The sequence below is a fragment of the Erwinia sp. PPS120 genome, from assembly GCF_047918655.1.
GTDB classification, from domain to species: domain Bacteria; phylum Pseudomonadota; class Gammaproteobacteria; order Enterobacterales; family Enterobacteriaceae; genus Erwinia; species Erwinia tasmaniensis_A.
The window spans coordinates 1-57,087 of record NZ_JBLREF010000003.1 but is presented as its reverse complement, the minus strand read 5'-3'; the positions used below and the strand labels follow the sequence as shown (position 1 = coordinate 57,087).

General features: G+C 55.6%; 52 protein-coding genes and 1 other RNA gene. 33 read left to right on the top strand and 20 right to left on the bottom strand.

Annotated elements, in window-relative coordinates; genetic code table 11:
• The first annotated feature begins 124 nt into the window (after positions 1-124).
• The 6 genes from epd to ACLRGG_RS01605 all read left to right on the top strand — a co-directional run bounded on the left by epd (position 125) and on the right by ACLRGG_RS01605 (position 6,364).
• Positions 125-1,162, top strand: coding sequence for an erythrose-4-phosphate dehydrogenase (epd, locus tag ACLRGG_RS01630; RefSeq protein WP_416248115.1), 1,038 nt, complete (start codon positions 125-127; stop codon positions 1,160-1,162).
• Between the two features lie 30 nt (positions 1,163-1,192).
• Positions 1,193-2,353 carry a phosphoglycerate kinase gene (gene pgk, locus ACLRGG_RS01625; RefSeq protein WP_416248114.1) on the top strand — a complete coding sequence of 387 codons (1,161 nt, stop codon included), beginning with the start codon at positions 1,193-1,195 and terminating at the stop codon, positions 2,351-2,353.
• Positions 2,354-2,448: 95 nt separating this feature from the next.
• A complete protein-coding gene (fbaA, locus tag ACLRGG_RS01620) occupies positions 2,449-3,528 on the top strand; it encodes a class II fructose-bisphosphate aldolase (RefSeq protein WP_067708858.1) in 1,080 nt (359 codons plus the stop codon).
• Positions 3,529-3,763: 235 nt separating this feature from the next.
• Positions 3,764-4,654 (top strand): small-conductance mechanosensitive channel MscS, encoded by an 891-nt coding sequence (gene mscS / locus ACLRGG_RS01615; RefSeq protein ID WP_416248113.1) that lies wholly within the window; start codon positions 3,764-3,766, stop codon positions 4,652-4,654.
• A gap of 177 nt (positions 4,655-4,831) precedes the next feature.
• Complete coding sequence (gene argO, locus ACLRGG_RS01610; protein ID WP_416248112.1) at positions 4,832-5,452, top strand: arginine exporter ArgO; 621 nt, start codon at positions 4,832-4,834, stop codon at positions 5,450-5,452.
• 186 nt (positions 5,453-5,638) lie between these two features.
• Positions 5,639-6,364, top strand: coding sequence for an oxidative stress defense protein (locus tag ACLRGG_RS01605; RefSeq protein ID WP_416248111.1), 726 nt, complete (start codon positions 5,639-5,641; stop codon positions 6,362-6,364).
• A gap of 83 nt (positions 6,365-6,447) precedes the next feature.
• Here ACLRGG_RS01605 and ACLRGG_RS01600 read toward each other — a convergent pair whose 3' ends face one another.
• Positions 6,448-7,344: a LysR family transcriptional regulator ArgP gene (locus ACLRGG_RS01600; RefSeq protein WP_416248110.1), complete on the bottom strand. Its 897-nt coding sequence runs from the start codon at positions 7,342-7,344 to the stop codon at positions 6,448-6,450.
• Between the two features lie 193 nt (positions 7,345-7,537).
• Here ACLRGG_RS01600 and rpiA point away from each other — a divergent pair, with 193 nt between their 5' ends.
• Both rpiA and serA read left to right on the top strand, forming a co-directional pair.
• Positions 7,538-8,197, top strand: coding sequence for a ribose-5-phosphate isomerase RpiA (gene rpiA / locus ACLRGG_RS01595; protein WP_416248109.1), 660 nt, complete (start codon positions 7,538-7,540; stop codon positions 8,195-8,197).
• A 301-nt stretch (positions 8,198-8,498) separates the two neighbouring features.
• Entirely contained in the window at positions 8,499-9,734 is a 1,236-nt protein-coding gene (serA, locus tag ACLRGG_RS01590) for a phosphoglycerate dehydrogenase (RefSeq protein WP_416248108.1), read from the top strand.
• A gap of 221 nt (positions 9,735-9,955) precedes the next feature.
• Here serA and ACLRGG_RS01585 read toward each other — a convergent pair whose 3' ends face one another.
• The 3 genes from ACLRGG_RS01585 to zapA form a co-directional block, all read right to left on the bottom strand.
• Positions 9,956-10,585 carry a 5-formyltetrahydrofolate cyclo-ligase gene (locus ACLRGG_RS01585; RefSeq protein ID WP_416248107.1) on the bottom strand — a complete coding sequence of 210 codons (630 nt, stop codon included), beginning with the start codon at positions 10,583-10,585 and terminating at the stop codon, positions 9,956-9,958.
• A gap of 613 nt (positions 10,586-11,198) precedes the next feature.
• A non-coding RNA gene (gene ssrS / locus ACLRGG_RS01580) (6S RNA) lies at positions 11,199-11,382 on the bottom strand.
• Positions 11,383-11,423: 41 nt separating this feature from the next.
• Positions 11,424-11,753 (bottom strand): cell division protein ZapA, encoded by a 330-nt coding sequence (zapA, locus tag ACLRGG_RS01575; RefSeq protein WP_416248106.1) that lies wholly within the window; start codon positions 11,751-11,753, stop codon positions 11,424-11,426.
• A 169-nt stretch (positions 11,754-11,922) separates the two neighbouring features.
• Here zapA and ACLRGG_RS01570 point away from each other — a divergent pair, with 169 nt between their 5' ends.
• The 4 genes from ACLRGG_RS01570 to ubiI all read left to right on the top strand — a co-directional run bounded on the left by ACLRGG_RS01570 (position 11,923) and on the right by ubiI (position 16,322).
• On the top strand, positions 11,923-12,501 hold the full coding sequence (locus ACLRGG_RS01570) for a YecA/YgfB family protein (RefSeq protein WP_416248105.1): 579 nt from the start codon (positions 11,923-11,925) through the stop codon (positions 12,499-12,501).
• A 113-nt stretch (positions 12,502-12,614) separates the two neighbouring features.
• Complete coding sequence (pepP, locus tag ACLRGG_RS01565; protein ID WP_416248104.1) at positions 12,615-13,931, top strand: Xaa-Pro aminopeptidase; 1,317 nt, start codon at positions 12,615-12,617, stop codon at positions 13,929-13,931.
• Entirely contained in the window at positions 13,928-15,106 is a 1,179-nt protein-coding gene (gene ubiH, locus ACLRGG_RS01560; protein WP_416248103.1) for a 2-octaprenyl-6-methoxyphenyl hydroxylase, read from the top strand. The genes pepP and ubiH overlap by 4 nt, the downstream gene beginning before the upstream one ends.
• Before the next feature lie 13 nt (positions 15,107-15,119).
• Positions 15,120-16,322 (top strand): FAD-dependent 2-octaprenylphenol hydroxylase, encoded by a 1,203-nt coding sequence (gene ubiI, locus ACLRGG_RS01555; RefSeq protein ID WP_416248102.1) that lies wholly within the window; start codon positions 15,120-15,122, stop codon positions 16,320-16,322.
• Here ubiI and ACLRGG_RS01550 read toward each other — a convergent pair.
• The gene (locus tag ACLRGG_RS01550) at positions 16,319-17,611 is read right to left on the bottom strand and encodes a hypothetical protein (protein ID WP_416248101.1); all 1,293 of its coding nucleotides are present in this window, start codon (positions 17,609-17,611) and stop codon (positions 16,319-16,321) included. The two genes, ubiI and ACLRGG_RS01550, sit on opposite strands and share 4 nt — an antisense overlap.
• 413 nt (positions 17,612-18,024) lie before the next feature.
• On the opposite strand from ACLRGG_RS01550, the gene gcvT reads away from it, so the two are divergent.
• The 4 genes from gcvT to ACLRGG_RS01530 all read left to right on the top strand — a co-directional run bounded on the left by gcvT (position 18,025) and on the right by ACLRGG_RS01530 (position 23,336).
• Positions 18,025-19,119, top strand: coding sequence for a glycine cleavage system aminomethyltransferase GcvT (gcvT, locus tag ACLRGG_RS01545; RefSeq protein ID WP_416248100.1), 1,095 nt, complete (start codon positions 18,025-18,027; stop codon positions 19,117-19,119).
• 36 nt (positions 19,120-19,155) lie between these two features.
• A complete protein-coding gene (gene gcvH / locus ACLRGG_RS01540) occupies positions 19,156-19,542 on the top strand; it encodes a glycine cleavage system protein GcvH (RefSeq protein WP_416248099.1) in 387 nt (128 codons plus the stop codon).
• A 114-nt stretch (positions 19,543-19,656) separates the two neighbouring features.
• Positions 19,657-22,530, top strand: a complete 2,874-nt coding sequence (gene gcvP, locus ACLRGG_RS01535; RefSeq protein ID WP_416248098.1) for an aminomethyl-transferring glycine dehydrogenase — start codon at positions 19,657-19,659, stop codon at positions 22,528-22,530.
• 62 nt (positions 22,531-22,592) lie between these two features.
• Positions 22,593-23,336 carry an SDR family oxidoreductase gene (locus tag ACLRGG_RS01530; protein WP_416248097.1) on the top strand — a complete coding sequence of 248 codons (744 nt, stop codon included), beginning with the start codon at positions 22,593-22,595 and terminating at the stop codon, positions 23,334-23,336.
• A gap of 9 nt (positions 23,337-23,345) precedes the next feature.
• On the opposite strand, the gene ACLRGG_RS01525 is transcribed toward ACLRGG_RS01530, so the two are convergent.
• Positions 23,346-24,785 carry a 6-phospho-beta-glucosidase gene (locus ACLRGG_RS01525; RefSeq protein WP_416248096.1) on the bottom strand — a complete coding sequence of 480 codons (1,440 nt, stop codon included), beginning with the start codon at positions 24,783-24,785 and terminating at the stop codon, positions 23,346-23,348.
• A 42-nt stretch (positions 24,786-24,827) separates the two neighbouring features.
• Positions 24,828-25,436, bottom strand: coding sequence for an HD domain-containing protein (locus ACLRGG_RS01520; RefSeq protein ID WP_416248095.1), 609 nt, complete (start codon positions 25,434-25,436; stop codon positions 24,828-24,830).
• A gap of 269 nt (positions 25,437-25,705) precedes the next feature.
• On the opposite strand from ACLRGG_RS01520, the gene trhA reads away from it, so the two are divergent.
• Positions 25,706-26,359 carry a PAQR family membrane homeostasis protein TrhA gene (gene trhA, locus ACLRGG_RS01515; protein ID WP_416248094.1) on the top strand — a complete coding sequence of 218 codons (654 nt, stop codon included), beginning with the start codon at positions 25,706-25,708 and terminating at the stop codon, positions 26,357-26,359.
• Between the two features lie 33 nt (positions 26,360-26,392).
• On the opposite strand, the gene ygfZ is transcribed toward trhA, so the two are convergent.
• Positions 26,393-27,373, bottom strand: a complete 981-nt coding sequence (gene ygfZ, locus ACLRGG_RS01510; protein WP_416248093.1) for a tRNA-modifying protein YgfZ — start codon at positions 27,371-27,373, stop codon at positions 26,393-26,395.
• Here ygfZ and ACLRGG_RS01505 point away from each other — a divergent pair.
• The 3 genes from ACLRGG_RS01505 to ACLRGG_RS01495 are packed head-to-tail and all read left to right on the top strand — an operon-like array spanning position 27,372 to position 28,255.
• Complete coding sequence (locus ACLRGG_RS01505; RefSeq protein WP_416248092.1) at positions 27,372-27,581, top strand: hypothetical protein; 210 nt, start codon at positions 27,372-27,374, stop codon at positions 27,579-27,581. The genes ygfZ and ACLRGG_RS01505 overlap by 2 nt on opposite strands.
• Positions 27,582-27,600: 19 nt before the next feature.
• Positions 27,601-27,867, top strand: coding sequence for an FAD assembly factor SdhE (gene sdhE / locus ACLRGG_RS01500; RefSeq protein WP_416248154.1), 267 nt, complete (start codon positions 27,601-27,603; stop codon positions 27,865-27,867).
• Positions 27,848-28,255 carry a protein YgfX gene (locus ACLRGG_RS01495; protein WP_416248091.1) on the top strand — a complete coding sequence of 136 codons (408 nt, stop codon included), beginning with the start codon at positions 27,848-27,850 and terminating at the stop codon, positions 28,253-28,255. Before sdhE ends, ACLRGG_RS01495 begins: the two co-directional genes overlap by 20 nt.
• A 131-nt stretch (positions 28,256-28,386) precedes the next feature.
• On the opposite strand, the gene fldB is transcribed toward ACLRGG_RS01495, so the two are convergent.
• Positions 28,387-28,905 (bottom strand): flavodoxin FldB, encoded by a 519-nt coding sequence (fldB, locus tag ACLRGG_RS01490; protein ID WP_345831620.1) that lies wholly within the window; start codon positions 28,903-28,905, stop codon positions 28,387-28,389.
• Positions 28,906-29,009: 104 nt separating this feature from the next.
• On the opposite strand from fldB, the gene xerD reads away from it, so the two are divergent.
• The 5 genes from xerD to lysS all read left to right on the top strand — a co-directional run bounded on the left by xerD (position 29,010) and on the right by lysS (position 35,141).
• Positions 29,010-29,903 carry a site-specific tyrosine recombinase XerD gene (gene xerD, locus ACLRGG_RS01485; RefSeq protein ID WP_416248090.1) on the top strand — a complete coding sequence of 298 codons (894 nt, stop codon included), beginning with the start codon at positions 29,010-29,012 and terminating at the stop codon, positions 29,901-29,903.
• Between the two features lie 87 nt (positions 29,904-29,990).
• Positions 29,991-30,692: a bifunctional protein-disulfide isomerase/oxidoreductase DsbC gene (gene dsbC, locus ACLRGG_RS01480; RefSeq protein WP_416248089.1), complete on the top strand. Its 702-nt coding sequence runs from the start codon at positions 29,991-29,993 to the stop codon at positions 30,690-30,692.
• A 5-nt stretch (positions 30,693-30,697) separates the two neighbouring features.
• On the top strand, positions 30,698-32,416 hold the full coding sequence (recJ, locus tag ACLRGG_RS01475) for a single-stranded-DNA-specific exonuclease RecJ (protein ID WP_416248088.1): 1,719 nt from the start codon (positions 30,698-30,700) through the stop codon (positions 32,414-32,416).
• A 96-nt stretch (positions 32,417-32,512) separates the two neighbouring features.
• A protein-coding gene (gene prfB / locus ACLRGG_RS01470; RefSeq protein WP_416248087.1) for a peptide chain release factor 2 occupies positions 32,513-33,611 on the top strand; the annotation gives its coding sequence in 2 pieces (ribosomal slippage) (positions 32,513-32,587 and positions 32,589-33,611; 1,098 coding nt in all).
• 9 nt (positions 33,612-33,620) lie between these two features.
• Positions 33,621-35,141, top strand: a complete 1,521-nt coding sequence (lysS, locus tag ACLRGG_RS01465) for a lysine--tRNA ligase (protein WP_416248086.1) — start codon at positions 33,621-33,623, stop codon at positions 35,139-35,141.
• 118 nt (positions 35,142-35,259) lie between these two features.
• Here the strand turns inward: lysS and ACLRGG_RS01460 are convergent, their stop codons facing one another.
• The 3 genes from ACLRGG_RS01460 to vapB all read right to left on the bottom strand — a co-directional run bounded on the left by ACLRGG_RS01460 (position 35,260) and on the right by vapB (position 36,745).
• Positions 35,260-35,883: a serine protease gene (locus ACLRGG_RS01460; protein ID WP_416248085.1), complete on the bottom strand. Its 624-nt coding sequence runs from the start codon at positions 35,881-35,883 to the stop codon at positions 35,260-35,262.
• A 236-nt stretch (positions 35,884-36,119) separates the two neighbouring features.
• Positions 36,120-36,518 (bottom strand): type II toxin-antitoxin system tRNA(fMet)-specific endonuclease VapC, encoded by a 399-nt coding sequence (gene vapC, locus ACLRGG_RS01455; RefSeq protein ID WP_416248084.1) that lies wholly within the window; start codon positions 36,516-36,518, stop codon positions 36,120-36,122.
• The gene (gene vapB / locus ACLRGG_RS01450) at positions 36,518-36,745 is read right to left on the bottom strand and encodes a type II toxin-antitoxin system VapB family antitoxin (RefSeq protein ID WP_416248083.1); all 228 of its coding nucleotides are present in this window, start codon (positions 36,743-36,745) and stop codon (positions 36,518-36,520) included. The genes vapC and vapB overlap by 1 nt, the downstream gene beginning before the upstream one ends.
• A gap of 295 nt (positions 36,746-37,040) precedes the next feature.
• Here vapB and ACLRGG_RS01445 point away from each other — a divergent pair, with 295 nt between their 5' ends.
• Positions 37,041-38,204 (top strand): MFS transporter, encoded by a 1,164-nt coding sequence (locus tag ACLRGG_RS01445; RefSeq protein WP_067709032.1) that lies wholly within the window; start codon positions 37,041-37,043, stop codon positions 38,202-38,204.
• A 102-nt stretch (positions 38,205-38,306) separates the two neighbouring features.
• Here the strand turns inward: ACLRGG_RS01445 and ACLRGG_RS01440 are convergent, their stop codons facing one another.
• The gene (locus tag ACLRGG_RS01440; protein WP_416248082.1) at positions 38,307-39,227 is read right to left on the bottom strand and encodes a LysR family transcriptional regulator; all 921 of its coding nucleotides are present in this window, start codon (positions 39,225-39,227) and stop codon (positions 38,307-38,309) included.
• 120 nt (positions 39,228-39,347) lie between these two features.
• On the opposite strand from ACLRGG_RS01440, the gene lysA reads away from it, so the two are divergent.
• Positions 39,348-40,601, top strand: a complete 1,254-nt coding sequence (gene lysA / locus ACLRGG_RS01435; protein ID WP_416248081.1) for a diaminopimelate decarboxylase — start codon at positions 39,348-39,350, stop codon at positions 40,599-40,601.
• Between the two features lie 157 nt (positions 40,602-40,758).
• On the opposite strand, the gene ACLRGG_RS01430 is transcribed toward lysA, so the two are convergent.
• Positions 40,759-41,097, bottom strand: a complete 339-nt coding sequence (locus ACLRGG_RS01430) for a PTS lactose/cellobiose transporter subunit IIA (protein WP_416248080.1) — start codon at positions 41,095-41,097, stop codon at positions 40,759-40,761.
• Positions 41,098-41,282: 185 nt separating this feature from the next.
• Here ACLRGG_RS01430 and ACLRGG_RS01425 point away from each other — a divergent pair, with 185 nt between their 5' ends.
• From ACLRGG_RS01425 to ACLRGG_RS01410, 4 genes are all read left to right on the top strand, one after another.
• The gene (locus ACLRGG_RS01425; protein WP_416248079.1) at positions 41,283-42,611 is read left to right on the top strand and encodes a PTS sugar transporter subunit IIC; all 1,329 of its coding nucleotides are present in this window, start codon (positions 41,283-41,285) and stop codon (positions 42,609-42,611) included.
• A gap of 14 nt (positions 42,612-42,625) precedes the next feature.
• A complete protein-coding gene (locus tag ACLRGG_RS01420) occupies positions 42,626-44,053 on the top strand; it encodes a glycoside hydrolase family 1 protein (protein ID WP_416248078.1) in 1,428 nt (475 codons plus the stop codon).
• Between the two features lie 9 nt (positions 44,054-44,062).
• The gene (locus ACLRGG_RS01415) at positions 44,063-44,380 is read left to right on the top strand and encodes a PTS sugar transporter subunit IIB (protein ID WP_416248077.1); all 318 of its coding nucleotides are present in this window, start codon (positions 44,063-44,065) and stop codon (positions 44,378-44,380) included.
• 114 nt (positions 44,381-44,494) lie between these two features.
• A complete protein-coding gene (locus ACLRGG_RS01410) occupies positions 44,495-45,268 on the top strand; it encodes an FCD domain-containing protein (protein WP_416248076.1) in 774 nt (257 codons plus the stop codon).
• Positions 45,269-45,296: 28 nt separating this feature from the next.
• On the opposite strand, the gene galR is transcribed toward ACLRGG_RS01410, so the two are convergent.
• Positions 45,297-46,298 carry an HTH-type transcriptional regulator GalR gene (galR, locus tag ACLRGG_RS01405; protein WP_416248075.1) on the bottom strand — a complete coding sequence of 334 codons (1,002 nt, stop codon included), beginning with the start codon at positions 46,296-46,298 and terminating at the stop codon, positions 45,297-45,299.
• A 253-nt stretch (positions 46,299-46,551) separates the two neighbouring features.
• Here galR and ACLRGG_RS01400 point away from each other — a divergent pair, with 253 nt between their 5' ends.
• Both ACLRGG_RS01400 and ACLRGG_RS01395 read left to right on the top strand, forming a co-directional pair.
• Positions 46,552-48,831 carry a molybdopterin guanine dinucleotide-containing S/N-oxide reductase gene (locus ACLRGG_RS01400; protein WP_416248074.1) on the top strand — a complete coding sequence of 760 codons (2,280 nt, stop codon included), beginning with the start codon at positions 46,552-46,554 and terminating at the stop codon, positions 48,829-48,831.
• Between the two features lie 263 nt (positions 48,832-49,094).
• Entirely contained in the window at positions 49,095-50,816 is a 1,722-nt protein-coding gene (locus ACLRGG_RS01395) for a penicillin-binding transpeptidase domain-containing protein (RefSeq protein WP_067708952.1), read from the top strand.
• Here ACLRGG_RS01395 and ACLRGG_RS01390 read toward each other — a convergent pair.
• The 5 genes from ACLRGG_RS01390 to ACLRGG_RS01370 all read right to left on the bottom strand — a co-directional run.
• The gene (locus ACLRGG_RS01390) at positions 50,813-51,076 is read right to left on the bottom strand and encodes a DUF2931 family protein (protein WP_416248073.1); all 264 of its coding nucleotides are present in this window, start codon (positions 51,074-51,076) and stop codon (positions 50,813-50,815) included. The two genes, ACLRGG_RS01395 and ACLRGG_RS01390, sit on opposite strands and share 4 nt — an antisense overlap.
• Before the next feature lie 583 nt (positions 51,077-51,659).
• Positions 51,660-52,280, bottom strand: a complete 621-nt coding sequence (locus tag ACLRGG_RS01385; RefSeq protein WP_416248072.1) for a ParB N-terminal domain-containing protein — start codon at positions 52,278-52,280, stop codon at positions 51,660-51,662.
• Positions 52,277-53,488, bottom strand: coding sequence for a DUF3440 domain-containing protein (locus ACLRGG_RS01380; RefSeq protein WP_416248071.1), 1,212 nt, complete (start codon positions 53,486-53,488; stop codon positions 52,277-52,279). Before ACLRGG_RS01380 ends, ACLRGG_RS01385 begins: the two co-directional genes overlap by 4 nt.
• A 275-nt stretch (positions 53,489-53,763) precedes the next feature.
• Positions 53,764-54,795: a hypothetical protein gene (locus tag ACLRGG_RS01375; protein ID WP_416248070.1), complete on the bottom strand. Its 1,032-nt coding sequence runs from the start codon at positions 54,793-54,795 to the stop codon at positions 53,764-53,766.
• Between the two features lie 77 nt (positions 54,796-54,872).
• Positions 54,873-57,087 (bottom strand): Ig-like domain-containing protein (locus ACLRGG_RS01370; RefSeq protein WP_416248069.1); only part of this gene is annotated, 2,215 nt, incomplete at its 5' end.

The following is a 57,087-nucleotide window of genomic DNA, read 5'->3' as shown; positions in this document are numbered from 1 at the left end:
ACGTTAACGTGGCTATTTACCCACGTTCAGAGCGCGGTCAGGTGGTAATAATTTCTGTACAAACCTGGATGACTGCCTCAGGCTAACAGTCCGGTTTTGCACTGATTTCTGATGCGGGAGTGAGATGACAATTCGTATTGCCATAAACGGTTTTGGTCGCATTGGGCGCAACGTACTTCGTGCGCTCTATGAAACCGGTCGTCGTGCTGAAATGACCGTGGTGGCGATCAATGAGCTGGCCGATTCCGCAGGAATGGCCCATTTGCTGAAGTATGATACCAGCCATGGCCGCTTTGCCTGGGATGTGCGCCAGGAGCGCGATCTGCTGTGGGTGGGTGACGATACTCTCCGTATTCTGCACTGCGAAGAAATCGAAAATTTACCCTGGCATGAGCTGAATGTTGACGTGGTGCTGGACTGTACCGGCGTGTACGGCAGCCGGGCAGATGGCGAAGCGCATCTGAAAGCGGGGGCGAAAAAAGTGCTGTTTTCCCATCCGGGGGACCACGATCTGGATGCCACCGTCGTATACGGCGTCAACGAAAAAGCCCTGCGGCCTGAACACAGAATCGTCTCAAATGCCTCCTGCACCACCAACTGTATTATCCCAATAATTAAGCTGCTGGATGACGCATTTGGCATTGAGTGGGGGACCGTCACCACCATTCACTCAGCGATGCACGATCAGCAGGTTATCGACGCCTACCATACGGATTTGCGGCGCACCCGCGCGGCCAGCCAGTCCATCATACCGGTTGATACGCGGCTGGCGGCGGGCATTACCCGAATTTTTCCGAAATTTAATGACCGCTTTGAGGCTATCGCCGTACGGGTGCCTACCATCAACGTCACGGCGATTGATTTAAGCGTCACCGTGCGCGACGCCGTCAGTGCGCTTGAGGTTAACATGCTGCTGCGAAATGCGTCAGAGGGGGCGTTTAGTGGTATAGTTGACTATACGGAATTACCGTTAGTTTCCATAGATTTTAACCACGATCCGCACAGTGCCATTGTGGACGGCACCCAGACCCGGGTGAGCGGTCAGCGCCTGATCAAAACGCTGGTCTGGTGCGATAACGAATGGGGCTTCGCTAACCGAATGCTCGACACGACGTTAGCGATGGTCGCAAGCGGTTTCAGCCAGGGCGCTCTGCGCCTGTAAAAACTTAGAGAATCAACGAGAGGATTCACCATGTCTGTAATCAAGATGAGCGATCTGGATCTTGCTGGTAAGCGTGTATTAATTCGTTCTGATTTAAACGTGCCGGTAAAAGAGGGCAAAGTAACGTCTGATGCACGTATCCGTGCGTCGCTGCCAACTATCGAAGCAGCACTTAAGCAGGGCGCTAAGGTAATGGTCACCTCCCACCTTGGTCGTCCTGTCGAAGGTGAATATAACGAAGAGTTCTCCCTGCTGCCGGTGGTTAATTACCTGAAAGATAAGATTTCTTCTCCTGTTCGTCTGGCGAAAGATTACCTCGACGGCATCGACATTGCTGAAGGTGAGCTGGTCGTGCTGGAAAACGTGCGCTTTAACAAAGGCGAGAAGAAAGACGACGAAGCGCTGGCTAAGAAATACGCAGCTCTTTGCGACGTGTATGTTATGGACGCCTTTGGTACGGCGCACCGTGCGCAGGCCTCTACCCACGGCGTTGGCAAGTTCGCCCCCGTGGCCTGTGCAGGCCCGCTGCTGGCTAACGAACTGGAAGCGCTGGGCAAAGCTCTGCTGCATCCGGCCCGCCCAATGGTTGCCGTGGTCGGTGGTTCCAAAGTCTCCACTAAATTTGACGTACTTAACTCCCTGGTGAAAATTGCCGACACGGTCATTGTGGGCGGCGGTATTGCTAACACCTTCGTCGCGATCGATAACAACGTGGGTAAGTCGCTTTACGAGCCTGACTTCGTGGACGCGGCCAAAAAACTGCGCGATGAGTTTAAAATCCCGGTCCCTACTGACTCCCGCGTCGGCACGGAATTCTCTGAAACTGCTCCCTCGACCGTGAAGAAAGTAAGCGATGTGCAGGACGATGAAGAGATCATGGACTTTGGCGACGAAACTGCCGAAGCCATGGCTAAGCTGTTGAAAGAGGCCAAAACTATTCTGTGGAACGGCCCGGTTGGCGTCTTTGAGTTCCCTAACTTCCGTAAAGGTACGGAGATCGTTGCCCGGGCAATTGCAGAGAGCGATGCATTCTCTATCGCGGGTGGCGGTGATACGCTGGCGGCCATCGATCTCTTTGGCATCGAAGATAAAATCTCCTATATCTCTACCGGCGGCGGTGCTTTCCTTGAGTTCGTGGAAGGTAAAAAACTGCCGGCGGTTGCCATGCTTGAAGAGCGTGCGAAACAGTAACCTCTGGGGTGGGAGCCTGGCTCCCGCCAGAATGATTTGCCTGCCAGGCAGGTTTATTATCTTTTCATACGACCGACGAAACAGGACAAAAGAACATGTCTAAAATTTTTGATTTCGTAAAACCAGGCGTTGTCACCGGTGACGACGTACAGAAAATTTTCAAAGTGGCGAAAGAAAACAAATTCGCTCTCCCGGCAGTAAACTGCGTAGGCACCGACTCCATCAATGCCGTACTGGAAACCGCTGCAAAAGTAAAAGCGCCGGTCATTATTCAGTTTTCTAACGGCGGCGCCGCATTTATTGCGGGTAAAGGCCTCAAGTCCGATAAGCCACAGGCGGCGGCAATCCTGGGCGCTATCTCCGGCGCGCATCACGTTCACCAGATGGCTGAGCACTACGGTGTGCCGGTCATTCTGCATACTGACCACTGCGCCAAAAAACTGCTGCCGTGGATCGACGGTCTGCTGGACGCGGGCGAAGCGCACTTTGAAAAAACCGGCAAGCCACTGTTCTCTTCCCACATGATTGATCTGTCAGAAGAGTCTCTGGAAGAAAACATTGAAATCTGTAGCGGTTACCTGAAGCGCATGTCCAAACTGAACATGACGCTGGAAATCGAACTGGGCTGCACCGGCGGTGAAGAAGATGGCGTAGATAACAGCCATATGGACGCATCTGCACTCTACACTCAGCCTGAAGACGTTGATTACGCTTACGAGAAACTCAATGCTATCAGCCCGCGTTTCACCATCGCAGCGTCATTTGGTAACGTTCACGGCGTCTACAAGCCAGGTAATGTGAAGCTGACTCCACCTATCCTGCGTGATTCTCAGGATTATGTGAGCAAGAAACATAACCTGCCGCACAACTCTCTGGACTTCGTTTTCCATGGTGGATCGGGTTCTTCTGCTGCAGAGATCCAGGAGTCTATTGGCTACGGCGTAATCAAAATGAACATTGATACCGATACGCAGTGGGCAAACTGGGACGGTATTCTGCAATATTACAAAAAGAACGAAGGTTACCTGCAGGCGCAGCTGGGTAATCCTGAGGGCGCAGATAAGCCGAACAAAAAATACTACGATCCGCGCGTATGGCTGCGTGCCGCACAGTCTTCAATGATTGTGCGTCTGGAGCAGGCCTTTAAAGAACTGAACGCGGTAGACGTGCTGTAGTGATAAGCTGACTGTAACCGGCCGCTTAAACGCAGCGGAGGATCTCTCACGAGATCCTCCGTTTTTTTTGGCTGATTTCTGGCCCACGGGCCGCCTCGCCGGTGAATCAAACGGCTCAATCACGACTAATTTGGCATCTGACGGTTTTTTTGATTACCCTTGATCTCTGGAATGTCAGTGACAACTGGCTATGGATGGCGGCTAAAGCCGCTGCGAACAACCACAGGATAGTCGAATGGAAGATCTGAATGTAGTAGATGGTATCAATCATGCCGGAGGATGGCTGGTACGCAACCAGGCGCTGCTGCTAAGCTATGCGGTTAACATTGTCGCCGCTGTTGCGATTATCTTTATCGGGATGATCGTTGCCCGCGTCATCTCCAGAACCCTGAACAAAGTTCTGCGTGCCCGTCATATTGATGCCACCGTAGCAGACTTTCTCTCCGCACTGATACGTTATGCCATTATTGCCTTTACGCTTATTGCGGCGCTGGGAAGAGTCGGCGTACAAACCGCTTCGGTCATTGCCGTACTGGGCGCCGCAGGTCTGGCCGTGGGTCTGGCACTTCAGGGATCGCTGTCAAACCTGGCGGCTGGCGTGCTGCTGGTAACCTTCCGTCCGTTCCGCACCGGCGAATTTATTGATATCGGCGTGATGGGTACGGTACAGAGCGTACAGATTTTCTCCACCACGCTGAAAACAGGTGATGGTAAAGTCGTTGTCGTGCCAAACGGCAAAATTATTGCCGGCAATATTGTTAACTACTCTCGCGAACCTAACCGCCGCAACGAATTCATCATTGGTGTGGCCTACGACGCGGATGTGGATAAAGTCATTGCGCTGCTGCGTGAAGTCGTTGAGGCCGACAGCCGCGTTCTGCAGGACATGGGCGTGCAGATTGGCCTGAACGAACTGGCCGCCTCCTCGCTTAACTTTGTGGTGCGCTGCTGGAGCAGTGCGGGCGACCTGCAAAACGTTTACTGGGATCTGATGAAGAACTTTAAGCGGACGCTGGATGCGAACGGCATTGGTATTCCTTATCCGCAGATGGATGTTCACCTGCATCAGGCTAAAGCGCCTGAGGCTGATCCTTCTGCGCCAGTCGGTAGCCCTTCCAGGGCGTAATAACCCGTCATTATAAAGGCGGAAACCTGAATAACGGCCCGGCGGTTGTTCAGCACTTTCCGCCTTTACTTTTCCTCTGATTATTAGCCAGGCTAATAAACAATTAGAATTTTAAATTTTAACTACTAATCCCCGGCAGATACACTCGCCTCACTTTTTACTGCTGAGGTGTAACGTATGATCGCGCTCTTCTTCCAGGGTATGGCGCTTGGCGCGGCTTTAATCCTGCCGCTGGGGCCACAAAATGCCTTTGTATTACAGCAGGGCGTACGTCGTCATTATCCACTGATGGTTGCCGGGCTTTGTACGCTCAGCGATATTATTCTGATCTGTGGTGGCGTATTTGGTGGCAGCGCGCTCCTGTCACAATCAACTCTGCTGCTCAGCCTGGTGACGTGGGGCGGCGTACTTTTCCTGCTGTGGTATGGCTGGGGCGCTCTGCGCAGCACCCTGAGCGGGACCATTGACTCTGCTCAGGCTATGCCCGCAAAACAGGGGCGCTGGCGCATCATCAGTACGATGATCGCCGTCACATGGCTAAACCCCCATGTCTATATCGACACCTTTGTGATGTTAGGCAGCCTGGGAGGCCAGCTGCCGCCCGCCGCGCGCGGCTGGTTCGCTCTGGGATCGATTACGGCTTCAACCCTCTGGTTTTTTGGGCTGGCGCTGCTGGCAAGCTGGCTCTCACCGCGGCTGAACACGCCCCGAGCGCAGCGCATCATTAACCTCCTTGTCGGGCTGGTGATGTGGCTTATTGCGCTCAGGCTGGCACAACAGGCGTCAGGCAGCGGTTAGCCAGGCGCTCTCACCCTGGGGGCAGTCTCTGCTATTCCGATCTGTCATGAACTTAGTGCAGGAACTGACGTCAAAGTCAGGTCAACAAAAAGCAGCTAAAATAAGGCTGTTGATGTTATCCGCATAATTTGCCGCAGCCTGACGGTAACCGGCAGGCTGACTGAATAGCCCCCACGGAGGAACCTGGTGAAGCTTACTAAATTGGCGCTGGCCGCCATTATTGGATTAGGTACTATTCCCCTTGCTGCACTGGCAGATGAACTGCCAAATGGCCCGCACGTTGTTACCTCTGGCCAGTCCAGCATTGACGCCACCCCCGATATTGCCACGCTGGCCATTGAAGTGAACGTCTCGTCAAAAGATGCCGCAGACGCTAAAAAGCAGGCTGACGAACGTGTTGCGCAGTATTTTGATTTCCTGCAGAAGAAAGGCATTGATAAGAAGGATATCAGCGCCGCTAACCTGCGTACCCAGCCAGAGTATGATTATCTGAAAGACGGTAAATCGGTACTGAAAGGGTATCGCGCCGTACGTCAGGTCCAGGTCACGTTACGTCAGCTGGATAAGCTCAATTCACTGCTGGACGGTGCGCTAAAAGCGGGCCTGACTGAGATCCGCTCCGTAGATCTGGGCGTGGCGAATCCGGAAACCTACCGTGAGAAAGCGCGTCAGGCGGCGATTGAAAACGCCACCCAGCAGGCTGGTGCGCTGGCGCAGGGCTTTAACGCTAAGCTCGGGCCGGTTTACAGCATCCGCTACCATGTTGCTAACTACCAGCCAATGCCAATGGCCCGCATGTTAAAAGCCACCAGTGCTGCACCCATGACTTCGGCAGAGCAGACCTACGAACAGCAGACGATTCACTTTGACGATCAGGTTGACGTGGTATTTGAACTTCAGCGCGCGCCCTGAAGGCTGCTGAGCGCGATACCCCCCGCAGTTATCTCAGCCGCGCCGACGCCTCCCCTGTGGGGGCGCATCGGCGCGGCTTTTCGTTATGCGCTCTGACGCAATACCCGATGACCGTGTGATATCAGCGCGTCCGTTACCTTGCGCATCAGGCGGCTTTCCGGTGCGAAACGGTGCCAGTAAAGCATCCGACGTTGAAACAGACCGGGCGTCAGGTCAATCAGCTCCCCCTCTGCCAGCTCACGCTCAATTTGCAGATGCGGGATCATGCAGCAGGTGGTTCCCTGACGGGCAAGCTGAACGAAGGCCTCAGAGGAGTTCACGATATGGCAGGGGACGCTACCCGGCGATAAATCAAAATTCTGCTGTAAAAATGCCTGATGCATATCATCCAGGTGGTCAAAAGCCACGGCCGGGGCTTTGAGCAGGGCCGATCGCGTCACGCCGTTAGGGAAATAACGGGCAGCGAAGTCTTTAGAGCCCACGAACAGATAATCGAGCGCGCCAAGCTGGTCAATCAGGCAGCTGGGCAGGGGTTGTGGCTGAATACTGACCGCGCCGACCACTTCACCACGACGCAGCCTTTCCTGAGTACGGCTCTCATCTTCCACCTGTAAATTCAGGCGAACCGGAGAGTCGGTTAATACCGTTTTTAATGCAGGTAAAAGCCAGGTTGCCAGGCTGTCGGCGTTGACCGCCAGCGACAGCAGAAGCGGGGTAGTGCCGCCATTTTCATCGCCCAGCCACTCCTTTTCCAGTAGCTCAACCTGATGAAGCAGCGCCAGCAGCTTCTGTCCCTGTTCGGTGGGGCGCGGTGGCACGGTGCGAACCAGCAGCGGTTGACCAAACATATTTTCCAGCTGCTTAATACGCTGGGAAACAGCGGACTGGGTAATACAAAGCTTTTGTGCCGCACGCTCAAAACCGCGCTCGCGAATAACTGCATCCAGCGCCTGAAGCGTACGATAATCCGGGCGTTTCATTGTTCGTTTGACTCTCTTTCAGGTGAGGATTCAGCACTATGCCACACTTTTTCTCGCTTTCCCTGCGCAATAACGTGCTTAACCTTCCGTCTGTTTGTGGGCTGTCTTCCAGAGTGACAACAAATGCGCTATTTTCTGCGGGTGTTGTTTTATACTACGCGCACACAGTATCAGTACGGATTCTAAACATATTATGACGCAGGATGAACTGAAAAAGGCGGTCGGCTGGGCCGCACTGAAATACGTCCAGCCGGGAACCATTGTTGGCGTAGGGACGGGATCTACCGCCGCTCATTTTATCGAGGCGCTCGGGTCTGTCCGGCACCAGATTGAAGGGGCCGTATCCAGCTCCGATGCCTCTACCGCGTTATTAAAAGCCCTGGGGATACCGGTTTTCGATCTGAACGAGGTTGACTCCCTGGCGGTGTACGTCGACGGCGCAGATGAAATTAATGCTTCGCTCCAGATGATTAAAGGCGGCGGTGCTGCGCTTACCCGTGAAAAAATTATTGCCGCCGTAGCCGAAAAATTTATCTGCATCGCTGACAGCTCCAAACAGGTAGACATATTGGGTCATTTCCCACTGCCGGTTGAGGTTATCCCTATGGCGCGCAGCTATGTGGCGCGTGAACTGGTCAAGCTGGGTGGGCTGCCGGAATACCGTCAGCATGTTCTGACTGATAACGGTAATGATATTCTGGATGTGCATAATCTTAAGATTATGGATGCCGTCGCGCTGGAAAAGGCAATAAATGCTCTTCCCGGCGTCGTCACCGTAGGGCTGTTTGCTGCGCGCGGTGCCGATATCGCCTTAATCGGCACGCCTGAGGGCGTAAAAACCCTTAAGGGATGATCTGACCTGCGCCTTCGGGCGCGGGATAATTTTAGTCAAAAAACATCTTTTCTTTCAGACCTGGAAATATAGTGACTTATGTCACATAACCTCCACAGGTCGGCCGATCGCACTGGTGAGAGGCTTAACGCCGTGATTATCTGCCAGATTGCTCCCTGTTGCGTCGCTGCCGTGCTGTCAGGCGGGCAATCGTTTGTATTGCCGCAGGCGTAGATTTTGATACTTTGACAGAAGGCTGCCTTATATCTGATAAATATCGCGAGGTCAGCCCCTTCTGAAGTCTGATAAATAGGGTCGGGAAATGGCAAAAGTATCACTGGAGAAAGATAAGATTAAGTTCCTGCTGGTGGAAGGAGTACACCAGAGCGCGATCGATAATCTGCGCGCGTCAGGCTATACCAACATCGAATTTCATAAGGGCGCGCTGGACAGTGAGTCGCTGAAAGCCTCCGTTCGTGATGCGCACTTTATCGGTATCCGCTCACGCACGCATCTTAGCGAAGAGATCTTTGCTGCGGCCGAAAGGCTGGTGGCGGTGGGCTGTTTCTGCATTGGAACCAATCAGGTTGACCTGAATGCGGCAGCGAAGCGTGGGATCCCGGTTTTTAACGCGCCTTTCTCCAATACCCGATCCGTTGCTGAACTGGTTATCGGTGAATTGCTGCTGATGCTTCGCGGCGTACCTATGGCCAATGCCAAAGCCCACCGGGGCGTATGGAATAAGCTGGCGGCGGGTTCCTATGAGGCGCGCGGCAAGAAGCTGGGTATCATTGGCTACGGTCATATTGGTATGCAGCTTGGCGTGCTGGCGGAAAGCCTGGGGATGCACGTCTATTTCTACGACATTGAAAACAAGCTGCCGTTGGGTAATGCCACGCAGGTGCGTTACCTGTCCGAACTGCTGAATATGAGCGACGTGGTCAGTCTGCACGTGCCGGAAACGGCGTCGACGCAGAATATGATGGGGCCAGAGGAGCTGGCGATGATGAAGCCAGGCTCGCTGCTGATCAATGCCTCTCGCGGAACGGTGGTAGATATTCCTGCACTGTGTAAGGTGCTGGCCGACAAGCACCTGGCCGGGGCAGCGATTGACGTCTTTCCTGAAGAGCCTGCGACTAACAGCGATCCGTTCAATTCCCCGCTTTGCGAATTTGATAACGTGATCCTGACGCCGCATATTGGCGGCTCAACGCAGGAAGCGCAGGAAAATATCGGTGTTGAAGTCGCGGGCAAGCTGGCAAAATACTCTGACAACGGTTCAACGCTCTCAGCGGTTAACTTCCCGGAAGTGTCACTGCCGATGCACGGCGAGCAGAGTCGTTTGCTGCATATTCATGAAAACCGTCCAGGCATTTTAACGGCAATTAACAATATTTTTGCCGGACAGGGCATCAACATCGCCGCTCAGTATCTGCAAACCACACCGCAGATGGGCTATGTGGTGATTGATATCGACGCCTCTCAGGACGTTGCGAATACCGCACTTCAGCTGATGAAGGCGATCCCCGGCACCATCCGTGCCCGTCTGCTTTACTGATAATTGACTTGTCCGTCCGCTTTCCCCGAGGGCAGCACCCCTGCTGCCCTCGACTCGCTTTGCAATATGGCGAAGGATTTCCTGTCACGCTCGATCAGCGCAATGTAAAAGGAGCAGGCGGGCACCATCCGTTGGCCACAGCCCTGAGCATTAAGCGCATCGAATATAACCCACGGACGACAGCACGGAGCCTCAGCGTTGATCGGTATATCCAGGGTCACTCACCGGGTTGGTGTACTGACCTGATCCACTTCAAGCGGCGCATTCCACTGCCAAATCCTTGAAGGCGTAATGATTACCGGCAGCGGCACGTCCCAATCTGCTGCAGGTAGCGCCTCCACCTGCTGACAATCGTGAGCCAGCCCTACCGGTAACAACCCATGCTGCTGCCAGTTCTGCAGCGTCCGGTCGTAAAAGCCGCCACCCATACCCAGCCTTTGCCCCAGGGCATCAAATGCCACCAGCGGCACCATCAGCACATCCAGTTCGCTCAGCGTGGCCAGATTGCGAATATCCAGCGGCGGCTCGGGAATACCCAGGCGATTAGGCGTGAGCGGCGTGCTGGGCTCATAGCGAATAAACAGCAGCTGGCCTGCCGAAAATGGATGCAGAACCGGAAGATAAACCTGTTTACCGCGCCGCCTCAGTTCGGCTGTCAGCGGTTGTGTGCTGAGTTCTCCGTCAAAAGAGAGGAAAAGTGCGACCTTATTGGCCTGCTTTACCGGCGCAAAATTTATCGCGCGGGTAGCGGCCTGATGAGCTGCATTGAGCTGCTGCTCTGTTGTCAGGCTACGCCGCAGATGTCGAACGCGCGTGCGGATCTCCTGGCGAGTGGAAAGCCTTATATTCATAAACATCACCCTGCTGAGTGGGGGGGCGAAAGCGGATTATTTACGGGCCGATGGCAGAAATGACTTCACATCACTGGCACTGGTTAAACCCTAATCCATCAGGATTCTGCCACAGGAATAGCAAAACAACGACCCCGGTCGGGATAACAGTCCTCTCAGTACATCATCGGCTGGTCTGGAGGCAAAGGATCTTTGCATTGCCTTTGATTCTGGCAGGTAGAGCCACGGCTGATCGATTTTTCTTCTCTACCGAGGATCCTTATCATTAGCGACCTGGAAATAATGCGAGGCAGTTTCTGAAATTCTAATCTGAATGAAAGCTGCTTTTGCTTGCGATAACAGGATGCAGCTCATCAAGGGGGCGGCCCACAAGTCGCTGATGCCGGGAACAGACAAGGCTACTCCCGTCACTGACCGGCACGCCGGATCTGAATAGTTTTCACATATTGCGCAACCGGGGTAAGCAACAAACGGGGCAGTAAGACGCACGACTATGCAGGAAGGATAAACGATCAGGTTTTAGTTTATCGCTAAAGATGCCTTAGCAGAAAAGGCCTTATGTAGCCGGGGGATGAAAACGTCGCCCGTTCAAACGCGAAACGGGGTAAAACAGGGTATCTCCGAGATGCCGCCGCAGGCTGTAACCCTTGAACCCTTGGTTCAAGGTGAGTATGCCGTCGCAACCATCAGGCTTCTCGGACGGACCGAGCTTGCACACAGGTTACAGAGCGTCACACTCTGTTGGTATTAAATATCGGCTCAGGGGACTGGCCCGCTTGCAAACATCTCAGAGAATTTTTTACTTCACCGTCACTGTATCACAGTAAACGATGAGGTGTTATTCGAACTTTGGACCGCTACGTTCTGTAATGCGACCCTGCTCAAGCAGTGCCTGTTCAATGGTCTGCTGCAACATACGGATACGTTGCTCCATGTTGCTGGCATAGTCGCGGGTTTTCCCTTTTTCCTGCGCCAGCTCATGACAAACATTTAACGCGGCAATAAAAACCAGCTGCTCGGTATTTGTGACTCTAGTGCGAACTTTTAAATCTTGCAACCGCTGATTGAGGTCTTCGGCAGCCAGATTCAGCGCATCTTGCTGTTCAGGCGGACAATTTACTCGTAAAGAACGGCCAAAAATTTGTAAATCTACGGGTTGTGCAGACATGCCACCATCCTGAATGATTACTGCGCCGCCAATCTCTATACCACTCAATGGGTTGAGAGGGGCGCCACTATAACTACCCCTAACAGAAGAAACAACCCCTTTCTGGAATCGTTGAGGCACCTGGTGGTAGCATACCACGAACTCATCCAGCCAACGACGATCAAAACGTATGCCACTAACAAACACAATGCCGGGCTATGACCAGCTGGCCTCAGTACTGACGCAGCAGGGTGTGGGAATGACGCCTGCTGAAATGCACGGTCTGATCAGCGGAATGATCTGCGGGGGTAACAATGACACCAGCTGGAAAGCGCTGGTGCATGATCTGACCAATGAGGGAATGGCTTTCTCTCAGTCGCTTGCTCTGCCGCTTCAGCAGCTGCACCAGGGCATTGTTGACGCGCTGGAGGAGGAGGGCTTTCTGTTTCAGCTTTACCTGCCTGAGGACGATGATATCACCGTCTTTGACCGCGCCGATGCGCTGGCTGGCTGGGTCAATCATTTCCTGTTGGGGCTGGGCGTTTCTCAGCCTAAGCTGGACAAAGTCACCGGGGAAACGGGCGAAGCGATTGACGACCTGCGCACTATCGCCCAGCTGGGCTACGATGAAGACGAAGATCAGGAAGAGCTGGAGCAGTCGCTGGAGGAGGTGATCGAATACGTTCGCGTTGCCGCTCTGCTCTGCCATGACACCTTCACTCACGTGGTTCCGACCGCCGTGGAAGTAAAAAAACCGACTCTGCACTAAAGGGCTGATCCAGTGAGTGCAGAGTGCAAGCGGGTTACGCAACAACGTGCAGCGGTATGACGCGCAATGATTTAGCGCACGGTGACCCATCAGGATTGCCCCCAGGAGAGCTAATGATACAGCAAGAGTTCGTTCGTCGCCGGCAGGCACTGCTGGCTAAAATGGCACCCGCCAGCGCGGCACTAATTTTCGCTGCGCCGGAGGCGACCCGCAGTAATGACAGCGAGTATCCTTACCGTCAGAACAGTGATTTTTGGTACTTCACCGGCTTTAACGAACCGGAAGCGGTACTGGTGCTGATTAAAAGCGCCGAAAACCATAGTCACAGCGTGCTGTTCAATCGCGTACGCGATCTCACGGCGGAAATCTGGTTCGGTCGCCGTCTGGGTCAGGATGCGGCACCGGCAGCGTTGTCCGTTGACCGTGCGCTCCCCTGGGACGCTATCAGCGAGCAGCTGCCCCAGCTGCTAAACGGGCTGGATGTGGTCTACCATGCGCAGGGGCTTTACCCCACCGCCGACAGCCTGCTGTTTGCCGCACTGGAAACGTTGCGTAACGGTGCGCGGCAGAACCTTTTTGCCCCGGCAACGCTTACGGACTGGCGCCCCTGGGTCCATGAAATGCGCCTGATTAAGTCCCCCGAAGAGCAGGCGCTGCTGCGTGAGGCCGGACGTATCAGCGCCCTGGCGCATACCCGTGCGATGCAGGCCTGTCGGCCAGGCATGTTTGAGTATCAGCTGGAGGGAGAAATCCATCACGAATTCAATCGTCACGGTGCGCGCTATCCCTCCTACAACACGATTGTGGGGGCAGGTGAAAACGGCTGTATTCTGCACTACACCGAAAATGAGAGCCGTATGCGCGATGGCGATTTGGTGCTGATCGATGCTGGCTGTGAATATCAGGGCTATGCCGGAGATATCACCCGCACCTTCCCGGTGAATGGTAAGTTCTCAGCGCCGCAGCGTGCCATTTACGACATTGTGCTGGCATCACTTAATACGGCGCTGAGGCTGTTTCGCCCCGGTACCAGCATCCGCGAAGTCAATGCACAGGTTGTACGTATTATGGTGAGCGGGCTGGTCCGGCTTGGCGTGTTGGAAGGAGACATCGACACCCTGATTGAAGAGCAGGCACATCGACAATTCTTTATGCACGGCCTGAGCCACTGGCTGGGACTGGACGTCCATGACGTCGGGTTCTACGGGACCGATCGTGACCGCGTACTTGAGCCCGGCATGGTGATTACCATTGAGCCTGGGCTCTATATCGCGCCCGACGCCGACGTGCCAGCGGAATATCGCGGCATCGGCATCCGCATTGAGGATGATGTTATTATCACCGCAGAGGGGAATGAAAACCTTACCGCAGGCGTGGTGAAAGAAGCAGACGAGATTGAGGCCCTGATGGCGGCAGCGAAAGCACAATGAGCATTATTATTGCGGGCGGAGGCATGGCTGGCGCAACCCTGGCGCTGGCCATTTCGTCTCTCACTCAGGGAAACGTGGCGGTCACGCTGGTCGAGGCCAGCGAACCGGGGGCACGTGCGCATCCCGGCTATGATGGCCGCGCCATCGCCGTCGCGGATGGCACCTGCCAGCAGCTGGCAGCCATTAATTTGTGGCCCGTGCTGAAACCCTGCGCCACGGCGATCACTCACGTTCACGTCAGCGATCGCGGCCATGCGGCCTTTGTGTCGCTGGATGCGGCCGATTATGACATCGGGGCGCTGGGGCAGGTGGTCGAACTGCATGAGGTTGGGCAGCGGCTGTTTACCCTGCTGCAAAAGGCCCCCGGCGTTCGCCTTTGCTGTCCGGCCAAAGTGGCCGCCATTTCACGCTCGCAGACAAGCATCAGCGTGACGCTGGATAACGGCGAAAGTCTGGAGGCCCGGCTGCTGGTCGCGGCAGACGGATCGCACTCTTCCGTCGCCGCGGCCTGCGGCATACAGTGGCAGCAGCAGGATTATCAGCAGGTCGCCGTAATCGCTAACGTCTCTACGGAGCAGCCCCATCAGGGAAGGGCCTGGGAGCGTTTCACCGAGCATGGCCCGCTGGCGCTCCTGCCGATGTCGGCGGGACGCAGCTCGCTGGTCTGGTGTCATCCGCTGGCGGATAAGCCGCAGGTTGACGCCTGGAGCGACACGCGTTTTCTGTCTGAATTGCAGCGCGCTTTTGGCTGGCGGCTGGGCCGCTTTACCCAGGTTGGCCAGCGTCACAGCTACCCGCTGCGGCTTCAGGCCGCTTCTCAGCACACCTCACACCGGCTGGCTCTGGTGGGTAATGCGGCGCAGACTCTGCACCCTATTGCCGGACAGGGATTTAATTTAGGCCTGCGCGACGTTATGTCGCTGGCGGAGACGGTTGCCGCCGCCTGGCGCACCGGCCAGGATGTCGGAAGCTATGCCACGCTGCAACAGTATCAGCAGCGCCGTCAGCCGGATGCCAGAGCGACCATCGGTATTACCGATGCGCTGGTCAGGCTGTTTGCTAACCGTTATACGCCACTGGTGGCAGGGCGTAATCTGGGTTTACTGGCGATGGATTCTGTCCCGCTGATGCGAAATTTGCTGGCCGAGCGCACGTTGGGCTGGGTTAAGCGTTAAGGAGAAAGCTGTTATGCAAACGTATGATGTTATCGTCGCCGGTGGCGGAATGGTCGGTCTTGCCGTCGCCTGTGGCCTGCACGGCAGCGGATTAAGCATTGCCGTGCTGGAGCGTGAGGCACCCGTCGCTCAGGCGGCAGATGCGCAGCCCGCCCTCAGGGTGTCGGCGATTAACGCCGCCAGCGAGCGCCTGCTTCAGCATCTGGACGTCTGGTCTGCCATCCTGGCGGCAGGGGCCAGCCCCTATCACGGCATGGAAGTCTGGGACCGCGACAGCTTTGGTCGTATTGAATTTGATGATGTCCATCAGGGGCTGCCCCACCTTGGGCACATTGGTGAAAACCGGGTTATTCATCAGGCCCTGTGGCAAAAAGCCAGCGAGCTAAACGACGTCACGATCGTTTCGCCAGCGGAACTTCAGCAGGTGGCATTTGGTGACAATGAGGCCTTTGTCACCCTGGCCGACGGCACGATGATGAGCGCGAGACTGCTGGTGGCGGCAGACGGAGCGAACTCCTGGCTGCGTAATAAAGCGGATATTCCGCTGGCGTTCTGGGACTACGAGCATCATGCGCTGGTCGCCAATATCCGTACCGAACAGCCGCATGGCAGCGTTGCCCGACAGGTGTTTCACGGCGAAGGTATTCTGGCCTTTCTGCCGCTCAGCGACCCCACGCTCTGTTCGATTGTCTGGTCGGTCAGTCCGCAGGAGGCCACCCGTCTGCAATCCATGCCGGAAGCCGTGTTTAATCAACAGCTTTCGGTCGCCTTCGATCTGCGGCTGGGCCTGTGCACGCTAGAGAGTGAGCGCAAAACCTTTCCGCTGATGGGGCGCTACGCGCGTAATTTCGCGGCGCACCGCCTGGCGCTGGTCGGTGATGCGGCCCATACCATCCATCCGCTGGCCGGGCAGGGCGTCAATCTCGGCTTTATGGATGCGGCGGAGCTTATCGGGGAGGTTAAGCGTCTGCATCAGCAGGGGAAAGATATCGGGCAGCACCTCTATTTGCGCCGCTACGAGCGCAGTCGCAAACACAGCGCGGCGATGATGCTTGCCGGCATGCAGGGGTTTCGCGAACTTTTTGACGGCAATAATCCGGCGAAGAAGCTGCTGCGTGATATCGGGTTAAGCCTGGCGGATAACCTGCCCGGCGTAAAACCCCGTTTGCTGAAGCAGGCAATGGGGCTTAACGATCTGCCGGAGTGGCTGCGCTAAATCCACGCGGCAAGATCGTTGCCGCGTACTGCTTCATTGATCTGTTGTAGCTCTGGCAGCGTTGCGTTTTCTATCCTGATACCCTCATCCTTCAGCAGCGCCGTAAGCCTGTGCTGAAATCTGCTCAGCTGTTGTGCATCGAGATAGCGCGCCCGGGTGTTTTGTGCAGCTTTATCCCGGGCGGCGGGATTAATCCTGATCAACGTCTGGCCGGGCAGGGGGACATCTTTTGCCAGAGAAGCCAGACTCAGCGTTGCCAAGTCTTCCAGACTGCGCAGCTCGATCTCTTTTAATTTCCCCCCTTTAGCGGATCCGCTGAGCGGATGATTTTCATTCTGGTAGCTGTAGTTTTTGATGTTTTTACTCAGCGTGCCGCTGATGGCGTGCGTCTTAAGCCCCTCAATTTTGCCGAAGCCGAACACCATCGGCACAACGTTCCCCTTATTGATCAGCGCTAGTAGCGGCGTATTACCCTGCTCCAGCTGGCTCCTCAGCCTGTTGCCTGCCTCCATCAGCAGGGATCTCAGTGCTTCGCCGCTATATGACTGTGGGCTGCTGTTCGGTGAATGAAGCGTAATGGATTCAGGAAATTTCAGCAGGCTGGCGCTGTTTTCAAATGGCGTAGCGCGGAAGGCGGCCGGATTACGGTTACGCGAGACGTTCAGAAGACTTTGCAACCATCGGGCAACCGCCTCGTCCACCGTTTCGCCGTCATTGACCGGTAGCCTGAGGGAATTACCGCTGCTGGTGAGTGCTGCCCCGCTGGCCAGATGCCGATCGATGGCCTGCGTCATTCGATGCTGAAAGGCACGTGAAGCCGCATTACTGCTCTGCATTCCCTCGCCCCGGGCATAGACACGGGCTTTACTGCGGAAGTCTTTCCGGGTCACGCTGTCTGACGGCTGCTCGGGCGTACGATCTGAGAAGAAGATGCGACCTTCGAGTGATTGCGTCCCGCCTTTGGCATCATTGATGCCGCCCTTCAGCTCGCCGGAGGCGAGGATCTCAAACCCCCACGGAGACCCGTGCAGCGCTTCGGGTTTGGTATAGCCTTGCGGTGCCCCAGGATTCATTGACGACAGCAGCGCGCCGTGCAGATGTTCGCGCAGTTGCTGATCGATGGATCGTCTTCTTGCCAGCAGATCGACAGGAGACTGCCGTGCGTTATCCAGCTGGTTTGGTCGGTGGCCCTCCTGCCTGAGTCGCTCAATCTGAGCGACATCCTGTTGTTCAACGGCCTGATGGAGCGCGAGCGTATTAACCGTAGAAGGGAGTGATTTAATACCCATGTCTGGCGACCCTGAGAAGTATGCATCCGATTAAGTGTCACATCGGGGTCGAATGTTCCCGTGCCGCCGCTTCATTTGAAATAAACTAATTTTACCGCTCTGTTCGCATTAGTTTTTTTAATGTCATGGGGTTCAAGAAGGAGCATGAATTCATCCCAATCGGGCAAAAAACCTGTTTTCAGCCTGCCTGTAAACCGATGAATTGCGGTTTATGTGCGCATTCGCGCAGTTTTCTGGTCAGAAGTTCTGGAAAATCCTTCCGGCTCTGAGAGAACGTTAAACCCATTCGACCTCATTTTACTTATGGTTAATGGCGCGGTTCGGTGGTAACGTCAAAGCCAGGTTATCGTTTGCGTCCGGCCTTAATCCGCCCGGATCAGACGCCTGAAAACTTGCATCTGCACAGGAAAACTATGACCCAGCACACTCCCTTGTTTGAACAGCATCAGGCCTGTGGTGCGCGAATGGTCGACTTTCACGGCTGGATGATGCCGCTGCATTACGGCTCTCAACTTGAAGAGCACCACGCGGTGCGAACCGATGCGGGAATGTTTGATGTCTCGCACATGACCATCGTCGATCTGTGCGGCGCACGCTGCCGGGAATTCCTCCGCTATCTGCTGGCCAATGATGTCGCTAAGCTGACCCAGCCGGGCAAGGCACTCTACAGCGCCATGCTGAACGCCTCCGGTGGCGTGATAGACGATCTGATTGTTTACTTTATAAAGGATGATGCCTTCCGGCTGGTGGTGAACTCTGCCACGCGTGAAAAAGATCTCGTCTGGATAACCGAACACGCGAAGCCTTACGGCATAGCGCTAACGGTGCGTGACGATCTCTCTCTGATTGCCGTACAGGGACCGGAAGCACAGCGCAAAGCGCAGACGCTTTTCACTGATGCCCAACGTCAGGCCGTGGCGGGGATGAAACCCTTTTTTGCCGTGCAGGCGGACGCTCTCTTTATTGCCACCACCGGCTATACCGGTGAGGCGGGCTATGAAATCGCTCTGCCTTACGCGCAGGCAGCGGCATTCTGGCAGGGGCTGCTGGAGGCTGGCGTGAAGCCCGCCGGGCTGGGCGCGCGTGACACGCTGCGTCTGGAGGCGGGCATGAACCTCTATGGGCAGGAGATGGATGAAGGCGTCTCGCCGCTGGCCGCGAATATGGGCTGGACCCTGGCCTGGCAGCCAGCTGAACGAAATTTTATTGGCCGTGATGCGCTTGAGGCGCAGCGTGAAAGAGGCACAGAACAGCTTGTCGGGCTGGTGATGACAGAGAAAGGCGTGCTGCGTAATGGCCAGCCGGTTCACTTTACCGATGAGGCCGGTAACCTCAAAGAGGGCACCATCACCAGCGGGTCGTTCTCGCCAACGCTTGGGTGCAGCATTGCCCTCGCGCGCGTTCCGACCGGGATCGGCGAGCGGGCGATCGTTCAGATCCGCAGCCGTGAAATGCCGGTTAAGGTGACCAAACCCGTTTTTGTTCGCGCCGGTAAGCCGGTTGCATAATATCCGATCACTTCCAGATTGCAGGAGAGCAGCGCGATGAGCAATGTGCCACATGAACTGAAATACCGCGACAGCCACGAATGGGTGCGTAAAGAAGCCGACGGCACCTTTACCGTGGGCATTACCGAACATGCTCAGGAGCTGCTGGGCGATATGGTATTTGTCGACCTGCCGGCGCCCGGCGCCACTTTCAGCCAGGGTGACGAATGCGCCGTGGCGGAATCGGTTAAGGCGGCTTCCGACATTTATGCGCCGATTGATGGTGAGATTATTGAGGTTAACAGCACCCTTGACGGCGAGCCGGAGCGGGTCAACAGTGACCCCTACGCCGGGGGCTGGCTGTTTAAAATGCGCGCCAGCGATGCGTCACAATTTGATGCACTGCTTGACGCCGATGCCTATAAAACCAGCATCGACGAATAGATCGTGATCCGCGTGGGCGAATGCTATTTCGCCCTGCCCGCATCTCTGACCAGGCGGCGGGGGACGAGTAAGGGTCTCCCCGCCTCTCACTTCCCGACTCAGGATCCTCCGCTCATGACGCAGACCCTCAGCCAGCTTGAACACACCGGCGCGTTTATCGAACGCCATATTGGCCCTTCGCAGGCGCAGCAGGCGGCGATGCTGAATGCTATCGGTTCCCGCTCTCTTTCTGAACTGATCGGCTCCATCGTCCCTGCCGATATCCAGCTGCCCGGCCCGCCCGCCGTGGGGGATGCCCTCACCGAGCATCAGGCGCTGGCGGAGCTAAAAGCGATTGCCAGCCAGAATCTGCGTTATACCTCCTATATCGGCATGGGCTATACGCCGGTGCTGACTCCGCCGGTTATTCTGCGCAATATGCTGGAAAATCCGGGGTGGTACACGGCCTATACGCCCTACCAGCCGGAGGTGTCACAGGGACGTCTGGAGGCGCTGCTCAACTTTCAGCAGGTCACGCTGGATCTGACCGGCCTGGATATTGCGTCCGCTTCGCTGCTGGATGAGGCGACCGCCGCCGCTGAGGCGATGGCGATGTCAAAGCGCATCAGCAAGCTCAAATCGGCTAACCGTTTTTTTGTTGCTGAGGATATTCATCCGCAGACGCTGGACGTGGTGCGCACCCGTGCCGAAACCTTTGGCTTTGAGGTGCTGGTAGATAAGGCCGACAGGGTGCGGGATCACGAGAATATTTTTGGCGTACTGCTTCAGCAGGTGGGAACGACCGGCGAAGTGCATGACTATGCCAGACTGACTGACCAGCTAAAACAGCGCGGCATTATTGTCAGCGTGGCAGCCGATTTTATGGCGCTGCTTCTGCTGCAGGCACCGGGGAGCCAGGGCGCGGATATTGTCTTTGGTTCAGCGCAGCGCTTCGGCGTACCTATGGGCTACGGTGGCCCCCATGCGGCCTTTTTCGCCACGCGGGAGGAGCATAAACGCTCGATGCCGGGCCGCATTATCGGCGTCTCACGCGATGCCGCGGGTAATACCGCGCTGCGCATGGCGATGCAAACCCGTGAGCAGCACATTCGCCGCGAGAAAGCCAACTCAAATATCTGTACGTCGCAGGTGCTGCTGGCGAATATCGCCAGCCTCTATGCGGTTTTCCACGGGCCAGAGGGGCTGAAGCGCATCGCCTCACGCATCCATCGCCTGACGGATATCCTTGCCGCCGGGCTGCAGCGTGGCGGGCTGACCCTGCGGCATCGCACCTGGTTTGACACTCTGACCGTCGAGGTTACCGACAAAGCCGCGGTACTGGATCGTGCGCTCAGCTTTGGCGTCAACCTGCGAACGGATATCCATAATGCGGTCGGCATCACCCTGAGCGAAGCAACCTCCCGCGATGACGTGAGCATCCTGTTCTCTATTCTGCTCGGTGAACATCACGCGCAGGATATTGATGCGCTGGATAGTATCGTCAGCGACCCGAGCCACTCCCTGCCACCCGCGCTGCTGCGCCAGACGCCGGTTCTGACGCATCCGGTGTTCAATCGTCATCACAGCGAAACCGAGATGATGCGCTATATGCATAGCCTGGCGCGTAAGGATCTGGCGCTCAATCAGGCCATGATCCCGCTCGGCTCCTGCACCATGAAGCTGAATGCCGCCGCAGAAATGATCCCGATTACCTGGCCTGAATTTTCCGAACTGCACCCGTTTTGTCCGGCGGATCAGGCGGGCGGCTACCTGCAAATGATCGGCCAGCTGTCGCAGTGGCTGGTGCAGCTAACCGGCTATGATGCGCTCTGTATGCAGCCGAACTCCGGGGCGCAGGGGGAATATGCGGGTCTGCTGGCGATCCGCCGCTATCATGAAAGCCGCAATGAACCGGGCCGCACCTTCTGCCTGATCCCCGCATCGGCGCACGGCACCAATCCCGCTTCTGCACAGATGGCCGGTATGTCGGTGGTGGTGGTGGCCTGCGACAGGCAGGGCAATATTGACCTGCACGATCTGCGGGCAAAGGCAGAGCAGGCCGGTGATGCGCTCTCCTGTATTATGGTCACCTATCCCTCCACTCACGGCGTGTATGAAGAGACTATACGTGAAGTCTGTCAGATCGTTCACCAGCATGGCGGGCAGGTCTATCTTGACGGGGCGAATATGAATGCCCAGGTGGGGATCACCACGCCGGGCTATATTGGCGCGGATGTGTCACACCTTAACCTGCACAAAACCTTCTGCATCCCTCATGGCGGAGGCGGGCCGGGAATGGGGCCGATTGGCGTCAAAGCGCACCTTGCGCCCTTCGTACCGGGACATAGCGTGGTACAGATTGACGACATACTCACGCAGCAGGGGGCCGTCTCCGCCGCGCCTTTTGGCAGCGCATCTATTCTGCCCATCAGCTGGATGTATATCCGTATGATGGGGGCGGAAGGATTAAAGCAGGCAAGCTCGGTCGCCATCCTCAACGCTAACTATATCGCCACCCGGCTGCAGTCTGCCTTTCCGATCCTCTATGCCGGACGCGATGGCCGCGTGGCGCACGAATGCATCCTGGATATTCGTCCCCTGAAGGAGCAGACCGGCATCGGCGAACTGGATATCGCTAAGCGTCTGATTGACTATGGTTTTCACGCACCGACCATGTCCTTTCCGGTCAGCGGTACGCTGATGGTGGAGCCGACGGAATCGGAGAGCAAGGGGGAACTGGACCGCTTTATTGATGCGATGCTGGCTATTCGGATGGAGATAGATCGCGTTGCCGGAGGCGAATGGCCGGCTGACGATAATCCACTGGTCAATGCCCCGCATACGCAGATGGAAATAGTGGGCGAATGGACGCATCCCTATACCCGTGAGCTGGCGGTATTCCCGGCCGGCAGTCACAACAAATACTGGCCCACGGTTAAGCGGCTGGACGACGTTTACGGCGATCGCAATCTGTTCTGCTCCTGCGTTCCGCTAAGCGAATACGAGTAGCCTTCCGCGTGGGTCAGCGTTTATAAGGGCGCCCCGGTGCCCTTTTTTACAGGAGAAGCATGATGAAAACGGCATTAGTGACCGGCGGCAGCCGGGGTATTGGCCGGGCGACGTCGCTGCTACTGGCGCAGCGGGGCTATCAGGTTGCAGTGAACTACCATCAACGTGCAGCGGCGGCGGAAGACGTTGTGACACTGATTCAGCAGCAGGGCGGTCAGGCCTTTAGCGTGCAGGCGGATATTGCGGATGAGGCGCAGGTCGTGGCTATGTTCCAGCGCCTGGATACGCTGGGTTGCCACCTCAGCGCGCTGGTCAACAACGCTGGCATCCTGTTTCAGCAGTCCCGTATTGAACAGCTCACTGCCGAGCGCATAAACCGGGTTCTCGCCACCAATGTTACCGGTCCTTTCCTGTGCTGTCGCGAAGCAGTGAAAAGAATGGGATGGCATCATGGAGGGCAGGGCGGCGCGATTGTGAATGTCTCTTCTGCCGCCGCCCGACTGGGGGCGCCGGAGGAATATGTCGATTATGCCGCGTCAAAAGGGGCAATGGATACGCTGACAAAAGGGCTTTCGCTTGAGGTGGCAGCACAGGGAATTCGCGTCAACGGCGTTCGTCCCGGCTTTATCTATACTGCAATGCATGCCGACGGCGGCGAGCCTGGCCGCGTCGACCGCCTGGCGGCAGCTATACCTATGCAGCGGGGTGGACAACCAGAAGAGATCGCGCAGGCGATACTCTGGCTGCTCAGCGATGAGGCTTCCTACATTACCGGCAGCATCATTGACGCTGCCGGCGGTCGATAAAACCCGGCGTTACAGCTTTTCACCATTGCTGGCGATCACCTGCTGATACCAGGTAAAACTTTTCTTCCTGGCGCGGTTGAGCGTACCGCTGCCATCGTCATTTTTATCCACGTAGATAAACCCGTAGCGCTTACTGTACTGGCCGGTGGTGAAAGAGACGCAGTCAATACAGCCCCAGGGGGTGTAGCCCATCAGTTCGACACCGTCATAGCAGACCGCCAGCTTCATCTGCTCAATATGCGCCTGCAAATAGGCGATGCGGTAGTCGTCGTTAATCGATCCATCCGCCCCGACGTTATCAATCGCCCCGAAACCGTTTTCGACAATAAATAGCGGCTTTTGATAGCGTTCATAAAGGGTGGCCAGGCTGTATCTCAGCCCAACCGGATCGATTTGCCAGCCCCAGTCGGAGGCTTTTACATGCGGATTGGGTACGCTGCCCGCAAAGCCCGACACCGCGCTGCCGCTGCCCTGCGCGTGAGCCTGCACCGCATTGCTCATGTAATAGCTCAGGCCGATATAGTCCGCACAGCCCTCGCGAAGCGTTCGGGTATCCTCCGGCAGCATGGCAATGTCATAGCCCTTGCGCGCCCATTCGTTGAGTATGTAAGCAGGGTAATATCCGCGCATATGGACGTCGCTAAACAGGAAGCGCTCACGCATCGCTTCCTGCACGAACATCACATCCTCGGGGTGGCAGGACCAGGGGTAGAGCGGCACCATGGCGATCATGCAGCCGATCTGCATCGCAGGATTGATGTTATGTCCCAGCCTGACCACCTGCGCGCTGGCGACAAACTGATGGTGCAGCACCTGAAACATCGCCTGTTCGGGATTATCCTGGTCGGTAAATACCACGCCTGAGCAGCAATAGCCGAATAGCGGATACTGCCAGTTACGCTGGTTATTGATCTCGTTAAAGGTCATCCAGTATTTAACTTTATTCCTGTAGCGCTCCATGACGACCTCACTGAAGCGAACAAAGAAATCCACGACGTTGCGATTCAGCCAGCCGCCATACGCCTTCACCAGGTGATTTGGCATCTCAAAATGCGACAGGGTAATAACCGGCTCAATGTTGTATTTCAGCAGCTCATCGAACAGATCGTCGTAGAACTGTAGCCCGGCCTCGTTAGGCTCATGCTCATCCCCGTTAGGGAAGATCCGCGTCCAGGCAATGGAGGTGCGAAAGCATTTAAACCCCATCTCAGCGAAGAGGGCCACGTCCTCTTTATAGCGGGAATAGAAATCAACCGCCTGATGATTAGGGTAGCTGTAGCCCGCCTGTACGCCGTCGGTTATGACGCGGTCAACGCCATGCGCGCCGCCGGAAAGGACATCTGCAATGCTGACGCCTTTTCCACCCTGGTCCCAGCCGCCCTCAACCTGATGCGCGGCTACCGCGCCGCCCCAGAGGAAGCCTTCAGGCAACTGCTGTTTGCTGGTCATTACTCTCATCCTTTGTGGTAAATGTAGCCTGAGGGCCGGCTATTATTGCAGCCAGCCCTTACGTTGAGCCTCAATAAGATGCCCTTGCAGATGGTTCCATAGTGCGGGCCACTGCTCTGCCAGCGCAACGTTGCGGGCCAGTACCTGTTCGAGCCGAATACCATTCTCTTTCCAGCTCTGGCCCTGATTATGCAGATTCTGAATAATCGGCAGGGCGCGATCCAGCATATTGGCAAAGCGGGCATCAACGCTTTCGCCGGCTTCATATTCGTCCCAAAGCGCCCGGAAACGCTGCTGTAATGCGGCGGGCAGCAGGCCGAACAGACGATCGGCAGCGGCGACCTCCTGGTGTGAAATGGCTTCGCGGGCCGCAAGGTCATAGACCATGACGTCTCCTGCATCGATCTCCACCACGTCGTGCAGCAGCGCCATCTGTACAACACGCTGCACGTCAGTTCCCCCCTCAAAAAAGGGGGCCAGACTCATGGCGGCCACGGCCAGATGCCAGCTGTGCTCCGCTGAGTTTTCATGGCGGGAGTTGCCAATAAGCCGGGTGCGGCGTTCGACACGTTTAAGCTTATCCAGCTCCATCAGAAAATCCATGACCTGCGTCATTGGCCCGAAATCGACACTGTTTACCTGTTCAGACATCACTCACCTCGTCGTTCCCTGAAGGGAAAAAAATTGCCTGCCATTGTAAGGGAAACGTTTGCGTTTTACCTTCCAGAAAATGTGTTACAGGCATTCACAGTTTAATAAAGGTTACAGTTGTACTCTGAAATCATTCTCAGCTAAGCTAAAAATGCTCAATTTTCGGGCATACCAGTGAGTGTATACGTGGACAGGTAGCATTAGCTGCAATGTGACGGCACTGCAGAGCAGACTGTAAGCCCGGCTCAGCATCTGAAAAACAGGACGATATGACAGGTAAAACATTTTTAGCGCAGGGCTATTCCCTGGCGGAAGAAGTCGCCAACAGTATCAGTCACGGCATTGGTTTTATTTTTGGCATTATTGGGCTGGTGCTGATGCTCACGGAGGCGAACGCCAGCCAGGCAGACAGCATAGCAATTATCAGCTACAGCCTTTACGGCGGCAGTATGATCCTGCTGTTTCTGGCCTCGACCCTGTATCACGCCATTCCCCATCCGACCGCCAAACTCTGGCTGCAAAAGCTGGACCACTGCGCCATCTATCTGCTGATCGCCGGAACCTACACGCCTTTTCTGATGGTCGGACTGAAATCGCCGCTGGCACACGGGCTGATGGTGATTATCTGGAGCCTGGCGCTGCTTGGGGTGTTGTTTAAGCTGGTGTTTATCAATCGCTTTGAGGCGCTGTCGGTTATTACCTATCTGCTGATGGGCTGGCTGTCGCTGATTGTGGTTTATCAGCTGGCGCTGAAGCTGCCGGCGGGCGGCATAGGGCTACTGGCGGCGGGGGGAATAATCTATTCGCTGGGCGTAATTTTCTATAGCTCGAAGCGCATCCCTTATAACCATGCTATCTGGCACGGATTTGTGCTCGGTGGCAGCGTTTGCCACTTTCTGGCGATCTACCTGTACGTGATGTGATACAGGGGCCGTGCGGCCCCTGTGAAGCCCGGCTCAGGTCAGGGAATAGGGCAGAGGTTGAATCGTTAAGCTGCCGCCTTCGTCCCCCTGCAAACGCAGCTCGCTGTCCGGCTCCAGGTCGTTATTCAGCACAGCCTGAACCCACACCTCTCCGTTGTCCAGCTGGCAGGCCGTCAGGATCGTCCCGGTCCGCCGCCAGTTTTCGCCCAGCCTGATCTCCAGTGAATCACTGGCAGCAGGAACCTGCCCGGCGCGCCCCGCCAGCCAGTAAAGCGCCCGCTTGTTGGCACCGCGAAATTTAGCGCGTGCAACCATCTCCTGGCCGGTATAGCACCCCTTTTTAAAGCTGATGGCATCCAGCGCCTGCAGGTTAGTCGCCTGAGGGATAAACTGGGCGCTGGTGGCGGTGTCAATCACTGGCAAACCTGCTTCGATATCCAGCGCCAGCCACTGTGTGCTGTCGTTCAGCTGTGCCTGTCCCTCAAGTGCCTGGCGCAGCGTCTGAGCCGTCTGCTCGTCGGTTACCAGCAGAAATCTTTCCTCGGGCGTGGGCAGCCAGAGCAGGGTGGTATTATCCAGCTGCACCACAGGGTTTTCAGCATCCGGCAGGGTGGTAAAAACGCCAGCCAGCGCACCACGACACTGGAAACCCGCAACCCCAAGCAGCACGGCGTCATTATCGGCGGCGATGGTCACTTTTGAAAACACGGCGTACTTCTTCAGCTGGGTAACCTGCTCTTCGCACAGGCTGCGGCGTGCAATATAAGCCAGCCCCCCGGCACGATGAAACAGACGCAGGTTGCTCCACATCTTTCCTTTGGCATCGCAGTGCGCGGTCGGGCGGTGGTCATTGTCGGCCAGCGCGGCGACGTCCAGCGTCACCTGACCCTGTAAATAGCTGACGCTGTCGGCGCCGGTCACAGTCACGAGCGCCCACTCTTCCAGCGAGATCAGCGTAAGCGGCAGACGCGCAGAGGCCGCGGGTTGACGAGGCGGAAAAGAGAAAGTCGGCATGATTCAGTCCTGTAGTGGGGTGAAAAAAACAGCTCTGGTACTTATGTTAAAAGAGCCGGATGGCTTTGCAACCTGTTTCCTTGAAACGGCGCACAAAACGCATGATAACTCTGCACGGCAGCTCGCTGCTTTGCGGGACGGCGCGAAAACCGGCCGCTATTGCATCAACATCCCCGATAAAAAGCGCTACACTAGCGGCCATCTTTGACTGAATGACGATGGATAATATGGATAGTAGCAATAAAGCCCGGGTCCACTGGGCCTGCCGTCGGGGAATGCGTGAACTGGATATCTCCATAATGCCGTTTTTCGAATATGAGTATGATTCCCTTTCTGAGGACGACAAGCAGATATTCATTCGCCTGCTTGAAAACGACGATCCCGATCTCTTCAACTGGCTGATGAATCACGGTGAGCCTGCCGATCCTGAACTCAAGCGCATGGTTAACCTGATACAACAGCGAAATCAGCAACGTGGCCCAGTGGCACGCTGAGCTGAGGGTATCCTGGCGTGCACAATGGATATCCCTGCTTCTGCACGGCGTCGCGATACTTGCGCTGCTGCTGGCGCCCTGGCCTGCCAGCTATACCCTGGTCTGGATGCTCTTATTGACGCTGGTCGTTTTCGAATGCGTGCGCAGCCAGCGACGTATTCGCAGTCGCGAAGGGGATATCGCGCTGCTGGAGGGCGGGCAGATTCAGTGGCGTCAGAAACGCTGGCACATCACCGGCCATCAGTGGGTGACCCGCCACGCGATGTTTCTGGCGATGCGAACCCCGTCAGGGGATCGGGAGAAACTTTGGTTACTCAGTGACAGCATGGATGAAGAGGCATGGCGTCAGCTTCGGCAGCTGCTGCTGATCCCGGCCCGCGACGCATGATGATGCGGAACTGCGCTTCACTCACCGCGCAGCGTGACGTTCTGTAGCAGAGCAGCCGCTACCCGCGCCGCGTGACGATGCGGCAGGCTACTTAATGCGCCCCGCAGCTTGCGCGGGCGGGATTGCTGCTGTTACAGCAGCGCCGCCATCTCAGTGAGGATCTGCTCGCACCACTGGGCAATGCGCTCGTCCGTGCGCTCAAACTGATTAATATCATCCAGCGCCAGCCCAAAAAAGTGCCTGCCGTCGGGGGTAAGCGGTTTGGTGCTGGTAAATTCATACCCCTCATTTGGCCACAGGCCGACAAACTTCACGCCCATCGGGGCTAGAAGATCATGCAGCATGCCCAGCGCGTCGAGAAACCACTCGCTGTATTCTCCCTGATCGCCCATGCCGTACAGGGCCACCACTTTATCACGCAGGTTTAGCGCGGGCAGATCGCTCCAGATGGCTTCCCAGTCCTCCTGCAGCTCGCCAAAGTCCCAGGTTGGAATGCCAAGGATCAGCATGTCATACTGTTCCATCAGCTGCGGGGGATCGTCCTTCAGATTATGCAGCGTAACGAGATCGTCGCCGATAAAGTCACGGATCTTCTCTGCCGCCATCTCGGTGTAGCAGGTGCTTGAGCCATAAAACAGACCAATATTCATCTCTGGTAATCTCATTCCTCTTGATGCACTGGCGCGGATTATATCAGAATTGACCCGGGGTCAGGCATAACAGGCCGTCGGTAAACAGATAAAGGGGCAGTGTGGTGCAGGACAGCGATCTGATTGAACAGTTTTTAGATGCCTTGTGGATCGAGCGTAACCTGGCGGAAAACACGGTGGCTTCCTACCGGCTGGACCTGACGTCGCTGGTCGGCTGGGCTGCGCATCATAACACCCAGCTGCTGCGCGTTGACGCCGCGGACCTGCAGCAGTTTCTGGCTGAAAGGCTGGAGGGCGGCTACAAGGCGAGCAGCTCCGCGCGGCTGTTAAGCGCAATGCGCCGCCTGTTTCAGTATCTCTATCGGGAAAAGCTGCGCGAAGACGATCCCAGCGCGCTGCTCTCTTCACCTAAGCTGCCGCAGCGCTTGCCGAAAGATCTCAGCGAGGCGCAGATAGACCGGCTGCTACAGGCACCCAGCGTTGAGCAGCCCATTGAGCTGCGCGACAAAGCGATGCTTGAGCTGCTCTACGCCACCGGCCTGCGCGTCACCGAGCTGGTCAGCCTGACGCTCAATAACGTCAGCCTGCGGCAGGGCGTGGTGCGAGTGATTGGTAAGGGAGATAAAGAGCGTCTGGTGCCGCTGGGGGAAGAGGCGGTGCACTGGCTGGAGCAGTATATTGAGTATGGTCGCCCGTGGCTGCTTAACGGTCAGACGCTGGACGTGCTGTTTCCCAGCAACCGTGCGCAGCAAATGACGCGGCAAACTTTCTGGCATCGAATCAAACATTACGCCACACTGGCAGGCATCGACAGTAATAAACTCTCGCCGCACGTGCTTCGCCATGCATTTGCTACCCACCTTCTGAACCATGGGGCAGATCTGCGTGTCGTACAGATGCTGTTGGGCCATAGCGACCTGTCGACGACCCAGATCTACACGCACGTTGCCACTGAGCGACTGCGTCAGTTACATCAGCAGCACCATCCTCGCGCCTGACCTTCGGCGCGGTGAATACTCTTACCGGCCTGCTACCCGCTCTGAGGGCGGATTCAGGCTCAGCGTACACGTCTATAAGGACATTAAATGAAGAAGCGTTACCTGATACTTTCTCTGCTTATCGCCGTCAGTGGCTTGTCCCACGCCGATGATGCGGCCATTAAACAGTCGCTGCAAAAGCTCGGCCTTCAGCAAACGGAGATCCAGCCTTCTCCTCTGCCGGGAATGAAAACGGTACTGACGGAAAGCGGCGTACTGTATATCACCGACGATGGTAAACAGTTTATTCAGGGACCGCTGTACGACGTCAGTGCAGGCCAGCCGGTAAACGTGACCAATAAACTGCTGGAGAAAAAGGTCGATGCGTTGAGTAGCGAGATGATCGTTTATAAAGCGCCGAAGGAGCAGCATGTCATCACCGTATTTACCGACATCACCTGTGGCTACTGCCATAAGCTGCATGCGGAAATGGCAGACTACAACGCGCTTGGCATCACCGTGCGCTACCTGGCCTTCCCTCGTGAGGGGATGAATGGTCAGGTGGCGAAGGATATGAAATCAATCTGGTGCGCTGGCGATCGTCGTAAGGCATTTGATGCGGCGATGAAGGGCGAAGCGGTTTCGCCGATTGACTGCAAAATCGATCTTTCCCAGCATTACAAACTGGGCATCCTCTACGGTATTCAGGGCACGCCTGCCATCCTGCTGCAAAACGGTATGATGATCCCCGGTTACCAGGGCCCTAAAGAGATGAAACAGCTACTCGATAGCCAGAAAGTGGGCGGCTGATTGCTTTGAACAGTAAAACTGAACTTCGCCGTCGTCAGGCGGTGGAGGGTAGCCAGCTCCCGACCGATCTCCACCCGCTGCTGCGCCGTCTTTACATGCAGCGGGGCGTCCTCCAGCCCGATGAGCTGGTGCGGAGTGCTAAAAATCTTCATCCCTTCCAGTCGCTGGCGGGTATTGAGCGGGCGGCGGCGATCCTGCAGCAGGCCATTGCTGATAATTTATGCATTATGATCGTGGGCGATTTTGACGCCGACGGCGCGACCAGCACCGCACTCACGGTACTGGCGCTGCGCAGCATGGGTGCAGCTAACGTTAAGTATCTGGTACCTAACCGGTTTGATGACGGCTACGGCCTCAGCCCGGAAGTGGTGGAGCAGGCGGCAGCGCGCGGCGCGCAGCTGATCGTCACCGTTGATAACGGCATTTCTTCACATACGGGCGTCAGCCTTGCCCATGAAAAGGGCATTGCGGTGGTCATTACCGATCACCACCTGCCGGGCGATACCCTGCCGGCTGCCGATGCGATAGTGAACCCGAACCTGCATGAGTGTGACTTTCCCTCGGGCGCGCTGGCCGGGGTAGGCGTCGCCTTCTACCTGATGCTGGCGCTGCGCGCGCGCCTGCGCGAGAGCGGGACGGAAACGCTGCCGAACCTGGCTGAACTGCTGGATCTGGTGGCGCTGGGGACGGTTGCCGACGTGGTGCCGCTGGACGGCAATAACCGCATTCTGGTCTGGCAGGGTCTGAGCCGCATCCGCGCGGGTAAGTGCCGCCCGGGGATCAAAGCGTTGCTCGAGGTGGCTAACCGCGATGCGAGGCAGCTGGCGGCGAACGATCTCGGCTTTGCGCTGGGGCCGCGTCTTAACGCTGCGGGCCGCCTGGACGATATGTCCGTCGGGGTGGCGCTGCTGCTCAGCGAGGATATCGCTCAGGCCCGTATGCTGGCCAGCGAGCTGGATGCCCTGAACCAGACGCGGAAAGAGATTGAGCAGGGAATGCAGAGCGAGGCGCTGGCGCTGTGCGATGCGCTTGAGCGCAGCAGCGAGGCGCTGCCGCTCGGCATTGCGATGTACCATCCCGAGTGGCATCAGGGCGTGGTGGGAATTCTGGCATCCCGCCTGAAGGAGCGTTTCAACCGGCCCGTTATCGCCTTTGCTCCCTCGGGGGACGGTCTGCTTAAGGGGTCGGGGCGGTCTATTGCCGGTCTGCATATGCGTGACGCGCTGGAGCGGCTTGATACGCTCAATCCGGGGCTGATCCTCAAGTTTGGCGGTCACGCGATGGCGGCAGGCCTGTCGCTGGAGGAGGCGAAGTTTGAGGAGTTCCGCCAGCGCTTCGGCGACCTGGTGGGCGACTGGCTGGACGAGGAGGCACTACAGGGCGTCGTCTGGAGCGACGGCGAACTGATGGCGCAGGAACTGACGCTCCCCACGGCAGAACTGCTGCGTGAAGCGGGCCCCTGGGGCCAGGCGTTTCCGGAACCCCAGTTCGACGGCAAATTCACCCTCATCCAGCAGCGGCTGGTGGGTGAACGGCATCTGAAGGTGATGGTGGAGCCGCTGGGCGGAGGCCCGCTGCTGGACGGTATTGCTTTCAACGTTGACACCACCCTGTGGCCGGACCCCAGCGTCCGTCAGGTCGAGCTGGCCTACAAGCTGGATATTAATGAATTTCGCGGTAACCGCAGCGTGCAGCTTATAATCAGCCACCTCTGGCCGCTATAGCCTGGGCTGAAGCAAGGCTACAAACTGCCCTGAATTTCAGTTAAACTGCTGAGTTACATTCACGCCCGATTCGATCACCTAAAAGATTTTAAAATCATGTTTGAAATTAACCCGGTAAAGAACCGAATTCAGGATATCTCAGAGCGCAGTGGCGTTCTCAGGGGGTATCTTTGACTACGATGCCAAGAAAGAACGCTTAGAAGAAGTTAACGCCGAGCTGGAACAGCCGGACGTCTGGAATGAGCCTGAACGCGCCCAGGCGCTGGGCAAAGAGCGCTCGTCGCTGGAAGCGATCGTCGAAACCCTGGATCAGCTGACCCAGGGCCTGGACGACGTCTCGGGCCTGCTGGAGCTGGCCGTTGAAGCCGAAGACGAAGAGACCTTCAGCGAGGCCGTTGGCGAACTCGACGTGCTGGAGAAAAAGCTGGGCGAACTTGAGTTCCGCCGCATGTTCTCCGGCGAGTACGACAGCGCCGACTGTTACATCGACATTCAGGCCGGTTCCGGCGGCACCGAAGCGCAGGACTGGGCCAGCATGCTGGTGCGCATGTACCTGCGCTGGGCAGAAGCCAAAGGCTTCAAAACCGAGGTGATTGAAGAGTCCGACGGCGACGTGGCGGGCATTAAATCCGCCACGCTGCGCATTATCGGCGACTACGCTTTCGGCTGGCTGCGCACGGAAACGGGTGTCCATCGTCTGGTGCGTAAAAGCCCGTTTGACTCGGGTGGCCGTCGCCATACCTCGTTCAGCTCCGCCTTCATCTACCCGGAAGTGGAAGACGATATTGATATCGACATTAATCCGGCGGATCTGCGCATTGACGTTTATCGCGCTTCGGGGGCGGGCGGTCAGCACGTTAACCGGACCGAGTCGGCGGTGCGTATCACCCATATTCCGACCAATACCGTTACCCAGTGCCAGAACGATCGCTCTCAGCATAAAAACAAAGACCAGGCCATGAAGCAGATGAAGGCGAAGCTGTATGAGCTGGAAATGCAGAAGAAAAATGCTGAGAAGCAGGCGCTGGAAGATAACAAATCTGATATCGGCTGGGGGAGCCAAATCCGCTCCTACGTTCTTGATGACGCACGTATCAAGGACCTGCGCACCGGCGTGGAAACCCGCAATACCCAGGCGGTGCTGGATGGCGATCTGGACCGATTTATTGAAGCAAGCTTGAAAGCAGGGCTATAAGGAACTGACATGTCTGAACAACAACCGCAGGGCACTGACGTCGCACTTGAGTTAAACAATGAGCTGAAAGCGCGTCGCGAAAAACTCAGCGCGCTGCGTGAAAATGGCGTGGCATTCCCGAATGATTTCCGCCGCGATCGCACGTCAGACCAGCTGCATGCTGAATTCGATGCGAAAGAGAACGAAGAGCTGGAAACGCTGGGCATTGAGGTTAGCGTTGCCGGGCGCATGATGACCCGCCGTATTATGGGTAAAGCCTCGTTCGTTACCCTTCAGGACGTGGGCGGCCGCATTCAGCTGTACGTTTCGCGTGACGACCTGGCGGAAGGCATCTACAACGAGCAGTTCAAGAAGTGGGATCTCGGCGATATCGTCGGCGCGCGCGGTAAGCTGTTTAAAACCAAAACCGGCGAGCTGTCTATTCACTGCAGCGAACTGCGCCTGCTGACCAAAGCGCTGCGCCCGCTGCCTGACAAGTTTCACGGTCTCGCCGATCAGGAAACCCGCTACCGTCAGCGCTATCTGGATCTCATCGCGAACGACGAATCACGCAACACCTTCAAAATTCGCTCACAGATTATGGCTGGCATCCGTAGCTTTATGGTGGGTCGCCAGTTTATGGAAGTCGAAACGCCAATGATGCAGGTGATCCCAGGCGGTGCCTCTGCCCGTCCGTTTATCACGCATCATAACGCGCTGGATATAGATATGTATCTGCGCATCGCCCCGGAGCTGTACCTTAAGCGCCTGGTGGTTGGCGGCTTCGATCGCGTCTTCGAGATCAACCGTAACTTCCGCAACGAGGGGATCTCACCGCGTCATAACCCAGAGTTCACCATGATGGAACTCTATATGGCCTATGCGGACTATAAGGATCTGATCGAGCTGACCGAGAGCCTGTTCCGTACCCTGGCGCAGGACGTGCTCGGCACCACCGTAGTGCCTTATGGCGATCAGAGCTTCGACTTCGGCAAGCCTTTCGACAAGCTGACGATGAAGGAAGCGATCCAGAAATACCGTCCGGAAACCGACCTCGCCGATCTTGACGATTTTGATAAGGCTTCCGCCATTGCGCGGTCGCTGGGGATCAAAATTGAGAAGAGCTGGGGCCTTGGTCGTCTGGTAACGGAAATTTTTGAAGAGACGGCGGAAAGCCATCTGATCCAGCCGACCTTTATCACCGAGTATCCGGCTGAAGTTTCGCCGCTGGCGCGTCGTAACGACCAGAACCCGGAAATCACCGATCGCTTTGAGTTCTTTATCGGCGGACGTGAAATCGGCAACGGCTTCTCCGAGCTGAATGATGCTCAGGACCAGGCGGAGCGTTTCCTGCAGCAGGTTAACGCTAAGGATGCGGGCGACGATGAAGCCATGTTCTATGACGAAGATTATGTCACCGCGCTGGAGCACGGCCTGCCGCCAACGGCCGGGCTGGGAATTGGTATCGACCGTATGGTGATGTTGTTTACTAACAGCCACACTATTCGCGACGTCATTCTGTTCCCAGCGCTGCGTCCCAGCGGCAAGTAAGAGCGCTTAACGACGCCCCGTCCCCGGATGTAACGTCATCGGGACGGAAGGCCACTCAGAACAAAGGGATGAAGCGATTCGTCCCTTTTTTATTGGCCGCGCCAAACGCTATCGACGATCAGGATTTAACGGCCTGGTCCAGCCAGTCTTTAAAGCGGGCATAGGGAATATAGAGCGAAACGTCTTTATACAGCGCCTTACCGCTTTTCAGGTCATTGATACGGTCTGAATAGCCGACGATAACGCCTGCCACCGAGTCATCAGCGGCATTATAGACTGCCCCGCCGGACATACCTTTTACCACGCCGGCATCAGACGCGACCACCACGCAGCTGACTTTGTTCCACTCATTTTTCAGGCCGGTATTGACCAGGTTGGTGCCGGTCGATGCCACCGGCATGGCGGAGATAAAGCTGTAGCCGTAGAGGTTAATTTTGTCGCCAATGTGGCCATTACGGAAGTGGGGCGGATGAAAATCGGTGTTCTTATGGTACACCACCGCCAGGTCACATTCAGGATGGTAAGCCTTCACCCGATACAGGGAGTATTTCGCCACGTGCGCGGCGGTCAGGCTGTATTCAGACGTGAGCGGTATTGTGGTGCCGAGCGTACCCACCCCTAAGACGGTCGGGATCCCGGTAACGGTCATATCTACCCGTTTTTCAGCCTCGCTACTGTACTCATACTTTCCGACGGAACATCCGCACAGTAGCAGGGTGAGCAGGCAAATAGCACGTTGCATCTTATTTCCTCGGCAATGAATCGATCAAGCACAGCACTGGGATGCCCGGTGGAACCGTTATCGAGGTATCGGCTTTTACACGCAAAGCTTTAACTATTTCACTTATTGCCCAGACTACTGTTTATCTGACTTAAGGCAAATTTAAGTTGCACCTGGAGGGGGAAACTAAGATCAATCCTGGAGAGACCCGGCTGGCGGGCGGGTTATCCCTGGCGGGTGATGCTGCGCGTAATGAATTAGAGCCAGTCTTCCGCGCGAAGTCCTGATACGCGAGAGAATTCACGCATATTGTTGGTCACGATGACCAGGCCCTGGCTGCGGGCGTGCCCCGCAATCATCTGGTCGTATGGACCGATCGGTTGGCCTGCCCTGGCCTGCTCGGCCCGTATTTGCCCGGTATGCATAGCGGCATGACTGTCATAATTCAGCACGTCCAGCCGGGCGATAAAACCCTCAATAACCGCCAGATTACGCTCGGGCTGGCTGCTTTTCTCTGCGCCGTAGATAAGCTCCATCAGCGTTATGGTACTGATACATAGCTGCTGATGATGGCGGTTAAACTTTTCCCGAATGCCCTCCGGTTTATTTTTGATGGTAAAAATACAGATGTTGGTGTCCAGCATATACTTGAGCATCAGAAGCTTTCCCGTTCCTGTGAACCTGGCTGTTCGCGTGAAGACATAAAATCAACGGTAACGGATTCGCCCTCAAACCATGTGTCCCAGGATTCACCTACGGGAGTAATAATCCGGGTTCTGCCGATGGCGACAACATCGACATGCTTAATGTCATCAGGCAATGCGACAGTTTTAGGTAATCGAACGGCCTGACTGCGGTTAGTTAAAAATACGGTGGTTTTCATTTTGACCTCACTCAGGGATATACATGATGTGTATACAGCCTGCCATAGCGGACGTATATGTCAATGGGATATACATTAGTTCCCATTCGCGCTAACGCCTGCCGCATCGCCACTTTTGCTTTTTGAGCAACAGATTATTGCCTCATATGGGCTATAAGTTGCTCCTGAGCTATGCTGTAATTACTTCTATGACGCAGATCAAACTTTTAACCCCTGTTTGCGGTTATCTGCCTCTTCGCGCGTCCTTTTCCTGCCGTTTATGGCGGGGTTCATTTACTTCCCGGGAGTCTTATTCATGCCTGTTTCATTACTGGCGCTGGCGCTTAGTGCGTTCGCCATCGGCACCACCGAGTTTGTCATCATGGGGCTGCTACCCGATGTTGCAGGCGACCTGCATGTCTCTCTCCCTTCTGCGGGCTGGCTGATCAGCGGCTATGCGCTGGGCGTGGCGATTGGCGCACCGATTATGGCGCTGCTGACCGCTAAGCTTCCGCGTAAGCTTACGCTTATTCTGCTGATGTCGATTTTTATCGTCGGCAACGTGCTGTGTGCGCTGGCCTGGAACTATAACCTGCTGATGCTGGCGCGAATTGTAACGGCGCTGTGCCACGGCGCTTTCTTTGGCATCGGTGCCGTCGTGGCGGCCAGTCTGGTTGCGCCCGCCCGTCAGGCCTCGGCGGTGGCGCTGATGTTCACCGGCCTGACGCTGGCTAACGTGCTGGGCGTGCCGGTGGGAACCTGGTTTGGCCAGCTGTTTGGCTGGCGCGCCACCTTCTGGGGCGTAGGGGTGATTGGGATCCTGGCGTTTATCGCGCTGATTGTCAGCCTGCCCAACAACCGCAATGAGAAGCCGGTCGATCTTGCCAGTGAAATCGGCGCGCTGGCGAACGGTAAACTGTGGCTGTCACTGCTGATGACGGTCTTTTTCGCCGCCGCGATGTTTGCGCTGTTCAGCTATATCGCCCCGCTGCTGCTACAGGTTACTGGTCTCAGTGATAAAGGCGTCAGCTGGACGCTGTTTCTAATCGGTGCCGGCCTGACCGTCGGTAATATCCTCGGCGGCAGGCTGGCAGACTGGAAAGTGTCGTTCAGTCTGATCCTGAGCTTTGCGCTAATCGCCCTGTTTTCACTCGCCTTTAGCTGGACCAGCCATGCGCTGTGGCTGGCTGAAATCACCCTGTTCCTCTGGGCGATGGCGACCTTTGCGACCGTGCCGGGACTGCAAATCAACGTGGTCCGCCACGGGAAGGAAGCACCCAACCTCGTCTCCACCCTGAACATTTCGGCGTTTAATATCGGCAACGCGTTTGGTGCCTGGGCCGGTGGGGCGGTTATTGCGGGCGGCTATGGTCTGACCCGCGTACCGGTCGCCGCAGCGGTACTGGCCGCCGGGGGCCTGGTCGTCTGCCTGCTCACCTTCCGTCGCTCACGCGGCCAGACTCAGGCTGCACGGGCCTGACGTGGGATAACCAGACGCAGGCCGGGGCACTGACAGCGCGTTGCAATCGGGCGCGTTTACCTGCGTCTGGCATTGTTCTCCGCCGGAACAAACCGCCTCTGGTTAATCCAGCATCGCGCTCAGGCGCTGGTGAAACGGGCCGATCTGCTGCCGAAGATGGTCGCTAAAGGCTTCGACCAGCGCCGATGAGGGGCGATGCCGTGGCCGCACCAGGCTGACCGTGAAAGGGACGTTAATACTGAAACGTCGAATAACCACACCGCTGCCGGCGTAATCCAGTGCCGTCAGTGGATTCACCACCGAAATCCCCACCCCAGCCCGCACCATGGCACACACCGAGGCGGCGCTGTGCGTCTCCATTACCATCCTGCGCTTCACGTTGTGCCCGCTAAAGAGATCGTCCAGCAGCTGTCGGTAACTGTCCGTCCGTGACAGGCTGATGTAGCTGTGTCCCTCGAAATCCTGCGGCGTCAGACAGGTTTTTTGGGCCAGTATATGTCCCTCCGGCAGTACGCACACTTCATTACCGGTAAACAGCTCGGTACGCTCGGTGCCCGCCGGAACCTGGCTGGTTTCCGTCAGGCCCAGATCGTAACGCTGGGCTGAAAGCCACTCTTCCAGCAGCGGTGACTCCTGCGAAATAATGTTCAGGCTGACGTCGGGGAAGCGCTGTAAAAAGGGCTGGCAGAGCAGCGGCAGCAGCGACTGCGCAAACACCGGCAGGCAGGCCACAGAAAGTTCCCCCTGGCGAAACTGACGCAGCCCCTCGGCGGCGCTGATAATTCGGTCCAGCCCGTACCAGGATCGCTGCACCTCCTCAAACAACTTCAACCCCTGCACGGTCGGCTGTAAACGACCGCGCACCCGGTCAAACAGTTTCAGGCCACTGAGCTTTTCCAGCCGTGCCAGCTCACGGCTGACCGTCGGCTGCGAGGTATGCAGCATCGCGGCGGCCTCGGTGAGGTTGCTGGTGGTCACCACCGCATGAAATATTTCGATGTGACGCAGGGTTATCGCTGCCATGGGTACTTATGCTCTGTCAGACAAAGCCATATCATGGATGAATAGATCAGGATAAAACAGATATTTTTCACCCTGCTTCAGCTGTGGCGTAATAGTCTTAACCCGCTAAGGAGAAACAGAATGCCGCGCCAGCTTGATAACACCGAAACCGCCCTCAACCGTACTCATTTACTCCCGCTGGTTCGCCAGACTGGCGGCCCCGTCTGGGTGTATGACGCCAGCGTGATCCACCAGCGCATCAGCCAGCTGCAACGGTTTGACGTGGTGCGTTTTGCGCAAAAGGCCTGCTCAAATATTCATATCCTGCGGCTGATGCGCGCGGCAGGTGTCAAGGTGGATTCCGTCTCGCTGGGCGAGATCGAACGTGCGCTGGCGGCGGGGTTTCAGCCCGGCGGGGATGATATCGTCTTTACCGCTGACGTGATTGATCAGCCCACGCTGGCGCGCCTTGCTGCGCTGAAAATTCCGGTCAACGCAGGCTCGGTGGATATGCTGCACCAGCTCGGGCAGGTTTCACCGGGTCATTCGGTCTGGCTGCGCATCAATCCGGGCTTCGGTCACGGGCACAGCCAAAAAACCAATACCGGCGGTGAAAACAGCAAGCACGGCATCTGGCATAGCGATCTGGCGCTGGCGCTTGAGGCGATTCAGCGCTATCAGCTGAAGCTGCTGGGGATCCATATGCATATTGGATCGGGCGTCGACTATGGTCATCTGGAACAGGTGTGCGATGCCATGGTCAGCCAGGTGATCGAATTCGGTCAGGATTTGCAGGCGATCTCTGCCGGAGGCGGTCTGTCCGTGCCTTATCACTATGGTGAAGAGGCGATTAATACCGATCACTATTTCGGCCTGTGGGATGCCGCTCGTCAGCGCGTTGCGGATCATCTGGGACATGCGGTTAAACTGGAGATTGAGCCGGGCCGTTTTCTGGTCGCCGAGTCGGGCGTACTGGTAGCGCAGGTCCGCGCCGTCAAGCAGATGGGAAGCCGCCATTTTGTGCTGGTCGATGCCGGTTTTAATGACCTGATGCGTCCCGCCATGTACGGCAGCTATCATCATATTTCCGCCATCGCCGCCGATGGCCGCGAGCTGCACGAAGAAAAGACCCTCGAGAGCGTGGTGGCCGGGCCGCTGTGTGAGTCTGGTGATGTGTTCACCCAGCAGGAAGGTGGCATGGTGGAAACCCGCGCGTTGCCAGAGGTTAGAGTGGGAGACTATCTGGTGTTCCACGATACCGGTGCGTATGGCGCCTCAATGTCCTCTAACTACAACAGTCGCCCGCTGCTGCCAGAATTCCTGTTTGAAAACGGTCAGCCGCGGCAAATCCGCCGCGCGCAGACCATCCAGGAGCTGATCGCCCTGGAGCAGTAACCCAGAGTGCGCGCTTTGCCGCGGGCGACCGCGGCAAAGCCCTCTCGAAGGGGAAATCACGCAGCAGTACGTTATAGCCCGTCTGTGCCATAACGGCCTCTTCCCGCCGCCGTACTCACTGCCCCGTGCGGTTTACCTCTCTCTTTTCCCGGGCCCGTCAGCCAGCAAGTCCGGATTCCTGAACTGCCACGCCTGCCAGCTCCTTTCTCAACATCACCAGCTCCTCCGCCAGATCGCGGCACAGCATGGCATTCATCAGATGATCCTGCGCGTGAACGAGGATCAGCGTGACCGGCACCTTACCGCAGCCCTCATCTGCGCCAATAAGCTGGGTCTGAATATGATGTGCCTGCTTCGACGCCGCCAGTGAGGCTGCCAGCGCGTTATCGGCCTGCTGCCAGTTGCGCTGGCGGGCGAACTGTATTGCGCTCATCGCATGGGAGCGCGCCTCGCCCGCATTGATCAACAGCTCCATCATCGTCTGTTCAAAATCCATCACTGCCTCCGATTATTGGTATGCCAAAAAGCGTACTGACAGTCTATCGGAATGCCAATGTACGCTTCTGAGAAGCGAATCACAGAAAGTTAAGGGTATTTTGCTAGTTTTGGTATGCCACGAGAACGCAATTTCGTCAGCAAAAGAATTGGGATGCCTGACCACTTACTTCTGAGGTACGACGCATGTCTTTACAGGATCGGCTTATTGACTCACTGGGGAGTTTCGCCACCCGTTTTAACAGCTATCGCTACATCATGGCGATCAAGGCCTCGTTTATCACCCTGATGCCCGTTATTATCGTAGGTGCCTTTTCAGTGCTGATCTCCAATATGGTTCTGGATGGTAAAAATGGGCTGGCGAGCTTTCAGGCGCTGGCTTTCCTGGCCGATCTGAAACCGATAACGACCAGCATCAATTACGCCACCCTCAGCTTCCTGAACATTGGCGCGGTATTTCTGATCGGGATTGAATTAGGCAAAATTAACGGCATCAAAACCCTGTTCCCTGGCCTGCTGGCGATTATCTGCTTTATTGCCGTCACGCCCACCACGCTTTCCATGCTGGTTGAGGGGCAAATGCACGTGGTGACCGACGTGCTTGCCAAACAATTTTCGGACACCAAAAGCCTGTTCCTCGGCATGTTTATCGCCATCCTTTCCGTTGAAATTTATTGTCGACTGGAAAATATCGACCGGCTAAAGATAAAGATGCCGGATACCGTCCCCCCCAACGTGGCGGCCTCATTTTCCGCCCTGATACCGGCCATTATCACCGTCTCCGCCGTCGCGACCTTTGGCTTTATCTTCCACTCCGTCACCGGCATGTATCTCTACGACGCCGTTTATAAGGTCGTGCAGGAGCCGCTGGAATCGGTGGTGCAAAGCCTGTGGGGCATTCTGCTGCTGATGTTTGTGGCTCAGCTGTTCTGGGTGATCGGCATTCACGGAAATCAGATGGTTAAGCCTATCCGTGAACCGCTGCTGCTGGGAGCTATTCTGGTCAATATGAATGCCTTTGAGCAGGGCAAAGAGGTGCCAAATATCATCACCATGCCGTTCTGGGATGTCTATATGAGCATCGGTGGATCCGGCCTGACCCTCGGTCTGCTTAGCGCGGTAATGCTCGCCACGCGGCGAAAAGAGATGCGCGAAATTGCCAAGCTCTCATTTGGCCCGGGGCTGTTTAACATCAATGAGCCGGTCATCTTTGGGATGCCCATCATGCTGAATCCGATCCTCGCTATCCCTTTTATTATCACGCCGCTTATCACCGGCTCGATTGGCTACTTTGCGACGTCTTTGGGCTTTGCCGGGAAGGCGGTGGTGATGGTGCCCTGGACCACACCGCCAATCATCAACGCCTGGCTCTCTACCGCCGGATCCATGGGCGCGGTAGTGACCCAGATACTCTGCATCGCCGTGTCGGTACTGGTCTATCTGCCCTTTGTAAGAATCGCTGCACGCCGCGCCGAAGCGGCGGAATCAACGCTGATTTCGGCTGAACAGCGCTAACCTGAGGAAAAAAAATGAGCACCGTTATTATCACGCTGCCGGACGACTTTATTCTGGGGGCCGCCGCCTCTGCCTGGCAGACCGAAGGCTGGAGCGGCAAAAAAGCCGGGCAGGATTCATACCTGGACGCCTGGTATAAAAATGACCGCCACGTCTGGCACAACGGCTACGGGCCAGCGGTCGCGACGGATTTTATCAACCGCTATAAAGAAGATGTCGCACTGATGAAGGCAGCCGGACTGACGCACTATCGTACCTCGATCAACTGGTCCCGCTTTATCACCGATTATGAGAATGCCGTCGTCGATGAAGAGTATGCGGCCTACTACGACAGCCTGATTAATGAAATGCAGGCGCAGGGGATTGAGGTCATGCTTTGCCTTGAGCATTACGAACTGCCCGCCGTGCTGATGGAAAAATATGGCGGCTGGGGAGCAAAACAGGTGGTGGAGCTTTACCTGCGCTATGCCGGTAAGGTCTTTGAGCGCTATGCCGAAAAGGTAACGCGCTGGTTTACTTTTAATGAGCCAATAGTGGTGCAAACCCGCGTCTACCTTGACGCTATCCGCTGGCCCTACGAGCAAAACACCGCAAAATGGATGCAGTGGAATCACCATAAAAATCTGGCGACCGCCAAAGTGGTGAAGCTCTTCCGGGAAAAGGGCTATCGTGGCACGATAGGCACCATCCTCAATCCGGAGGTGACCTACCCGCGCTCCCGCGCGCCACATGACGTGCTGGCGGCTGAGCGCTACGATCTGTTTTATAACCGGGTATTCCTCGATCCGGCTATCCTGGGGGCGTATCCCGCCGAATTGATCGCGCTGCTGGCGAAACATCAGGTCCGCTGGGATTACACCCCGGATGAGCTACAGCTGATCGCAGAAAACCGCGTCGATGAGGTGGGGATCAATCTCTACTATCCGCACCGGGTTAAGGCTCCCTCACGCGCCTGGCACCCTGAAACGCCGTTTCACCCGGCCTTTTACTACGAGCACTTCGAGCTGCCGGGCCGCCGCATGAATAAATCCCGCGGCTGGGAGATTCAGCCGCGCATCATTTATGACATGGCGATGAGGTTAAAAAATGAGTACGGCAATATTCCCTGGTTCGTAGCCGAAAGCGGAATGGGCATAGAAAATGAAGCGCAGTTCAAAAATGCGGACGGCGAAATTCAGGATGATTACCGAATTGAATTTATCACCGAACATCTTTACCAAACGCTAAAAGCGCGGGCAGAGGGGACAAACTGCCAGGGCTATATGCTGTGGGCGTTTACCGACAATGTTTCACCGATGAATGCCTTTAAAAATCGCTACGGTCTGATTGAGATTGATCTTGAGGATAATCGCGCTCGCCGGATGAAAAAATCGGCCCACTGGTACCGACGCCTGCGCAATTCACGCCAGCTGATGGTCAACCTTGATGATGAAATGAAATAGGGGAGTTCAATGAAACGTATCCTACTGGCCTGCGCGGCAGGAATGTCCACCTCAATGGTGGTGACCCGGATGGAAAAAGAGGCGACGACGCGGGGGCTGGAATACCGCATCTATGCCATTCCTGAACAGAATTTGCGTGACGAACTGGAAAACTGCGCCAGCGAGGTGGCGGTGGTACTGCTTGGCCCCCAGGTGCGCTTTAAGCTGGAAGAGAACCGCAGGCTCACCGACAGCTATCAAATCCCGATTGCGGTGATTGATTCCGTCGCCTATGGCACGCTTAACGGCGCAAAAGTACTCGATCAGGCGCTGGCTTTGGTAAACTGATCCGATTAACTCGTCGATGGCGGGTCTTCTGTCCTCCGGTGGAGCACAGAAGACCCGCGCTGCGTAACTGGACGGCGGGATGACCATGATCGTTAATGCGTTAAGGGTGAATGAGTGGAAAAGGGCGTGCCGGGGCAAGAAAAGAAACAGTATCAGGAAATTGGGCAGCATCTGCGTCAGCAAATAAGTGATGGTCAGTATGCGGTCGGTTCCCGGCTGCCGCCTGAACGTCATATCGCAGAAACCTGGGGCGTCAGCCGCACCATCGTGCGCGAAGCGCTGCTGATGCTGGAGCTGGAAGGCACGGTGGATATTCGGCAAAGTTCGGGCGTATATGTGATGCGTATTCCTTCGCAAAGCAGCGATGAAGAGGAGGCATTCTTCCGCAGTGACGTCGGGCCGTTTGAAATGCTCCAGGCGCGCCAGCTGCTTGAAAGCAATATTGCCGCCTTTGCCGCTAAGATGGCGACCAAGGCGGACATCGAAAATCTTAAGCGTATTCTGGAGCAGGAGCAGAAGGCGATTGCGGTGAATGATACCAGCCAGGATAACGACAAAGTGTTCCACCTGCTGCTGGCGGGGGCGACGCAGAATCAGATGCTGCTGGATACCGTCACCAGTATCTGGCGCCATCATGAAAACAGCCCGCTGTGGTCCCAGCTGCGCAGCCATATTGAGACGCGCAGCTATCGGCTGAAGTGGCTGGGTGACCACCAGACCATTCTGGCCGCGCTGCGGCGGCGCGACGTAATGGGAGCCTGGCAGGCAATGTGGCAGCACCTGGAAAACGTTAAACATTCCCTGCTCGAACTCTCAGACGCAGATGCGCCAGACTTTGACGGCTATCTTTTTGAATCCGTCCCGATTTTTCAGGGAAAGCTGGTGTAGCTCACGGGCGGCGGTAATGTCGCCTGCTTCAGGTGGGCGAGCCCACCGAATGGCGACGGACCAGCGTCGGGCTGAACATATTGGTGACCTCCGGTAGCGGCTGCTTGTTAGCCAGCGCTAACGCCAGCGCCGCCGCCTGCTGCGCCATGGTAACAATCGGATAGCGTACCGTGGTCAGGCGGGGCCGGACATAGCGGGAAACCAGCACGTCATCAAAGCCAATCAGCGACATCTCTTCCGGCACCCGCACGCTATTATCACTCAGCACTGCCAGCGCGCCCGCCGCCATCGAATCGTTATAGCAGGCCACGGCGGTAAAGGGTTTACCGCGTCCTAACAGTTCGGTCATCGCCTGCTCGCCGCCGATTTCATCGGGCTCCCCCAGCGCGACCAGCCGATCGTTGCAGGGAAGATTATGCTCTTTCAGCGCATCGTAATAGCCCTGCAGGCGGTCATCCGAATCCGAAATAGGATGCGTAGAACAGAGATAGGCGATGTTCTGGTGGCCCTGCTGGATCAGATGTCGGGTCGCCAGCCAGGAACCATAGCGGTCGTCGAGGGCAATACAGCGCTGTTCAAAGCCGGGCAGGGCGCGGTTAATCAGCACCATACCGGGAATTTGCTGCATCAGCGGGATCAGTTCATCGTCCGCAATCTTCTTGGCATGAACGACCAGTGCCCCGCAGCGGTGGCGGATTAGCTGTTCAATCGCCTGCCGCTCTTTCTGCTCATTATGGTAACCGTTACCAATCAGCAAAAAGTTGCCGGTATCGTAGGCGACTTCCTCTACCGCTTTTACCATCGCGCCGAAAAACGGGTCCGAGACATCCCCCACAACCAGCCCCATGGTTTCCGTTGACTGCTGGGCCAGCGCACGCGCGTTGGCGTTAGGATGGTACTGGAGCTGAGCCATGGCGCTGTTTACCGCCTGGCGGGAGTGCTCACTGGCTTTAGGAGAGTGGTTGATCACGCGGGAAACCGTAGCGACGGAAACGCCCGCAAGTCTGGCAACATCCTTTATGGTAGCCATAGGTTCTGAGCCTTCCTGGGTAAGCGGTTACATTATCCTAAGTGTTGCGGAAATCCCCTGTGACTTCAAGCACACAGAATGCCAGCGCCGTCGCAAAGCAGAGTAAATTCTGCTGGTGGAGAGATCCGCTGGTTGGAAAGTGAGATGCCATCGGGCAGAATTTGCCCGTGTGATAAATTGTCCATCTCAAAAGCGCAATAGCATGAAAAAATGCTACCCTGACTTTCCATAAAAAACGCCTGCCGGACCCGATATGACCCAAAAAAAAGTGCCGCACCTTGCCCACTGGGGCGCCTTTAACGCCATCGTGGAAGAGGGGAAACTGCTGCGCTGCGAACCCTTTTTTGCTGACCAGGACCCGTCACCCATGCTTAACAGCATCCCGGAGCTGGTCTACTCCGATAAGCGCATTCGCCGGCCAATGGTGCGCCGTTCGTGGCTCCACTCGCGTGAAAATAGTGACAGGACGCTGCGCGGGCGTGAAGACTTTGTTGAAGTGGACTGGGATACCGCCCTTGACCTGGTAGCGGAAGAGAACCGTCGGGTACGCGATCGCCACGGTGCAGAGGGCATTTTTACCGGATCCTACGGCTGGTCCTCAGCAGGGCGGGTCAACCATGCCCGCACGCTGATCCGCCGCTTCTACTTTACCGGCGGCGGCGGTATCGACCAGCTGGGCAACTACAGCTGGGGCGCGGCGCAGTTCTTTCTGCCCTATGTGATCGGCACCTATATGCCGCTTACCGGGCGCGTCACCGACTGGCCCAGCGTCATTGAGCACTGTGAGATATTTATCGCTTTTGGTGGTCTGGCGCTGAAAAACGGTCAGGTTGCGTCCGGTGGAGCGGGGCAGCACAGTTTGAAACCGGCGCTGATGGCGCTGGCGGCGAAAGGCACGACGGTTATCAATATCAGCCCGATGCGCGATGACTGCCCGGCGTTCGTCAACGCCGAATGGATCCCTATCCGTCCCAATACCGATGTGGCGCTGATGCTGGCCATGGCCTTTGAAATCGAACGGCTTAACGCCGTGGATACGGCATTCCTGCACTCCCACTGCGTGGGTTATCCACAGCTGCGCCGTTACCTGCGGGGCGAGAGCGACGGCACGCCGAAAACGCCGCAGTGGGCCAGTGAGATAACCGGGATCCCCGCTCAGCGAATTCAGCAGCTGGCTAAACAGCTCACAGGCAAACGCAGCTTTATCACCTGTTCCTATTCGGTTCAGCGTGCACACCGCGGCGAACAGCCCTACTGGATGATGATTGCGCTCTCTTCCATGCTCGGCCAGCCTGGCCTGCCGGGTGCGGGTTTCTCCTTTGGTCATGGCTCAATGAATAGCGTCGGTAACCCGCGTATAGAAGGACCAGCACCGCTGATGTCTACCGGGATTAACCCGGTCGCCGACCGGTCAATCCCCGTTGCGCGTATCAGCGATATGCTGCTGCATCCCGGCGAACCCTATAGGTTCCAGGGGGAAACGCACACCTATCCGGATATTCATCTGGTTCACTGGGCAGGCGGTAACCCTTTTCATCATCATCAGCAGCTTAACCGGCTGGTGGCTGGCTGGCAGCGGCCCGATACGGTCATCGTACAGGACATAGTCTGGACGCCGGCGGCCCGGATGGCCGATATTGTGCTGCCGGTCACCACCTCGCTTGAGCGTAATGATATCGGCGGTTCTTCCCGCGATCGCTTTGTGCTGGCGATGCATCAGGCCATTAAACCGCAGCATCAGGCCCGAAACGATTTTGATATTTTTGCCGATCTCGCCGGGCGGCTGGGCTATCGCGAGACCTTTACCGAAAACCGCAATGAAGCGCAGTGGATTGAACATCTTTACCAGCAGTGTGCCGTCGCCCACCAGCGAAAAGGCGTTCACTGGCCAGAGTTTCAGACCTTTTGGGAAAAGGGCTACGTCGAAGTGCCTGAGGGGGAGAAGCCCTTTGTCTTTATGGAAGCGTTTCGTGATGACCCGCAGGCCAGCCCGATCAAAACCGCCAGCGGAAAAATTGAGTTATTTAGCGAGACGATTGCCGGTTATCAGCTGGACGACTTTGCTCCGCATCCTGAATGGCGGCCGCCGGAAGAATGGCTGGGGGCAGAAATCGGTCGGCGTTTCCCTCTGCATATGATCTCTGTTCAGCCCGCCGATCGACTTCATAGCCAGATGGATGCCACGCCGTCGGTGCAGGCAAACAAAACGGCCGGGCATGAAACGCTGTGGATGCACCCTGAGGATGCTGCCGCGCGCGGCATCGCCGATGGCGACGTCATTGAGGTTAGCAACGATCGCGGCAGAATGCTGGCAGGAGTAAGGCTGACTGAGGGCGTCTGCCGCAGCGTGGTGCTGATCGCGACCGGTGCCTGGTTCGATCCGGGGTTTGGCAAAGCATGGGAGCCTTACGACCGTGCGGGAAATCCAAATGTTCTGACGCTGGACATCGGAACCTCATCGCTCACTCAGGGGCCTAATGCGATGAGCTGCCTGGTGGAGATCCGTCTGGCGAAAGATTGCAAAACAGCCTAAGAAACTCATGGCTGGTTACATTTTGCGGGTAACTGTTGCGAATGCTGGCTGGCGGCGGGCGCGGCCACCTTGGTACAGTTTATATCCCAGAGGTATTGATGGGTGAACATCAAAGTTCTTATGCTTTTCTTTCACCGACCTGCGCAGATGCGCAGGTTTTTTTTCGCGCCAATCACGATCTGAAACACAGTTTCCCTGTTATCTCCCCGGCATTTTTTGTATAACTCCCAGCCAGTTGCCCAGCAGAAATCAGCAGATAATTCATGTCCCGCATAAAAAAAACACTGGCTAAAGATCTGGCTAAAACGCCGTTTCATCCCCTTCGCTTTCGTATAATTTGTCTCGGCGTCCTTGGCTGCCTGGTGCTGCTGCTGGCGTGGGTCGGTGATTTGCAGCTTATTAATCATCCAATGCTGGAAAAGCAGGCGGATGAACGCTCGCTGCGTACCGTTGCTATCCCCACCAACCGGGGGACGCTGCTGGATCGTAACGGCGAAGCGCTGGCGCTTAGCGTCCCTTCGCGCGATATTATTGCCGACCCGCAGCGCGTGCTGGAAGCGCATCCCGATTTCACCAGCGCCAAATGGGAATATCTCTCTAACGCGCTCGGCCAGCGGCCAGAACAGATAGCCCAGCAGATTAATGCCAATCCCAACCGGCGCTTTCTTTATCTGGGGCATAAAATTGAGCTGGGTATTGCCCGGGACATCGCGAAACTGCACCTGACCGGCATCTCTACCGTCTATAACGACAGCCGTTTTTATCCTATGAGCGATGCCACGGCACCGCTGCTTGGCATTGTTGGCGCGGACAACAGCGGGCTGACAGGGCTGGAAAAAGGCTTTAATAAAGTGCTCCAGGGGACGGCGGGCAGCGAAAAATATCGTCAGGACGCCCACGGCAATATCGTGGCGATGATTAACTATGAGCCACCCCGCCAGCCGCCAACGGTTCAGCTCAGTATCGATAAATTCGATCAGTACACGCTCTATACCCGCCTTCGCGACGGCGTGCTGCTGAATAAGGCGGATTCCGGGGCGGCGGTGCTGATCAAAGTCGATACCGGAGAAATTCTCGGGATGGCCTCCTATCCGTCATTCAACCCCAATAATTTTGTCGACGTGTCACCTAACCAGATGCGCAATACCGCCATCAATGACAGTTATGAACCCGGCTCGACCGTTAAGCCGCTGGTGGTGATGGAAGGGCTGATACGCAAGCTGGTCAGGCCCGATTCGGTCCTGGATACCACACCTTATCGCGTTAACGGTCACCTGATACGTGACGTGGGGCACTGGCCGCGCCTTACCATGACCGGCATCCTGCAGAAATCGAGCGATATCGGCGTATCCCATATTGCCCTGGCAATGCCTGCTGAAGTACTGGTTAACACCTTCAGCTCTTTTGGGCTGGGGAAGCCTACCGATCTGGGGCTGACGGGGGAGAGCGTGGGCTATTTTCCGCGGCACCGCGAACGCTGGGCGGATATTGAACGGGCAACTTTTTCATTTGGCTACGGCCTGCGCGTCACGCCGTTACAGATCGCCCGTGAGTACGCCACGCTTGGGTCATTTGGCATCTACCGACCTCTTTCCATCACTAAGGTAACGCCGCCGGTAATGGGTACGCGCGTGGCCGACGAGGATACGGTGCGTTCGGTAGTGCATATGATGGAGAGTGATGCGCTGCCGGGCGGAAGCGGGGTACGTGCCGCCGTGCCGGGCTATCGTCTGGCAATCAAAACCGGTACGGCAGAGAAAATGGGGGCCAGCGGCAAATATGACGGCGGCTACATTAACTACACGGCGGGCGTGGCTCCGGCCAGCAACCCCCAGGTGGCGCTGGTGATTATGATCAACCACCCGACAGCGGGCGATCACTTTGGTGGGTCGGTTGCTGCCCCGGTATTCGGCAATATTATCGGGCCGGTGCTCAAGCATATGAATGTGGCGCCGGATGCGCTTTACTCTACACATAGTGGTTAAGGGGCGGCGCCCGGCCTGAGCATTTTTTCCAGAACGGGTTTAGGGATCGTCAGGTGGGTCTCATACACTTTTTTATCGATTACCGAGCCCCGGCAAAAAATAATATGCCGGGCAGGACGTTTAACGTAATGGCGTAAAAAAATCGAAGGTCCACTCTCTGGGGGATCGTTTTTGGCGGCTGTGGAACGGTTCCCGCCCACACTGTGACAGGCTGTCAGAATCAGCATCAAAACAAGTCCCATCTTGCGGATTATTTCCATCCATATCCTAAACTGACCGCCACGGCGGCACGCCCCATCGATATCGCTACTTCACACAGACTATTGAGTTCTGAACGAAGTCTTAACTCTGCATTTGTATCCCGAACAGGATTAAACACCACGCCTGCATCCTGTGCCGCATCGGGCATCACCCGCAGCACCATTTTGACCAGTCGTTACGCGTCGGACGATCAATAACCGCAGCCGCACCGCTACATATTTTAGCGTACCGTACCGGTCGGCGGGCATACGCGCTTTGTACCCGTTGTCGTTCTGTCTACGTGAGGCCCGAGACCAATATCATCCAGTTCTTTCCGCCACATAAAACCCCTTTCTCTTAAGGTTTATTACGGGGGGGGGGGATTTCTTATTCAGCCGGGCGGATGAACAGTTTACATCGCGGATATACCACCTGAATATCTTCGCGCAATGTGTTAAGGCTGAATGCGCCTACCTGACCAATCTTAAGCTGGAAGCAGGAAATGCCTTAAGTTACGCTCACTGGATAGTACCTGTATAAGATACAGGTTCAGTGATGGGTATTTCCGTTTTCCTGGCGGCGCCTGTAAGGGATAAACAGCTGCTAAGTGATGGTCCATGCCTCGGTATAATCATCATTCCGGAATAATTCTTCCAGTCCTGAGAGCTGTTTTAGCCGCAGAATTTCATCCTCTTGCATACCCAGTTCGCGGGAAATCTTTTCATCATCCCACCCTTTGTTGCTCAGGCTGACCACGATTTCGGTCATTCCCTGTACCGAGCTTAACCCGCGAGCACGATTGTGCCGGATAGTGGCTGCCATTCTTTCCTGCAAATGAATGTCACTAATTTTAGCAACGGGGATATAGCCGTGTAGCGATTTCTGGAGCTCAGGCGTTTCCATCCCTAACCTGAAGCGATGTTCTCCATCGATAACGATATATTTATTATTTTCCTCATGCACGATCACCGGCTGAGTATAGCCATTACGTAGCAGGCTAACGCGCAGGAGGCTGAATTCATGAGGAGAAATCTTATTGGGGTTGTAGTTATTTAATTCAATATCGCTCATCTTAACCCATTTTATAGAGTCGACCGGGTGGTGCTGAAAAGGACTGTGTTTTGATAGCGTTCCGCGGATCGCATTCAAGCTATCAATACGGTCCTCAAATGAGATATTGGCAAAATATTTATTTATCAGAAAGGTGATTTTTTCAATATTCATAACAACCTCCATTTTTCTCTTTTTGCTTTAATCCGTTTGCTGTATGTGGCGTAGGTCGAAATTTTAGTTGGGCTGAATGACAAAGTGCGGCACCAGTAGTCATTTTTTAAGATACAGCTACATATTCTTTTCCATGAGGGGATGTCCTTCAGTCCAAGATCGTACTCCTGTTCTTCAGGAATACTATCGGGAAAGCCTTTTTTTTGGTAACAGCTAAGATAAACGAATATTTTGTTGCGATAGTGCTCAGCGGTAGTAGGAGGAAGCGTTTTTATTAGCAGTAATGCATACGCCTTCCAGCTCAAATTTTTAGGCTTTGCAAAATCTTTTTGTGCATAAAATGGTGATTTTTTTCTACCATATAATGCACCCGTGCTGGCACCCATAACCCGTTTGCTGGCCTTACTCCAGATGCCGGGATCCACAACCGCGAGCAACCATAGATTCTGTCGCTGAGCTCCAGCATAAGGCACTGAAATGCGCATATTTTTAGGTGAAACCCCTGCCTTATACATTTGCTCATAAACAGGATTAAAAGGTTTTTTTTCTCTGAAGTAATAAAGCCAGATATCCTTTATTTTCCAGTCGTATAGGGGGTAGGCATAATAGCAAAAACCGAATTTTGAAGCTGTTGTCCACGGTTTATCATCCATGAATCGCATTTTTCTGCCCGAGGTAATAGTCCTGTAGCAATTAAGCGAGTCTTCGGTCCGGATACCCATCAGTATCACTGCTGAGGCATTATTTGCAAACCATTTTCCGAACTTAGCAACGAACTCTTCGCAGTCCATTCCATAATAATAAAAGGGGAAGAAACTCTCATCAGTAATGGCATCCAGGGGAGGGTGCCTGACCCATTCGACAGTTCTATCCCAGGGTAGCCACAGCGGCTGATGTTGAGAAGTGCTATTCAGGGCTGTCATTGGCAGCGCTACCCAATAAAACTTTTCTATAACGTCGGAATAGCATGTTTTCATGCGGGAAACATGCGTGATAGTGTCGGAGTACTGGACTTCCCAATCAATGAAAAGAACAGTGAACTTTCGCTTCAGGCTCCGGGCAATATCGGCTGTAATGTGTAATAATACTGATGAGTTCTTACCTCCTGAAAAAAAAAGGCAAACGGATGGGAAAGTATCAAATAACCAGTTTGTTCTTTCCACTGTGGCGTTAAAAACGCTCTTCCCTAATGGTATCGTTTTCATCATATTCCCTGATGAACTGATTAATTATGAGTTATTAATTTTGTAATGAGGCTGCGGAAAATGAATGATCATAACAACCAGTTTGTTATATCAAACTAAGATGGTAACGTACAGCCTAAAATGGCTGCCCATACAAAGAGAGGCGTAATTATTTATCCTGCCTCGTCGATAGCGCAATGATACTATTTTTGATGTTATCGTAATAATAATACGTTAGCTAAGCATGTTACGCTTAGCTAATATGGCACTGGGCCTTTTTACGAGAGGATCTGGCGATGTTATTGAGTGGTTACAAGGGTAGGGTTAAACAAGAAATCTATTGTAATTTTAGCGGCCTCATCACTCTCTTTGAAAAGCCATGCAGGCTCGCCCGGCGTTTGGGGGATTTTAGCAATCCTCGGAGTGAAGGTTAAAGGAAGTACGAGGCTACCTTTCCCCGCACTGAGAGGAATAGCAAAAGGAATTTCTTTGCCCGGCGTAACGGCAGTTCCATTTAGGGATACCCCTAAGTTTGCCGTATCTAACTGAGAGGAAAACGCCTGCGTGCCATCTTTGGCACTGCTTCCAGTTAATTTCAGTGTACCCTGTAATTTTTTAGCTGCATTAACAATATTGTTCGTTGTGCTGGAGCAGACAGCGTCGATAAGAACCGTTCCATTCTTAAGCTGTGTTGAATGATTCATGGCTTTAAGCGTGTCAATTTTACCGAGCGTGAAGCTGGTGTTTTTGAACTCTTTTTTACAGGTTAGCGTGCCGGCTTTTTCCCATCCTCTTATATTAAGGTTGTAATTGGAATTTGGAGTACTATTCAATCCCATCTCGCCATCAAGTTGGAACAGCGTCACACCCTTAGAGACCTGAGAGGTGTTAATATCCCCCACTTTTACAAGATAGGCCTGGAAAGTCATTGTTCTATTAGTAGTGGTAGCATTGATATACCAATTGGTAATTTTCTTTCCACTTTCAGGTGTACTGGTCAGGTCAAATGTCCCCATATCTGTACCGTCAAAAATTAAACCCATTTTTACACCCTTCGGTAAGGTCTCAGTTGATCTTTTAGGGTAAGGATAAATATAAACATATTCCGATATTCGACTGGAGCAGCTTATATTTCTGGTAAAGACAGGAGAATTCCAGATTCTTTCACCAATCTTTGTTCCAGAAAGGAAGATTAAATTATCGAGCTCAACGGGCTCAGTAATTAGCGAGTTAGCACTGAGTTTACAGCTCAAAGCCTGTGCATGATGAATGCCGGAGATGGCTAAAAAGAATACTGTTATCGTGACTGGATTTACTATTTTAGTTCGCAAAATTCTACTCCTCTTTGTCGATCCCCCTCCTGGGGAATCGACATTAAAAAATATAACGTTGTTATGCGTTCAAAAAATCATTTGTTGATGTTCATAACAAAATCAGCGCGGTAAAAACCAATGTTCACGGGATTGATCTCTTCAATTGCGACGCCATCCAGCCAGACTGAAATGACATCGCGGCCGGGTTTATCTGACGCAATCTGAACGGTGTAGACACCCTCCTTTTCAGAGACGGCGCTAAACGTAATGCTGTGCATATTTTTCGACTTAAATACGATTTTTTTCCCGGTAACCGCGTTGTTGTGGTTATCAAAGGCTTTTAAAACCAGGCTGATGGTGTCATGACCATTTCCGGCTGCCACAGGAACTTCGCTATGGAAGGAGGACTTTTTACTTATCTCGCCGGCAATAAAGGTCACCGTCGTGCTGCGGGACGATTTACCGAGTGTCGCTTTGACAGAGTAACTAGCCGCGGTGGTGGTGGTGGCCGTGAAGGCAACGGTACCGTCCTTGTCGGTGGTGACTGTGGCCGCGCTGAGGGTGATGCTTTTACCTTCGGCGCTGAGGGTCACCTCCTGATTGGCCAGTCGGTTACCGTTTTTATCTTCTACGGTGACCAGCAGTACACCCATCGCCTTGCCGTCGGCCAGCGCGTTATCGCTGGTGACCGCCAGGGCGCTGACCTGGGCAGTGCTGGCATCAGCGATAAAGGTTACCGCGGCTTCGGCGAAAGATTCACCAATCGCGGCTCTGACCTTCAACGTGGCAGCAAGCGTGCTGGTAGCGGTAAAGGTGGCGGTGCCGTCCTTACCGGTAATAACGGTGTCAGTGCTGAGTGTGATGCCTTTATCTTTGGAACTAAGTATTACCTTTTGATTTGGTACAAGGTTACCGTTTTTATCCTGAACTTTGACGCTAAGGGCAGCCATTGCTTTGCCATTGGCCAGCACGTTATCGGTGGTAACCGTCAGGCTGCTGACCTGAGCGGTCGTGGCATCGGCAATGAAGGTTACCCTGGCGTTGCGGAACGATTTACCGAGAGTGGCTCTGACCTCATACGCGGCGGCGGTGGAGCTGGTGGCGGTAAAGGTGGCGGTGCCATCCTTAGCGGTAGTGACGGTGTCGGTATTGAGCACCACGCCAGCAGCGCGAAGCGTCGCGCCTATACCGGCGGTGAGGGCCACAGTCTGTTCCGCCAGTGGATTGCTGTATTTGTCCTGCACCGTGACGCTGAGCTGCGCTTTGGCCGTGCCGTTGGCCAGCGCATTATCGGTAATTACCGTCAGGGCGCTAACCCGGGCGGTGCTGACATCGGCGATAAAGGTCACCGTGACATTTTTGGACGATTCACCGAGGGTGGCACCGACGTTGTAAATCGTCGCGATGGTGCTGGTGGCGGTAAAGGTAGTGGTACCGTCCTTCGCGGTGGTGACGGTGTCCGCACTGAGCGTCAAACCCTGATCGTGAGTGAGGGTCACCTTCTGACCGACCAGCGGGTTACCGTGCTCGTCCTGCACGGTGACACGCAGGTCAGCTGTCGCCTCGCCATTAGCGAGCACATTATCGGAGGTAACCTTCAGAGCGCTAACCCGCGCGGTACTGGCATCGGCGATAAAGGTCACCATCGTGCTGCGGGAGGAGTTACCGAGGGTCGCGCTCACCGCCTGCGCCGCTGCAAGCCTGCTGGTGGCGGTAAACGTGGCGATACCATCCTTCGCGGTGGTGACGCTGGCAGCACTGAGCATGACACTTTCATCCCTGGTGCTGAGAGTCACCTTCTGACCGGCCAGCGGGTTGCCGTGCTGATCCTGCACGATGAGGCGCAGTGCGGCTTTGGCTTTACCGTTGGCCAGCACGTTATCAGTGGTAACGGTCAGATCGCTGACCTGAGCGGTGCTGACGTCGGCGATAAAGGTCACCGTCGCGGTTCTGGACGAGTTAGCGAGGGTCGCGCTGACCTCCTGGGCCGCAGCAAGCGTGCTGGTGGCGGTAAAGGTGGCAGTGCCGTCCTTCATGGTGGTGACGCTGGCAGCACTGAGCGTGATGCCGCTATCTTTGGCAGTAAGGGCGACCTTCTGATCGGCCAGCGGATTGCCATGCTGGTCCTGAACGGTGACGCGCAGGAGTGCTCTGTCCGTACCGTTGGCCAGCACGTTATCGGTGCTGACCGTCAGGTCGCTGACCTGCGCGGTGCTGACATCGGCGATAAAGGTCACGGTCGCGGTTCTGGACGACTTACCGAGAGTCGCGCTTACCGCCTGGGCCGCTGCAAGGGTGCTGGTGACGGTA

What these genes read in the sequence shown, in the direction of transcription:
- galR (WP_416248075.1), bottom strand. Translation starts at nt 46,298, where the DNA reads ATGGCTACCATAAAGGATGTTGCCAGACTTGCGGGCGTTTCCGTCGCT.
- ACLRGG_RS01585 (WP_416248107.1), bottom strand. Translation starts at nt 10,585, where the DNA reads ATGAATATAAGGCTTTCCACTCGCCAGGAGATCCGCACGCGCGTTCGA.
- fldB (WP_345831620.1), bottom strand. Translation starts at nt 28,905, where the DNA reads ATGAATATTGGTCTGTTTTATGGCTCAAGCACCTGCTACACCGAGATG.
- ACLRGG_RS01445 (WP_067709032.1), top strand. Translation starts at nt 37,041, where the DNA reads ATGCCTGTTTCATTACTGGCGCTGGCGCTTAGTGCGTTCGCCATCGGC.
- ACLRGG_RS01600 (WP_416248110.1), bottom strand. Translation starts at nt 7,344, where the DNA reads ATGAAACGCCCGGATTATCGTACGCTTCAGGCGCTGGATGCAGTTATT.
- vapC (WP_416248084.1), bottom strand. Translation starts at nt 36,518, where the DNA reads ATGCTCAAGTATATGCTGGACACCAACATCTGTATTTTTACCATCAAA.
- vapB (WP_416248083.1), bottom strand. Translation starts at nt 36,745, where the DNA reads ATGAAAACCACCGTATTTTTAACTAACCGCAGTCAGGCCGTTCGATTA.
- dsbC (WP_416248089.1), top strand. Translation starts at nt 29,991, where the DNA reads ATGAAGAAGCGTTACCTGATACTTTCTCTGCTTATCGCCGTCAGTGGC.
- fbaA (WP_067708858.1), top strand. Translation starts at nt 2,449, where the DNA reads ATGTCTAAAATTTTTGATTTCGTAAAACCAGGCGTTGTCACCGGTGAC.
- pgk (WP_416248114.1), top strand. Translation starts at nt 1,193, where the DNA reads ATGTCTGTAATCAAGATGAGCGATCTGGATCTTGCTGGTAAGCGTGTA.
- ACLRGG_RS01520 (WP_416248095.1), bottom strand. Translation starts at nt 25,436, where the DNA reads ATGTCTGAACAGGTAAACAGTGTCGATTTCGGGCCAATGACGCAGGTC.
- ACLRGG_RS01390 (WP_416248073.1), bottom strand. Translation starts at nt 51,076, where the DNA reads ATGGAAATAATCCGCAAGATGGGACTTGTTTTGATGCTGATTCTGACA.
- ACLRGG_RS01415 (WP_416248077.1), top strand. Translation starts at nt 44,063, where the DNA reads ATGAAACGTATCCTACTGGCCTGCGCGGCAGGAATGTCCACCTCAATG.
- ACLRGG_RS01505 (WP_416248092.1), top strand. Translation starts at nt 27,372, where the DNA reads ATGATTCAGTCCTGTAGTGGGGTGAAAAAAACAGCTCTGGTACTTATG.
- ACLRGG_RS01425 (WP_416248079.1), top strand. Translation starts at nt 41,283, where the DNA reads ATGTCTTTACAGGATCGGCTTATTGACTCACTGGGGAGTTTCGCCACC.
- ACLRGG_RS01385 (WP_416248072.1), bottom strand. Translation starts at nt 52,280, where the DNA reads ATGAATATTGAAAAAATCACCTTTCTGATAAATAAATATTTTGCCAAT.
- ACLRGG_RS01525 (WP_416248096.1), bottom strand. Translation starts at nt 24,785, where the DNA reads ATGACCAGCAAACAGCAGTTGCCTGAAGGCTTCCTCTGGGGCGGCGCG.
- ACLRGG_RS01430 (WP_416248080.1), bottom strand. Translation starts at nt 41,097, where the DNA reads ATGGATTTTGAACAGACGATGATGGAGCTGTTGATCAATGCGGGCGAG.
- ACLRGG_RS01570 (WP_416248105.1), top strand. Translation starts at nt 11,923, where the DNA reads ATGCCACTAACAAACACAATGCCGGGCTATGACCAGCTGGCCTCAGTA.
- gcvH (WP_416248099.1), top strand. Translation starts at nt 19,156, where the DNA reads ATGAGCAATGTGCCACATGAACTGAAATACCGCGACAGCCACGAATGG.
- argO (WP_416248112.1), top strand. Translation starts at nt 4,832, where the DNA reads ATGATCGCGCTCTTCTTCCAGGGTATGGCGCTTGGCGCGGCTTTAATC.
- mscS (WP_416248113.1), top strand. Translation starts at nt 3,764, where the DNA reads ATGGAAGATCTGAATGTAGTAGATGGTATCAATCATGCCGGAGGATGG.
- ACLRGG_RS01550 (WP_416248101.1), bottom strand. Translation starts at nt 17,611, where the DNA reads ATGGGTATTAAATCACTCCCTTCTACGGTTAATACGCTCGCGCTCCAT.
- ACLRGG_RS01400 (WP_416248074.1), top strand. Translation starts at nt 46,552, where the DNA reads ATGACCCAAAAAAAAGTGCCGCACCTTGCCCACTGGGGCGCCTTTAAC.
- lysS (WP_416248086.1), top strand. Translation starts at nt 33,621, where the DNA reads ATGTCTGAACAACAACCGCAGGGCACTGACGTCGCACTTGAGTTAAAC.
- trhA (WP_416248094.1), top strand. Translation starts at nt 25,706, where the DNA reads ATGACAGGTAAAACATTTTTAGCGCAGGGCTATTCCCTGGCGGAAGAA.
- ACLRGG_RS01460 (WP_416248085.1), bottom strand. Translation starts at nt 35,883, where the DNA reads ATGCAACGTGCTATTTGCCTGCTCACCCTGCTACTGTGCGGATGTTCC.
- epd (WP_416248115.1), top strand. Translation starts at nt 125, where the DNA reads ATGACAATTCGTATTGCCATAAACGGTTTTGGTCGCATTGGGCGCAAC.
- ACLRGG_RS01380 (WP_416248071.1), bottom strand. Translation starts at nt 53,488, where the DNA reads ATGATGAAAACGATACCATTAGGGAAGAGCGTTTTTAACGCCACAGTG.
- ACLRGG_RS01530 (WP_416248097.1), top strand. Translation starts at nt 22,593, where the DNA reads ATGAAAACGGCATTAGTGACCGGCGGCAGCCGGGGTATTGGCCGGGCG.
- ubiI (WP_416248102.1), top strand. Translation starts at nt 15,120, where the DNA reads ATGCAAACGTATGATGTTATCGTCGCCGGTGGCGGAATGGTCGGTCTT.
- zapA (WP_416248106.1), bottom strand. Translation starts at nt 11,753, where the DNA reads ATGTCTGCACAACCCGTAGATTTACAAATTTTTGGCCGTTCTTTACGA.
- pepP (WP_416248104.1), top strand. Translation starts at nt 12,615, where the DNA reads ATGATACAGCAAGAGTTCGTTCGTCGCCGGCAGGCACTGCTGGCTAAA.
- serA (WP_416248108.1), top strand. Translation starts at nt 8,499, where the DNA reads ATGGCAAAAGTATCACTGGAGAAAGATAAGATTAAGTTCCTGCTGGTG.
- ACLRGG_RS01395 (WP_067708952.1), top strand. Translation starts at nt 49,095, where the DNA reads ATGTCCCGCATAAAAAAAACACTGGCTAAAGATCTGGCTAAAACGCCG.
- sdhE (WP_416248154.1), top strand. Translation starts at nt 27,601, where the DNA reads ATGGATAGTAGCAATAAAGCCCGGGTCCACTGGGCCTGCCGTCGGGGA.
- rpiA (WP_416248109.1), top strand. Translation starts at nt 7,538, where the DNA reads ATGACGCAGGATGAACTGAAAAAGGCGGTCGGCTGGGCCGCACTGAAA.
- ACLRGG_RS01440 (WP_416248082.1), bottom strand. Translation starts at nt 39,227, where the DNA reads ATGGCAGCGATAACCCTGCGTCACATCGAAATATTTCATGCGGTGGTG.
- gcvP (WP_416248098.1), top strand. Translation starts at nt 19,657, where the DNA reads ATGACGCAGACCCTCAGCCAGCTTGAACACACCGGCGCGTTTATCGAA.
- lysA (WP_416248081.1), top strand. Translation starts at nt 39,348, where the DNA reads ATGCCGCGCCAGCTTGATAACACCGAAACCGCCCTCAACCGTACTCAT.
- ACLRGG_RS01420 (WP_416248078.1), top strand. Translation starts at nt 42,626, where the DNA reads ATGAGCACCGTTATTATCACGCTGCCGGACGACTTTATTCTGGGGGCC.
- ubiH (WP_416248103.1), top strand. Translation starts at nt 13,928, where the DNA reads ATGAGCATTATTATTGCGGGCGGAGGCATGGCTGGCGCAACCCTGGCG.
- ygfZ (WP_416248093.1), bottom strand. Translation starts at nt 27,373, where the DNA reads ATGCCGACTTTCTCTTTTCCGCCTCGTCAACCCGCGGCCTCTGCGCGT.
- gcvT (WP_416248100.1), top strand. Translation starts at nt 18,025, where the DNA reads ATGACCCAGCACACTCCCTTGTTTGAACAGCATCAGGCCTGTGGTGCG.